This is a genomic window from Polaromonas sp. CG_9.11, from assembly GCF_015752225.1.
Taxonomy (GTDB): Bacteria; Pseudomonadota; Gammaproteobacteria; order Burkholderiales; family Burkholderiaceae_C; genus Polaromonas.
The window spans coordinates 56,174-112,376 of record NZ_JADOVE010000013.1 but is presented as its reverse complement, the minus strand read 5'-3'; the positions used below and the strand labels follow the sequence as shown (position 1 = coordinate 112,376).

Annotated in this window: 54 protein-coding genes and 3 pseudogenes (2 of these 57 cut by a window edge); 16 read left to right on the top strand and 41 right to left on the bottom strand. The window is 61.6% G+C overall.

What is annotated here, in order from left to right; genetic code table 11:
* The 4 genes from IWX85_RS12370 to IWX85_RS12355 form a co-directional block, all read left to right on the top strand.
* Positions 1-1,931 carry the 3' portion of a PAS domain S-box protein gene (locus IWX85_RS12370; RefSeq protein ID WP_196869921.1) on the top strand. The gene continues 1,594 nt to the left of window position 1, outside the view, so 1,931 of the gene's 3,525 nt are visible here — the last part of the coding sequence; the start codon falls outside the window, past its left edge; it ends in the stop codon at positions 1,929-1,931.
* Between the two features lie 322 nt (positions 1,932-2,253).
* Entirely contained in the window at positions 2,254-3,072 is an 819-nt protein-coding gene (locus IWX85_RS12365) for a UPF0149 family protein (RefSeq protein WP_196869920.1), read from the top strand.
* 189 nt (positions 3,073-3,261) lie between these two features.
* Positions 3,262-3,456, top strand: coding sequence for a DUF3606 domain-containing protein (locus tag IWX85_RS12360; protein WP_036808351.1), 195 nt, complete (start codon positions 3,262-3,264; stop codon positions 3,454-3,456).
* The gene (locus tag IWX85_RS12355; protein ID WP_196869919.1) at positions 3,453-3,710 is read left to right on the top strand and encodes a hypothetical protein; all 258 of its coding nucleotides are present in this window, start codon (positions 3,453-3,455) and stop codon (positions 3,708-3,710) included. Before IWX85_RS12360 ends, IWX85_RS12355 begins: the two co-directional genes overlap by 4 nt.
* A gap of 136 nt (positions 3,711-3,846) precedes the next feature.
* Here IWX85_RS12355 and IWX85_RS12350 read toward each other — a convergent pair whose 3' ends face one another.
* The gene (locus IWX85_RS12350) at positions 3,847-4,338 is read right to left on the bottom strand and encodes a nuclear transport factor 2 family protein (protein WP_196869918.1); all 492 of its coding nucleotides are present in this window, start codon (positions 4,336-4,338) and stop codon (positions 3,847-3,849) included.
* A 404-nt stretch (positions 4,339-4,742) separates the two neighbouring features.
* On the opposite strand from IWX85_RS12350, the gene IWX85_RS12345 reads away from it, so the two are divergent.
* From IWX85_RS12345 to IWX85_RS12330, 4 genes are all read left to right on the top strand, one after another.
* Complete coding sequence (locus IWX85_RS12345) at positions 4,743-5,573, top strand: restriction endonuclease (RefSeq protein ID WP_196869917.1); 831 nt, start codon at positions 4,743-4,745, stop codon at positions 5,571-5,573.
* Positions 5,574-5,757: 184 nt separating this feature from the next.
* On the top strand, positions 5,758-5,949 hold the full coding sequence (locus IWX85_RS12340; RefSeq protein WP_036808344.1) for a 4-oxalocrotonate tautomerase: 192 nt from the start codon (positions 5,758-5,760) through the stop codon (positions 5,947-5,949).
* Between the two features lie 19 nt (positions 5,950-5,968).
* Positions 5,969-7,474: a DHA2 family efflux MFS transporter permease subunit gene (locus IWX85_RS12335; protein WP_370584276.1), complete on the top strand. Its 1,506-nt coding sequence runs from the start codon at positions 5,969-5,971 to the stop codon at positions 7,472-7,474.
* A 3-nt stretch (positions 7,475-7,477) separates the two neighbouring features.
* The gene (locus tag IWX85_RS12330; RefSeq protein ID WP_036808340.1) at positions 7,478-8,275 is read left to right on the top strand and encodes a class II glutamine amidotransferase; all 798 of its coding nucleotides are present in this window, start codon (positions 7,478-7,480) and stop codon (positions 8,273-8,275) included.
* Between the two features lie 18 nt (positions 8,276-8,293).
* Here the strand turns inward: IWX85_RS12330 and gshB are convergent, their stop codons facing one another.
* From gshB to IWX85_RS12285, 9 genes are all read right to left on the bottom strand, one after another.
* Positions 8,294-9,253 (bottom strand): glutathione synthase, encoded by a 960-nt coding sequence (gshB, locus tag IWX85_RS12325; protein ID WP_196869916.1) that lies wholly within the window; start codon positions 9,251-9,253, stop codon positions 8,294-8,296.
* 241 nt (positions 9,254-9,494) lie between these two features.
* Positions 9,495-11,363, bottom strand: coding sequence for a potassium transporter Kup (locus tag IWX85_RS12320; RefSeq protein WP_196869915.1), 1,869 nt, complete (start codon positions 11,361-11,363; stop codon positions 9,495-9,497).
* A 199-nt stretch (positions 11,364-11,562) separates the two neighbouring features.
* A complete protein-coding gene (gshA, locus tag IWX85_RS12315; RefSeq protein ID WP_036808323.1) occupies positions 11,563-12,858 on the bottom strand; it encodes a glutamate--cysteine ligase in 1,296 nt (431 codons plus the stop codon).
* A gap of 155 nt (positions 12,859-13,013) precedes the next feature.
* Positions 13,014-14,279, bottom strand: a complete 1,266-nt coding sequence (locus IWX85_RS12310) for a glutamate-5-semialdehyde dehydrogenase (RefSeq protein ID WP_196869944.1) — start codon at positions 14,277-14,279, stop codon at positions 13,014-13,016.
* Positions 14,280-14,367: 88 nt separating this feature from the next.
* Positions 14,368-14,973, bottom strand: coding sequence for a hemerythrin domain-containing protein (locus IWX85_RS12305; protein WP_231379718.1), 606 nt, complete (start codon positions 14,971-14,973; stop codon positions 14,368-14,370).
* A gap of 1 nt (position 14,974) precedes the next feature.
* Positions 14,975-15,382, bottom strand: a complete 408-nt coding sequence (locus tag IWX85_RS12300) for a ribonucleotide reductase subunit alpha (protein ID WP_196869914.1) — start codon at positions 15,380-15,382, stop codon at positions 14,975-14,977.
* 45 nt (positions 15,383-15,427) lie between these two features.
* A complete protein-coding gene (locus IWX85_RS12295) occupies positions 15,428-15,652 on the bottom strand; it encodes a hypothetical protein (RefSeq protein WP_370584275.1) in 225 nt (74 codons plus the stop codon).
* Between the two features lie 88 nt (positions 15,653-15,740).
* Entirely contained in the window at positions 15,741-18,173 is a 2,433-nt protein-coding gene (locus tag IWX85_RS12290) for an adenosylcobalamin-dependent ribonucleoside-diphosphate reductase (protein WP_196869913.1), read from the bottom strand.
* A gap of 522 nt (positions 18,174-18,695) precedes the next feature.
* Entirely contained in the window at positions 18,696-19,007 is a 312-nt protein-coding gene (locus tag IWX85_RS12285) for a hypothetical protein (protein WP_196869912.1), read from the bottom strand.
* Positions 19,008-19,047: 40 nt separating this feature from the next.
* On the opposite strand from IWX85_RS12285, the gene IWX85_RS12280 reads away from it, so the two are divergent.
* Entirely contained in the window at positions 19,048-19,461 is a 414-nt protein-coding gene (locus tag IWX85_RS12280; RefSeq protein WP_255529445.1) for a BLUF domain-containing protein, read from the top strand.
* A gap of 121 nt (positions 19,462-19,582) precedes the next feature.
* On the opposite strand, the gene IWX85_RS12275 is transcribed toward IWX85_RS12280, so the two are convergent.
* The gene (locus tag IWX85_RS12275) at positions 19,583-20,638 is read right to left on the bottom strand and encodes an asparaginase (RefSeq protein ID WP_196869910.1); all 1,056 of its coding nucleotides are present in this window, start codon (positions 20,636-20,638) and stop codon (positions 19,583-19,585) included.
* Positions 20,639-20,866: 228 nt separating this feature from the next.
* Positions 20,867-21,127: pseudogene (locus IWX85_RS12270) on the bottom strand (carbonic anhydrase); the annotation flags it as partial.
* An 837-nt stretch (positions 21,128-21,964) separates the two neighbouring features.
* Here IWX85_RS12270 and IWX85_RS12255 point away from each other — a divergent pair.
* On the top strand, positions 21,965-23,227 hold the full coding sequence (locus IWX85_RS12255) for an alpha/beta fold hydrolase (RefSeq protein WP_196869908.1): 1,263 nt from the start codon (positions 21,965-21,967) through the stop codon (positions 23,225-23,227).
* 435 nt (positions 23,228-23,662) lie between these two features.
* On the top strand, positions 23,663-25,066 hold the full coding sequence (locus IWX85_RS12250) for an NCS1 family nucleobase:cation symporter-1 (protein WP_196869907.1): 1,404 nt from the start codon (positions 23,663-23,665) through the stop codon (positions 25,064-25,066).
* A 180-nt stretch (positions 25,067-25,246) separates the two neighbouring features.
* Here the strand turns inward: IWX85_RS12250 and IWX85_RS12245 are convergent.
* The 5 genes and pseudogenes from IWX85_RS12245 to IWX85_RS12230 all read right to left on the bottom strand — a co-directional run bounded on the left by IWX85_RS12245 (position 25,247) and on the right by IWX85_RS12230 (position 29,218).
* A pseudogene (locus IWX85_RS12245) lies at positions 25,247-25,952 on the bottom strand (response regulator).
* Between the two features lie 108 nt (positions 25,953-26,060).
* Positions 26,061-26,756: a sensor histidine kinase gene (locus IWX85_RS20970; protein WP_370584274.1), complete on the bottom strand. Its 696-nt coding sequence runs from the start codon at positions 26,754-26,756 to the stop codon at positions 26,061-26,063.
* Positions 26,757-26,775: 19 nt separating this feature from the next.
* Positions 26,776-27,657 carry a type IV pili methyl-accepting chemotaxis transducer N-terminal domain-containing protein gene (locus tag IWX85_RS20965; RefSeq protein WP_370584273.1) on the bottom strand — a complete coding sequence of 294 codons (882 nt, stop codon included), beginning with the start codon at positions 27,655-27,657 and terminating at the stop codon, positions 26,776-26,778.
* A gap of 12 nt (positions 27,658-27,669) precedes the next feature.
* Positions 27,670-28,773, bottom strand: a complete 1,104-nt coding sequence (gene holA / locus IWX85_RS12235) for a DNA polymerase III subunit delta (protein ID WP_196869906.1) — start codon at positions 28,771-28,773, stop codon at positions 27,670-27,672.
* Between the two features lie 19 nt (positions 28,774-28,792).
* Positions 28,793-29,218 (bottom strand): Lrp/AsnC family transcriptional regulator, encoded by a 426-nt coding sequence (locus tag IWX85_RS12230; RefSeq protein WP_036808285.1) that lies wholly within the window; start codon positions 29,216-29,218, stop codon positions 28,793-28,795.
* Between the two features lie 123 nt (positions 29,219-29,341).
* Here IWX85_RS12230 and IWX85_RS12225 point away from each other — a divergent pair, with 123 nt between their 5' ends.
* Entirely contained in the window at positions 29,342-30,502 is a 1,161-nt protein-coding gene (locus tag IWX85_RS12225; RefSeq protein ID WP_196869905.1) for an ornithine cyclodeaminase, read from the top strand.
* A 32-nt stretch (positions 30,503-30,534) separates the two neighbouring features.
* Positions 30,535-31,452 (top strand): arginase, encoded by a 918-nt coding sequence (gene rocF / locus IWX85_RS12220; protein WP_036808283.1) that lies wholly within the window; start codon positions 30,535-30,537, stop codon positions 31,450-31,452.
* Positions 31,453-31,814: 362 nt separating this feature from the next.
* Here the strand turns inward: rocF and IWX85_RS12215 are convergent, their stop codons facing one another.
* Positions 31,815-32,489 carry a sulfite exporter TauE/SafE family protein gene (locus IWX85_RS12215; protein WP_196869904.1) on the bottom strand — a complete coding sequence of 225 codons (675 nt, stop codon included), beginning with the start codon at positions 32,487-32,489 and terminating at the stop codon, positions 31,815-31,817.
* Positions 32,490-32,498: 9 nt separating this feature from the next.
* The gene (hemN, locus tag IWX85_RS12210) at positions 32,499-33,881 is read right to left on the bottom strand and encodes an oxygen-independent coproporphyrinogen III oxidase (protein WP_196869903.1); all 1,383 of its coding nucleotides are present in this window, start codon (positions 33,879-33,881) and stop codon (positions 32,499-32,501) included.
* Between the two features lie 237 nt (positions 33,882-34,118).
* Between hemN and fnr the strand changes: the two genes are divergently transcribed.
* Entirely contained in the window at positions 34,119-34,841 is a 723-nt protein-coding gene (fnr, locus tag IWX85_RS12205; protein ID WP_196869942.1) for a fumarate/nitrate reduction transcriptional regulator Fnr, read from the top strand.
* Positions 34,842-34,880: 39 nt separating this feature from the next.
* Here the strand turns inward: fnr and IWX85_RS12200 are convergent, their stop codons facing one another.
* From IWX85_RS12200 to IWX85_RS12130, 15 genes and pseudogenes are all read right to left on the bottom strand, one after another.
* Complete coding sequence (locus IWX85_RS12200) at positions 34,881-35,174, bottom strand: hypothetical protein (protein ID WP_036808276.1); 294 nt, start codon at positions 35,172-35,174, stop codon at positions 34,881-34,883.
* 79 nt (positions 35,175-35,253) lie between these two features.
* Positions 35,254-35,511, bottom strand: coding sequence for a FixH family protein (locus IWX85_RS12195; protein WP_196869902.1), 258 nt, complete (start codon positions 35,509-35,511; stop codon positions 35,254-35,256).
* Between the two features lie 18 nt (positions 35,512-35,529).
* Positions 35,530-36,948 (bottom strand): cytochrome c oxidase accessory protein CcoG, encoded by a 1,419-nt coding sequence (gene ccoG / locus IWX85_RS12190; RefSeq protein ID WP_196869901.1) that lies wholly within the window; start codon positions 36,946-36,948, stop codon positions 35,530-35,532.
* Between the two features lie 97 nt (positions 36,949-37,045).
* Positions 37,046-37,966 carry a cytochrome-c oxidase, cbb3-type subunit III gene (gene ccoP / locus IWX85_RS12185; RefSeq protein ID WP_036808267.1) on the bottom strand — a complete coding sequence of 307 codons (921 nt, stop codon included), beginning with the start codon at positions 37,964-37,966 and terminating at the stop codon, positions 37,046-37,048.
* A complete protein-coding gene (locus IWX85_RS12180) occupies positions 37,963-38,142 on the bottom strand; it encodes a cbb3-type cytochrome c oxidase subunit 3 (RefSeq protein WP_304609501.1) in 180 nt (59 codons plus the stop codon). The genes ccoP and IWX85_RS12180 overlap by 4 nt, the downstream gene beginning before the upstream one ends.
* 20 nt (positions 38,143-38,162) lie before the next feature.
* Complete coding sequence (gene ccoO / locus IWX85_RS12175; protein WP_196869900.1) at positions 38,163-38,789, bottom strand: cytochrome-c oxidase, cbb3-type subunit II; 627 nt, start codon at positions 38,787-38,789, stop codon at positions 38,163-38,165.
* A 13-nt stretch (positions 38,790-38,802) separates the two neighbouring features.
* Positions 38,803-40,239 carry a cytochrome-c oxidase, cbb3-type subunit I gene (ccoN, locus tag IWX85_RS12170; RefSeq protein ID WP_036808258.1) on the bottom strand — a complete coding sequence of 479 codons (1,437 nt, stop codon included), beginning with the start codon at positions 40,237-40,239 and terminating at the stop codon, positions 38,803-38,805.
* 69 nt (positions 40,240-40,308) lie between these two features.
* Positions 40,309-40,446, bottom strand: a complete 138-nt coding sequence (gene ccoS / locus IWX85_RS12165; RefSeq protein ID WP_036808255.1) for a cbb3-type cytochrome oxidase assembly protein CcoS — start codon at positions 40,444-40,446, stop codon at positions 40,309-40,311.
* Positions 40,446-42,782 carry a cation-translocating P-type ATPase gene (locus IWX85_RS12160; protein WP_196869899.1) on the bottom strand — a complete coding sequence of 779 codons (2,337 nt, stop codon included), beginning with the start codon at positions 42,780-42,782 and terminating at the stop codon, positions 40,446-40,448. Before IWX85_RS12160 ends, ccoS begins: the two co-directional genes overlap by 1 nt.
* 145 nt (positions 42,783-42,927) lie before the next feature.
* Positions 42,928-43,446, bottom strand: a complete 519-nt coding sequence (gene lptE, locus IWX85_RS12155; protein WP_196869898.1) for an LPS assembly lipoprotein LptE — start codon at positions 43,444-43,446, stop codon at positions 42,928-42,930.
* 38 nt (positions 43,447-43,484) lie between these two features.
* On the bottom strand, positions 43,485-46,163 hold the full coding sequence (gene leuS / locus IWX85_RS12150) for a leucine--tRNA ligase (RefSeq protein ID WP_196869897.1): 2,679 nt from the start codon (positions 46,161-46,163) through the stop codon (positions 43,485-43,487).
* Between the two features lie 91 nt (positions 46,164-46,254).
* A complete protein-coding gene (locus tag IWX85_RS12145) occupies positions 46,255-46,701 on the bottom strand; it encodes a biopolymer transporter ExbD (protein WP_196869896.1) in 447 nt (148 codons plus the stop codon).
* A gap of 143 nt (positions 46,702-46,844) precedes the next feature.
* Positions 46,845-47,492: pseudogene (locus tag IWX85_RS12140) on the bottom strand (MotA/TolQ/ExbB proton channel family protein); the annotation flags it as partial.
* Between the two features lie 7 nt (positions 47,493-47,499).
* Entirely contained in the window at positions 47,500-48,330 is an 831-nt protein-coding gene (gene dapB, locus IWX85_RS12135) for a 4-hydroxy-tetrahydrodipicolinate reductase (RefSeq protein ID WP_036808245.1), read from the bottom strand.
* Positions 48,327-48,911 carry an outer membrane protein assembly factor BamE gene (locus IWX85_RS12130; RefSeq protein ID WP_036808242.1) on the bottom strand — a complete coding sequence of 195 codons (585 nt, stop codon included), beginning with the start codon at positions 48,909-48,911 and terminating at the stop codon, positions 48,327-48,329. The genes dapB and IWX85_RS12130 overlap by 4 nt, the downstream gene beginning before the upstream one ends.
* Before the next feature lie 113 nt (positions 48,912-49,024).
* Between IWX85_RS12130 and fur the strand changes: the two genes are divergently transcribed.
* Positions 49,025-49,480, top strand: coding sequence for a ferric iron uptake transcriptional regulator (fur, locus tag IWX85_RS12125; protein ID WP_036808239.1), 456 nt, complete (start codon positions 49,025-49,027; stop codon positions 49,478-49,480).
* Positions 49,481-49,646: 166 nt separating this feature from the next.
* Here fur and hprK read toward each other — a convergent pair whose 3' ends face one another.
* From hprK to IWX85_RS12105, 4 genes are all read right to left on the bottom strand, one after another.
* Positions 49,647-50,597, bottom strand: a complete 951-nt coding sequence (gene hprK, locus IWX85_RS12120) for an HPr(Ser) kinase/phosphatase (RefSeq protein ID WP_036808236.1) — start codon at positions 50,595-50,597, stop codon at positions 49,647-49,649.
* A 28-nt stretch (positions 50,598-50,625) separates the two neighbouring features.
* Positions 50,626-51,099: a PTS sugar transporter subunit IIA gene (locus tag IWX85_RS12115; protein WP_196869894.1), complete on the bottom strand. Its 474-nt coding sequence runs from the start codon at positions 51,097-51,099 to the stop codon at positions 50,626-50,628.
* A gap of 201 nt (positions 51,100-51,300) precedes the next feature.
* On the bottom strand, positions 51,301-51,633 hold the full coding sequence (gene hpf / locus IWX85_RS12110; protein WP_036808230.1) for a ribosome hibernation-promoting factor, HPF/YfiA family: 333 nt from the start codon (positions 51,631-51,633) through the stop codon (positions 51,301-51,303).
* A gap of 207 nt (positions 51,634-51,840) precedes the next feature.
* Complete coding sequence (locus IWX85_RS12105; protein WP_196869893.1) at positions 51,841-52,086, bottom strand: hypothetical protein; 246 nt, start codon at positions 52,084-52,086, stop codon at positions 51,841-51,843.
* Between the two features lie 189 nt (positions 52,087-52,275).
* Between IWX85_RS12105 and corA the strand changes: the two genes are divergently transcribed.
* Positions 52,276-53,262 carry a magnesium/cobalt transporter CorA gene (gene corA, locus IWX85_RS12100; RefSeq protein WP_029527214.1) on the top strand — a complete coding sequence of 329 codons (987 nt, stop codon included), beginning with the start codon at positions 52,276-52,278 and terminating at the stop codon, positions 53,260-53,262.
* A gap of 61 nt (positions 53,263-53,323) precedes the next feature.
* Here the strand turns inward: corA and IWX85_RS12095 are convergent, their stop codons facing one another.
* From IWX85_RS12095 to IWX85_RS12085, 3 genes are all read right to left on the bottom strand, one after another.
* Positions 53,324-54,100, bottom strand: a complete 777-nt coding sequence (locus IWX85_RS12095; RefSeq protein ID WP_196869892.1) for a 5'-methylthioadenosine/adenosylhomocysteine nucleosidase — start codon at positions 54,098-54,100, stop codon at positions 53,324-53,326.
* A 78-nt stretch (positions 54,101-54,178) separates the two neighbouring features.
* Positions 54,179-55,867: a long-chain-fatty-acid--CoA ligase gene (locus IWX85_RS12090; protein ID WP_036808227.1), complete on the bottom strand. Its 1,689-nt coding sequence runs from the start codon at positions 55,865-55,867 to the stop codon at positions 54,179-54,181.
* Between the two features lie 201 nt (positions 55,868-56,068).
* On the bottom strand, positions 56,069-56,203 hold the final stretch of the coding sequence (locus IWX85_RS12085) for an NAD(P)(+) transhydrogenase (Re/Si-specific) subunit beta (protein WP_036808224.1). Its footprint extends 1,290 nt past the window's final position; the window shows 135 of its 1,425 coding nt (coding positions 1,291-1,425); its start codon lies off the right edge, out of view — the gene reads right to left on this strand; the stop codon is at positions 56,069-56,071.

Genomic DNA, 56,203 nt, shown 5'->3' with positions numbered 1-56,203 from the left:
TCTCCAGGATTCTCGAGCAGGCGCCGACCGGCATGTTTCTGGTCGACGCCGGGTTTCGACTGCAACAGGTCAACGCGCGGGCGGCACCGTTTTTTGAAACCACGCGTCCGCTGATTGGACGTGATTTTGCTGAAATCCTGGAAATCATGTGGGGGCCGGTGGTCGGCGCGCAAGTCACGGCGATCTTCCGGCACACACTGGCCAGCGGTGAACGCTATGTGTCGCCGCCTTTTCACGAGCAGCGCCTTGACATTGGCGAGGACCAGGCTTTTGACTGGGAGACCCAGCGCGTCACGCTGCCCGACGGCCAGCATGGCGTGGTCTGCTACTTCCACGAAATCACCGCGCGCCAGCGGGCTGAACAGGCACTGCGCGACAGCGAAGAGCACATGCGGCTGGCAACCGAGGCGACCGGCGTCGGGGTTTGGCAATGGAACCTCAACACCGGCATGGTTCGCTGGGATGCGCAGATGTTCCGCATTTACGGCATCACGCCCACGGCCGATGGCTGCGTTCAATACGCCGACTGGAGCGGCGCGGTTCTGCCGGAGGACCTTGACACACAGGAAGAAACGTTGGCCGACACCGTGCGCCGACTGGGCAGCAGCAGCCTTGACTTTCGCATTCGTCGCCGTGACGACGGGGAATGCCGCCACATCCACGCGGCGGAAACCGTCCGCAAAGGTGTTGAAGGACACGCCGAATGGATGGTCGGCACAAACCTTGACGTGACCGAGCGCAAGCTGGCCGAGGCGCGCATTGGCGCACTGCTTGAACAATTGCAGCTGGCCGACAGCCGCAAGGACGAATTTTTGGCGACCCTGGCGCATGAGTTGCGTAATCCGCTGGCCTCCGTCAACAACTCGCTCGAACTGATGAAACGGGCGAGCGACAACACGGCACTCGTGGAGCAGGCCCACGCCACCATAGCGCGACAAATGGGCCAGATGGTGCACCTGATTGACGACTTGATGGACGTCAGCCGCATTACCCATAATCGGCTTGCGCTCAGGCTGGAGTGCGTCGAGCTGGCATCCATGGTGCAGCACGTCGTGGAAGCCGGCCGCATGCAGTGCGAGCGTGCCGGTCACCAACTGCAGGTCTCGCTGCCGCCTGAGCCGATCACCCTGAATGCCGACCCGATGCGGCTGGCCCAGGTGCTCGGCAACCTGCTGAACAATGCCTGCAAGTACACCCCACCGGGCGGGCACATCTGGCTGAACGCAGAGCGGCAAGGGTACGAGGTCGTGCTGACGGTCAGGGACAGCGGCATTGGCATTGCGTCCGACATGCTGCACCAGGTGTTCGAGCTGTTCACGCAGGTTCGCAGCTCGCTGGATCAGTCCCAGGGCGGGCTGGGGATCGGGCTGTCGCTGGCCAGGCTGCTGACCGAGTTGCATGGCGGCACCTTGACGGCCCACAGCCAGGGCCAGGGCCGGGGCAGCGCGTTCGTCGTGCGTCTGCCAGTGTGGCTGGAAAGGGCAGCGGCGCCAGTGCCAATAAGCGCACCACCGCCGCCCGTGGCGGCCCGCCGCATTCTGGTGGTGGATGACATGCGCGAGAGTGCCGACAGCCTTGCCATGCTGCTTCGCTTGGACGGCGACGAGACGCAAACCGCCTATGACGGCGTGGAGGCCGTCGAGCGTGCTGCCGCTTTCCGGCCCGATGTGATCCTGCTCGACATCGGCATGCCGAAGATGAACGGCCACGAAGCCTGTCGCGCCATCCGTGAGCAGCCGGATGGCCAAAGCATCCTGATCATTGCCATGACCGGCTGGGGCCAGGAAGCAGACCGCCGCAAATCCCTGGAAGCCGGTTTTGACCACCACCTGGTCAAGCCGCTGGATTTTGCAGCCCTGACAAAGCTGCTGGCTCTCCCCCCCAAGGCGGGAACGAGAAATTCAGAAGCGAAAGCGCCAACCGCCGGATGACCGGGGTCATTGCCATTTGAGTGCCAAAAAGGCTGCTGCCGCACATCAGGCGGGCAAAGGCAGCTATGCAATTCATAGCATTCAGAAAAATCGGACAGATTCGGCTTGCCGATAGCACGCGCATCACAATGCCCCGCTGAAGGCCGCTGCCTTCAATTCCGCAACTTTTCACCGGTGCGCCAAACCGTGGACAGGTGCGGCCACCGCGCTGCAAAACGCTGGCGGAGCCGCCAAAACCAGAACGCCCCTGGGCACAGGCGCTGGCCGGGACAGTTAAACTTTGAGGCCAAACGCCTCGCCCGAGGCGCAGGACGGAACATTTATGACGAATTCAAGCCTCTCCCCTGCCGCATCCCCCGACACCCCCTGGATGGAAACCGAAGCCTTCGACGAACTCGATGCCATTTTGGACGACCTGCGCAGCCGCTACGACGAAACGCCGCAGTGGGAATTCTGCGAAGGCTTCATGGCCGCCGTGATCTGCGCGCGCCGCCCGATTCCCGCCGATGAATACCTGGGCGTGCTGCTGGGCCTGCCGGCCGAGGGCGAGGAGCCCGACGCCGACACCGGCTCTTTTGCCAGCGACGCGCAGAAAGAACGCTTCGTGGCGCTGTGGAACCAGCGCTGCAAGGAAGTCGAAACCGCGCTCGATGCCGAGGTCGATTCGCTGGAAGACGACGCCTGCTACCACCCTGAAGTCATGGACATTCGCGGCGTGGTGGCCGACCTGCCGCCCGAGGAACAGGCAGCGTTTGCGAAGGAAGACCTGCCGGCGTTCGCGCAGGTGTGGGCGCTGGGCTTCATGTTCGCGGTCGAAAGCTGGTCCGACGAATGGGCCGCCCCGCGTGACAAGGACGCCGCCAAGTGGCTGGACGGCGCGCTGCAGGCGGTCGTCGCCATGACCGAGGACGACACCGGCGCCTGCGAAGTCTCGCCGCTGAGCGAAGAAGGCACGCCCAGCACCAGCATTGCGCGGCTCAATGCGTTCGGCGAGGCCATCTGGGCGGTGTACGACCTGCGCGAGCTGTGGAACACCATGGGGCCGAAGGTCGAAACCATCCGCAAGGAAGCCACGCCGGGGCGCAACGATCCGTGCTCTTGCGGCAGCGGGAAGAAATACAAGAAGTGCTGCGGGGCTTGACGCCAGGCTGAGCCGGCGCATTGGGGTTGCCGGGCGTCCTGGCCGATGGTTAACCCCTTCATTAGGTCATTTGACCCATTGTTCTTGGTCGATATGGATTGCAAGCTCATGGTGAAGTCTCTGACATGACGTTAAAAATCATTGCCAGAAGATTGGGCACCTCCTTCACCAACCGCCAGGAAAAAAACCATGCAATCCAACCCGCCAAACTTCTTGCCAAACGTTCATGCGCCGTCCAACGAGCCGATCAACATCAATGAACCGGCCTCGGTGAATTACTGGCTGGCCGCCTTGCGCTGCAGCGAACTGGAGTTGCGCATGGCCGTGGCCGAGGTCGGAACCGGTGCGCGGGATGTCGGGACCGAACTGGGCCGGGCGGTATGACGGCGCGTTCGCAGATTTCCTCCGGCGCGCTCAATCTGCGGGTGGAGGAATCGTCGCCCGGGCTTTTTTGCTGGATTGTCACGCAGCTGTCCGCGCAGGAGCAGGCCGGCGAGGTGTGCATCGACGCGTCGGACCACCCCTATCCTTCGCATGAGGCGGCGATGCGCGTGGGAACGGCTTGCCTGAAAGCCTATAACGCGGCGGCCGAAGGCCTGTTGTCGATGCTTCCGTCCCGGCCTACCGCCCCGTTCTGATCCTTGCGCGGGATGCCGTGGAACAAGGTCCCCCGAGGAGGAGGGCGTTTTCGAAGGCAGCGCCGCCACCCGGTGCTTGCGCAGGAACGCTGGCCTTGCACAGCCACCCCACTTGTGCGGGGCAAGTGGCTATGGCTCAGTGCCTGCGCGCTTGCAGGTAGTTTTCCAGGTTGACCTCCGCCTGGCGCTTGACCATGGTCCGGAACGAAGGGTTCCAGCCGAGCAGGATGCCGGGCAGGCCCAGCGCCTGGCGCGACCAGGTCCAGAAGTTGAAGCGGTCGCGCTGGCGGGTGATCAGCCCTGCTTCGTTGAATTCAAACACGCTGTCGACGACGTTGTGCACCTTGCGCCGGGCGGCGCTGAATTGGTAGTCAGCTTCCCAGTGCGCCTTGCCCCGGCGGTCGTCGGCTTGCAGGGCGCTGTGGCGGAGCTTCCAGTGTTCCCGATTCCTGGCCTGGGTGGCTTCGCACAGCATGCGCCACATGCCGCTGACCTGCTCATGGCCGCGGAGGGAAAACACCTCGTCATCGAACCGGACATCGGGCGCATAGCAGGCTGCCATGGCGTCGGCGTCAAGGCGCGCAAAGGCGGCGTAGAAATGGTCGAGCCGGGTCTGGTTGGGATGCATGGGGTTTCCTTGGGAAGGCTGTGGCGCGCGCGTGAAGCGTTTTTTTGACAGCCGTGGTGAACTCTAACCCAGTCTCCGGGCGCTTGGACGGGCTGCACGTTGCCAGCGGCGCTGGGGGCACTGGCGGCGTCGGGGACAGCTTAAACGCTATGAAAAATATAGCTGCTTACACTGGAAGCTTCAGGGCCAAGCCCTGATTTGAACTAAAATCAGCCGCTTTCTGCGCACGTTCGGCGGCAGTCCCCGAGGTTCATTCTTGCCGCACCTCACATAGGCTGTTGCCCCCTGTCCCCGTTCGCCGATGGTTCGCGCACTGCACTGAACCCTCGGCATGGCTGAATACGGAATACATTGGCAAACGCAGCGCAGCGCCAGGCGAAAAGACGAGTTGGGAAAAGTCAGCGATGGAGTTACGTGAAAAGCAGGGCTGGCCCAAGGCCTTGATGGGGCTGGCCGCGCGCCTGCCCTGGTGGCTGGGCCTGACGCTGGCGGGGCTGGCCTATCTGGGCCTGCACCACCTGGCGCAAAAACCGTTTGGCACCCCGCAGCCGGGGCAGATGGGACGCTTTGTCCTGTGGGCGGTGACGCACGGGCTGGCGCTGGCAGGGCAGTACCTGCTGCCGCTGTTTTTCGGCATGGGCGCGCTGCTGTCGGCCTTCCGGCGGGACAGGGCCGCACGGCTGCACGCCGCTGCCGCCAGCCGCCCTGACGCCCTCGACGGCATGCGCTGGCAGGAGTTTGAAATCCTGGTCGGCGAGTATTTCCGGCGCCAGGGTTACGGCGTGACGGACAACGGCGGCGGCGGCGCCGATGGCGGCGTGGACGTGGTGCTGCAAAGCGACGGCGGCAGCCACCTGGTGCAATGCAAGCACTGGCGCGCGCTGCGCGTCGGCGTGCAGCCGGTGCGCGAGTTGTACGGCGTCATGGCGGCGCACGGCGCGGCCGGCGGCTTTGTCGTCACCTCGGGCGAATTCACCGAGGAAGCCGTGCGCTTTGCCAACGGCCTGGCGCTGACGCTGATCAACGGAGCCACCCTGCTGCGCGGCATCCGGGCGCAGGCTGGCAGCGGCCCGTCCTCCACGGCACCGGCCGGCCTGTCGGCGCCGGACTGCCCGGTGTGCGGCGCGGCGATGGTGCTGCGCCAGGCGCGCAGCGGCGCGAATGCCGGCAAGCAGTTCTGGGGCTGCAGCCGCTATGCGCAGGACCGCTGCCGGGGCACGCGCGAGGTGGACTGAAGCTGGCAAAAACACATTCGCTATCAAAATAGTAGCTGTTTGCCAAGGCGCAACAAGCGCAAAAGGCATTTTTCGTTAAAAAACAAGCACCCCGCAGCAACGCACGGCCAGACACGGAATAATGCACAGCTTGCGCACATCGTCGCAGCCAGCCATCCGAAACCCATCCATCCAAAGGAAAACCATGCCCACCTACCACGTCGAAATGCTCGAAGGCCGCACGCTGGAGCAAAAGAAAAAGCTGGTCGAGGCCATCACCCGCGTCAGCGTCGAAATCCTGGGCGGCCAGCCGGACTCGGTCGATGTCTTGATCACCGACATCCAGCCCGGGAACTGGGCCACCGGCGGCAAGCTCTGGTCGGAACCGAGAAACTGACACCGGGCCAGGACCGCGCTTGAACGCCCTGCCGCCTGCATCGTCCATCGCCGCCCTGCAGGCGCGTTTCGGTGCGCGCTACCGCTGGCTGCTGCTGGTCGCCGTGATGGTCGGCACGATGGCGTCGATCATGTCATCGACCATCGTCAACGTGGCGATTCCCGACATGAGCCAGCACTTTGCGCTGGGCCAGGGCCGGGCGCAGTGGGTCACGTCGGGCTTCATGGTCGCCATGACGGTGTCCATGCTGACCACGCCGTGGCTGTTGGCGCGCTACGGCTACCGCCGCACCTATGTCGGCAGCATGCTGCTGCTGATGGCCGGCGGCATCGGCGGCGGCCTGGCCGGCGACTTTACGCTGGTGCTGGCCGCGCGCGTCGCCGAAGGAGTGGCGGCGGGCGTGGTGCAGCCGATCGCGGCCATCATCATCATGCGCGCCTTCGGCACCCATGAGCAGGGCCGGGCCAGCGGGCTGTTCGGCATGGGCGTGGTGCTGGCGCCGGCGCTGGGCCCGAGCGTGGGCGGGGTGCTGGTGGACCTGTTCGGCTGGCGCTCGATTTTTTTCATGGTCGTGCCGCTGTGCCTGCTGTCGCTGTGGATGGCCTGGCGCTATGTGCCCGACAGCGCACCCGGCGGCACGGCGGCCGTGCGCGGTGGCGCGATGATCGACTGGCGCGGCTTGTTGCTGGCCGGCGCCGGCACGCTGTGCCTGCTCAACGGCATGGTCGCGCTGCAAGGCCAGGGCAGCGATCCTCTGCAGGCCGCCCTGCTGCTGGGCGCCGCGCTGGCGTTGCTGGCCGGCTTCATCGGCTGGCAGCGGCGCATGCAGGCGACCGGCCGGGAACCGCTGATGAACCTGGCGCTGTTCGGCCACCGGCCCTTCGCCATGGGCAGCGTGGTGGCCTTCATCTATGGCACGGCGCTGTTCGGCTCGACCTACCTGCTGCCGGTGTACATGCAGCTGGGCCTGAATTTGTCGGCCTCGCATGCCGGCGCGGTGCTGCTGCCCGCCGGCGTCGTGCTGGCCGCGACGATTGCGATCGTCGGCCGCCTGGCCGACCGGCAGCCGACCTGGCAGCTGGTCACCGTCGGCCTGGGGCTGCTGGCGGTGTCGTTCGCGCTGATGGGAACGCTCACGCTGAGTTCGGCGCTGTGGCTGCTGGCCGTGTGGGCGACGCTGGGGCGCATCGGGCTGGGCTTTATTTTGCCGTCGCTCAACCTGGGCTCGCTGCGGCCGCTGCCCAAGGAACTGGTGTCGCAGGGCGCCAGTGCCATCAGCTTCGTGCGCATGCTGGGCGGCGCGATGGGCGTCAGCCTGTGCGGCATCGTGCTCGAATGGCGGCTGGCGGTACACGGCGATTCGCTGGACCTGGCCGCCAGCAGCCCGGCGCGGCTGGCCGCTTTCAATGAATCGTTTTTGATGCTGGCCGCGCTGTGCGTGGTCGCCATGGTGGCGGCATTGCAGTTGCGCGTGCCGCCGCCTTCCACCCCTTCCACCCCTTCCACCCCTTCCACCGGAGACTAGACCATGTGCCAGCTGCTCGGCATGAACTGCAACGCGCCCACCGACGTGACCTTCAGCTTTCGCGGCTTCGCACAGCGCGGCGGCCGCACCGACCACCATGCCGACGGCTGGGGCATTGCGTTTTTTGAAGGCGACAGCGCCGTGGACGGGCCCGGCGATGGCAAGGGGCTGCGCCATTTCGTTGACCACCTGCCGGCCTGCGCGTCGCCGGTGGCCGAGCTGATCCGCCGCTACCCGATCAAGAGCCGCAACGTGATTGCGCACATCCGCAAGGCCACGCAGGGCCGGGTGGCGCTGGAAAACTGCCACCCCTTCGTGCGCGAACTGTGGGGCCGCTACTGGGTGTTTGCGCACAACGGCAACCTGGTCGATTTTGCGCCGCGCCTGCACGGCAGCTTCCGGCCGGTCGGCTCCACCGACAGCGAACGCGCGTTTTGCTGGATCATGCAGGAGCTGGCCAAGTCGCATGCCGACGTTCCCAGCGTGCAGGAGCTGACGCTGACGCTGCGCGAACTGGCGGCGCAGGCGGCACAACACGGCACCTTCAATTTTCTGCTGAGCAACGGCCAGGCGCTGTGGGCGCATGCGTCAACCCAGCTGGTGTACGTGGAGCGCCGCCACCCGTTTGCCCATGCCACGCTGAGCGACGAGGACGTGAGCGTGAACTTTGAAGACCACACCCAGCCGACTGACCGGGTGGCGGTGGTGGTCACCGCGCCGCTGACCACCAACGAGACCTGGACGGCCTTTTCGCCGGGCGAACTCAAGGTGTTCCAGGGTGGCGTGCTGCTCGACGCCTGAACCCTGCGATGGCCGGTTTCAGGCCGCCAGCGCGGCTTCCAGCGCGTCGATGAACATCGCCGCCACGTCAAAGCCCATCTGGTCATGGATTTCCTGGAAGCAGGTCGGGCTGGTGACGTTGATCTCGGTCACGCAGTCGCCAATCACGTCGATGCCAGCCAGCAGCAGGCCGCGCGCGGCCAGGACCGGTCCCAGTGCCTCGGCAATCTCGAGGTCGCGCGTGGACAGCGGCTGCGCCACGCCCAGGCCGCCGGCGGCCAGGTTGCCGCGCACCTCGCTGCCCTGCGGAATGCGCGCCAGGCTGAACGGCACCGGCTTGCCGCCAATCACCAGCACGCGCTTGTCGCCCTTGACAATTTCAGGCAAAAACTTTTGCACCATCACGCTTTCGGCACCGTTCTTGTTCAGGGTTTCGATGATGCTGCCCAGGTTCAGGCCGTCGGCCCTGACCCGGAAAATGCCCATGCCGCCCATGCCGTCGAGCGGCTTCAAGATGATGTCCTGGTGCTCGGCATGAAAACGCCTGATGTCGGCGGCGTCGCGCGTCACCAGCGTCGGGCCGATGAACTCGGCGAACTCCATGATGGCGAGCTTTTCAGGGTGGTCGCGCAGCGCGCGCGGCTTGTTGAAGACCCTGGCGCCTTCGCGCTCGGCCTGCTCCAGCAGGTGGGTGCTGTAGACATATTCGCTGTCGAACGGCGGGTCCTTGCGCATGATGACGCAGCCGACGTCCTTCAGCGGCTGCGGCCGCTCGTGCGGAGGCTGCTGCTCGGCGGTGAACCAGTCCTGCGCATCGCCAGTGAGAATGATGTCGCGCACGAAGGCGGTCACCGGCGTGCCTTGCTGCCACATGATGTCCTTGGGCTCGCAGGCGCTGATGGTGTGGCCGCGCCGCTGCGCCTCGCGCATCATGGCAAAGGTGGTGTCCTTGTAGATCTTGAAGGATTCGAGCGGATCGGCAATAAAAAGGATGTTCATGGAATGGGAGGGGACCTGGCGGTCCGGGGTTGGTGGCGCCGGCACAGGATGGGCATGCGCGGCGGTGACTGGAGCGTATTGTTGTACAAACCGCGGGGCCGCGCCGGACGTCGTGTTGTCGTTGGCGGCATTGGCATGGATTTTCCATGGAACTCCGCCAGCGTCAACCCGGCGGCAGCCATGTGCTATTAATTAAGGAGCAGAAAACCCAATCAGGGATTGCGCAAGAGCCGGATTTTGCTTAAATCTCGATCTTGCTGCCCAGCTCGACCACGGAATTGTTCGGCAAATTCAGGAAATCCGCCGCACCGCTGGCGTTGTGGTGCATCTGCGCAAACAGCTTTTCACGCCAGGCGGCCATGCCGCTGCCGATGCTAGGAATCACCGTGTCGCGCGACAAAAAGTAGCTCGTGGTCATGGGCTCCAGCTGGCAGCCCCGGTTTTTGATCTGCTGCAGCGCCTTGGGCAGGTCCAGGTCGTTCTTGAAACCGTAGTGGACATTGACCTGCCAGCAGTCATGGCCCAGTGACTCCACTTCCAGCCGCTTGTTCATGCCGATCCAGGGCACCTCATGGTTGCGCACCGTGACAAACACGTTCTGCTCATGCAGCACCTTGTTGTGCTTGAGGTTGTGCAGCAAGGCGTTGGGCACCATGCCCGGCTCGGCGGTCATGAAGACCGCCGTGCCCTCGACGCGCTGCGGCGGGCTGACAAACACCGAATCGAGGAAGCTCGGCAGGTCGATGGCGTCGGTGCGCAGCTTTTCATTGAGCAGGCGGCGGCCTTCCTTCCAGGTGATCATCAGGGTGAACACCGCGCCGCCAATCGCCAGCGGAAACCAGCCGCCGGCGAACAGCTTCATCAGGTTGGACGCGAAAAACGCGAAATCGATCACAAAAAACACGCCGGTGGCAGCAAGGCACAGCCACAGCGGGTATTTCCAGCCGTAGCGAATCACGTAGAAGGTCAGCACGGTGGTGATCAGCATGTCGGTGCAGACCGCTATGCCGTAGGCCGCCGCCAGGTTGCTCGACGAGCGGAACATCACCACCGCCAGCACGATGGTGACAAACAGGCTCCAGTTGACAAACGGCATGTAGATCTGGCCGGTGTCGCGCACGCTGGTGTGCTCGATGCGCAGCCGGGGCAGGTAGCCCATCTGGATGGCCTGCTTGGTGACGCTGAAGGCGCCGGTGATCAGCGCCTGCGAGGCAATCACCGTGGCCATCGTGGCCAGCACGACCAGCGGGATCAGCGCCCAGTCGGGCGCCATCAGGTAAAACGGGTTCTTGACCGCTTCCGGGTTGTTCAGCAGCAGCGCGCCCTGGCCGAAATAGTTCAGCACCAGCGACGGCATGACCACCGAAAACCAGGCCAGCCGGATCGGTTTCTTGCCGAAGTGGCCCAGGTCGGCATACAGCGCCTCGGCACCGGTCACGCACAACACCACGGCGCCCAGGATGATGAAGGTGGTGCCCGGGTTCTCCCACATGAACATCAAGGCGTAATAAGGATTGATCGCCAGCAGGATCTCGGGGTGGGTCACGATCTGGGACACGCCCAGAATGGCCAGCACTGCAAACCAGACAATGGTGATGGGGCCAAAGAACTTGCCGATGCCGGCCGTGCCATGCTTTTGCAGCGCAAACAGCCCGAACAGGATGACCAGGGTGGTCGGAATCACCGCCTTGGTGAAGGTGGGCGAAATCACCTCCAGCCCCTCAACCGCCGACAGCACGGAAATGGCCGGGGTAATGACGCCGTCGCCATAAAACAGCGAGGTGCCAAAGATGCCGACCAGCAGCAGCACACGGCGCAACCGGGGCCTGTCCTGCACCGCCGTGGAAGCCAGCGCCAGCATGGCGATCAGCCCGCCTTCGCCGTGGTTGTCGGCGCGCAGCACCAGCGTGACATATTTCAGCGAAACGATGACGGTCAGCGTCCAGAAGAAGATGGACAGGATGCCGTAGACGTTCTCGGGCGTGAAAGGAACATGCCCGGAGCCGAACACCTCCTTGATGGCATACAGGACACTGGTGCCGATATCACCATAGACCACGCCAATGGCGCCTACGGTGAGTGCCGCGAGAGATGATTTTTGACTTGTCACAAAAGCTGCCCGTCTTGGAAAAAGGACTGGATTCGAGCACCGCCAGGGGAGGCCATGGCCCGTGGAAGGCTTGTCGAAGGGACCGCCATTTTGCACTCAGCCCATGGGCCTGGAAGCAGTGAACACCCGCGACCGGCAGAAACACGGGTTTTGTTGCACCGCGACAACTTGCCGGGCCACGCCCTGCCCGGCCGCACGCTCAGTCGTAAACTTCGGCATCCGGATCGGTCGCTTCCAGCTCGTAGCTGGCCGCCAGCATGGCCAGCCGGGCGACGACGCCGTACATGTAGAAGCGGTTCGGGGCGCTGGAGCCGGGCTTTTCACCATTTTGAGGCAGCCGGCCGCTGTCTGAAAACGACAGCGGCTCGTAACGCGCACCGGGCGCGTTGAGGTTCTCGTCCACGCCGCGCTCGGAATGCACCCGGTAAAAACCGCCAACCACGTAGCGGTCCATCAGGTAGACCACCGGCTCGGCCGCGGCATCGTTGATGCGTTCATTGGTCAGCACGCCTTCCTGGATGATGACTTCAGACGGTGGCGCAGCGTCGCGGGACGCGCCGGGCCTGGCTTTGGCCTTGCGCGCGATGGCTTCGAGTTCCTTGGCGTCATGCACGGTGATGACGCCCAGTCCCGACGTGCCGTTGTCGGGCTTGACCATGACGAACGGCTTTTCGTTGATGCCGTATTCCTTGTACTTGCGCTTGATGCGCGACAGCAGCGCATCGACATGCGTGCTCAGGCATTCCATGCCGCGCCCCTGGGCCAGGTCAACGTCATCGCATTGCGCAAACATCGGATTGATCAGCCACGGGTCAATGCCCAGCAGCTTGCCAAAGCGCTTGGAAATCTCTTCATAAGCCTTGAAATGGTTCGACTTGCGGCGTACCGTCCAGCCGGCATGCAGCGGCGGCAGCAGGTACTGCTCGTGCAGGTCTTCCAGCATGCCGGGAATGCCGGCCGACAGGTCGTTGTTGAGCAGGATGGTGCAGGGATCGAAATCCTTCAGTCCCAGCCGGCGGTCGGTGCGGATCAGTGGCTCCAGAACCAGGCTCTCGCCGTCGGGCAGTTGCACCGTGGTCGGCTCCTTGATGTCCGGGCTCAGCGAGCCAAACCGCACATTCAGGCCGGCCTGGTAAAAAATCTGCTTGAGCTGCAGCACGTTGGCCAGGTAGGACGGGTTGGGCGTGTGGTGTTCAGGCACCACCAGCAGGTTGCGCGCTTCCGGGCAGATTTTTTCAATCGCGGCCATGGCGGCCTGCACCGCCAGCGTCATCATCTGCGGCGTCAGGTGGTTCCAGCCGCCGGGAAACAGGTTGGTGTCGACCGGCGCGAGCTTGAAGCCGGCGTTGCGGATATCGACCGAGCTGTAAAACGGCGGCGTGTGCTCCATCCACTCGAGCCGAAACCAGCGCTCGATGGCTGGCGTGGTGTCCAGGATGCGCTGCTCAAGCTCGTTGATGGGGCCGGTCAGGGCGGTGATGAGGTGCGGAACCATGCGGCCACTTTCGATGGGGGATATCGTTATCTTGTTCGGTGATGCCGAATTCTAGGGCTTATGAATCCACCGGCCGCAACCGGCGTAACAGATGCGCAAATGGCCTACATGCCGCTCGGGCATACAAGCCGCCGGTTGCCGGGTGCCCCAGCGGTTCAGGTGCGGACCTCGCCCTGCCCCAGCACCACGTACTTGAGCGAGGTCAGGCCTTCGATGCCAACCGGCCCGCGCGCATGGAACTTGTCGGTGCTGATGCCGATTTCCGCCCCCAGCCCGTATTCGAATCCGTCGGCAAAGCGGGTGCTGGCGTTGACCATGACGCTGGCCGAATCGACCTCGCGCAGAAAACGCTGGGCATGCAGGTGGTCGCGCGTCAGGATGGCGTCGGTGTGGTGGCTGGAATAGCGGTTGATGTGCGCAATCGCCTCGTCCACGCCGCCCACCACCTTGATGCTGATGACCGGCGCGAGGTATTCCTCGTACCAGTCCTGCTCTGTGGCCAACACGATGCTTGCGACTGAACGAACAGCTGCCTGCGCCCGAAGGATATGCGCTGCAGCCTCATCGCACCGCATCTCCACACCCTTGGCGGCATAAATCGCCCCAATCAGCGGCAAGAATTCAGCCGCCACGCCGCGCGCCACCAGCAGGCTCTCGGTGGCATTGCAGGGGCTGTATTTCTGCGTTTTGGCGTTGTCGGCAATCTGCACCGCCATGGCGATGTCGCACGGGTCATCGACATACACATGGCAGTTGCCGTCCAGGTGCTTGATGACCGGCACCTTGGCATCACGGCTGATGCGCTCGATCAGGCCCTTGCCGCCGCGCGGAATGATGACATCGACAAACTGCGGCATGGCGATGAGATGGCCGACGGCTTCGCGGTCGGTGGTCGGCACCAGTTGCACGGCCTCCGCCGGCAGGCCGGCTTCAAGCAGCGCCTGCTGCACCAGCGCGCCCAGCGCCTTGTTCGACTCGATGGCCTCGGAGCCGCCACGCAAAATGCAGGCATTGCCGCTCTTGATCGCCAGCGCAGCCGCCTCGATCGTCACGTTCGGCCGGCTTTCGTAAATCATGCCGAACACGCCAATGGGCACGCGCATCTGGCCGACACGGATGCCGCTGGGCTGCTCTTTCATGCCGATGATCTCGCCAATGATGTCGGGCATGGCGGCCAGTTGCTCGCAGCCCAGCGCCACGGTTTCGAGGTCTTTGGCACCCAGCTTGAGCCGGTCCAGCAGCGGCCCGGCCAGCCCGGCAGCGGCCGCGCGGTCCAGGTCGCGCTGGTTGGCGGACTGCAGTTCGGCCAGGTTCTGCCGCAGCAATTTGGCCAGTCCGACAAGCGCTCTGTTTTTAATAGCTGCCGGCGCACGTGCCACTTGCGCAGAAGCCGTTTTTGCCTGTAAACCCATGGCTTGCATGCGCTTTTCCAGCGCGCTGCCGGCTGCGCTGGCGGGGGTCATGTCGTTTGGAAAAGTGGGCGCGTTCATGCCGCGTATTTTGCCTGCGTCACAAAGCTGGCGGGTGGGGCTGCCTTTGGGGGTGGACGCCCCGGCGCTGCATCATGTCTTCGCTCATGCCCTGCACGGCGCCAGGCGGCAGCATCGCCTGGGCGGCGGGATAGACGATGCTGTTTTCGTCATCGAGGTGTCCGCGGTACAGGGCCGCGAACTGGTCGAGCGCTACGGTCTGGACCGGCGTGAGCGGCAACCCGCCGAATGCAGGGCTGACGGCGATGGCCTGCAGCGTGCGGCGGGCTTCAAGCCACGCGGTTTCCATGTGCCGGTGGTCCAGAACCAGGCGCTGCACCAGCTTGCGCAGTCCAGCATCGGGTCCAGCCAGCAGCGGCGGGAACACATGCAGTTCCTCGTCCTGGTGGTGTAGCGGCGCGGCCAGGTCGAAGTAGCGCATCACGTCGCGTGCCGCCTGGCGAGCCGGCCCGTCGCAGCCCTTGTCCAGCAGGTGGCGCTGCAGTTTGCCCTGCAGCGCCAGCATGCGCTCGACCCGGTCATGGCAGGCGGCCAGCATCTCGAACGGCGCTTCAAGCCCGGCGGCCGGCGCGCTGTGGCCGGGCAGCATGACCGGACGGCGGGTGGGACGGGTGTCAGTGGCCATGTCAGCCGATCTGGACGGTATGGCCCTGCGGATCGAACGGAACATAGCCGCCATGCTCGCCGCGCTTGATGGCCTCGACCATGCGCTGCAGCGGCTCCTCTGCGTCTTCGCTGGTCGGCGCCTGGTTCACGCTGCCGGACATGGCGGCGGCAAACACGATGCCCCATGGGTTGGGGCCGAACTGGCTGGCCTCCTCGACCAGCGCGGCAAACGACGCCAGTTCGTCAGGGCGCTTGTCCACGCACATCAGCGGCACCAGCGCGCCGCCCTGCCCGGCCTCGAAACGCTCGCGCTGCGCGGGCGTCGCGTCATCGGGCAGTTCCACGCCGGCAAAGACAAACAGCAGGCGCTGCGGATCGGGCTGCGCGCGGGCGGCCTGCAAAAGATCGTCAAAAGTCGAAATGTCCATGCGGTATCCAGTCATAAAAAAAGTGAAAGCGCACGGCACGGCAGATCAAAAACCCACCACCGTGCCGCCGCCGGGCAAAAGGGTCCTGGCGAAGTCGGCCGGCACGGGCCGCAGGCGGGCAGTCTTGCGGCACTGCACGGTGCCGATGCTGACAAAGCACAGCGCGTGTTCGCCAGGCGCCAGCGTGAACAGCGCTGCAGCCAGCGCCCCGATTTCAGGGTCGGACGGCGCTGCAGCCAGCGCTTGAGCCGGTTCGGCCAGGACGTTCATCGGATGCCTCTCTTGCGCCAAGGCAGCAGTCAGCGCGCAGGCGACCCCGCCGGCCTTGGCAAGGCGATGCCGCGCAAGCGGCGGGCGCTCATCCGCACGTGCCCAGGTGGCCGCACTGGGTGCAGTAGTCGCAGCCGTCCTTGCGGATCACGGCAGGGGCGCCGCATTCGCTGCACTTCTTGCCGGCCATGACGGGCGGCGCCAGATGCGAGGCGACCTGCACGGGTTCGGCTGGCGCCAGGCTCACGGCGGCCAGGGCGGCGCGCCGGGCAATGATGTTCTGCACCGCATAGGCAATCGCCGCCACCTCGGAGTCGTGCCACAGCGGCACACGCGTGCCGTCGGCTTTTTCGTAGGTGCCGAGCCGCACCGGGCCCCGGTCCCAGGCGACCTTGCGCATGTCGCCGAGCGCGCGCTCCAGGAAGCCGCCACGCGCCGCCAGCGACAGCATGCGCATGCTCGACGTGATCCATTGCTGCGACTCGCCGCTCTGCCCCACGGGCATGAAGAACTCGATGGCGCGGTCGACCATGCCGGTGCCGCTGGCGGCGGGCACCGGCAGGAACGACACCACGATGTACAGCGTCTTGTGGCCTTCCTGCGTCCAGTATTCGACCTTTTCCGCGACCGCCGACAACGCGCCCTTAGGCCGGCTTTCAATCACCGTGCGCATCGGGTCCACCAGGGCCGGGGCAGCCACGGCGGGTGGGGCTTCGGGCGTGGCATGGGTTTCCAGCACCGCGCCCAGAATGGCATTGGGCCGGTAGGTCGCCAGGCCCTTCAATCCGGCGCGCCAGGCCTGGTGGTACAGGCTCTTGAAGTCGTTGTAGGCAAAGTCGGCCGGCACGTTCACCGTCTTGGAAATCGCCGTGTCGACGAAGGGCTGCACCGCCTGCATCATGGCAATGTGGCTGGTCGCCGACATCTCCAGCGCCGAGACGAAATAGTCGGGCAGCTGGTCCACGTCGCCGCCCAGTTCGCGGTACAGGCGCCAGGCGTGGTCCTCGACCGCGTAGTCGGTGGTGCTGCCGTCGGACTCGCGCTTCTTGCGCTTGTACATCCACGAAAACGCCGGCTCGATGCCGTTGGAGGCGTTGTCGGCAAAGGCCAGGCTGACGGTGCCGGTCGGCGCAATCGACAACAGGTGGCTGTTGCGGATACCACTGGCGCGAATCGCCTGCTGCAGTTCGGCCGGCAAGCGGCTGGCAAAGGTGCCGGGCGCCAGGTAGCCGTCGGCGTCAAACTTGGGAAAAGCGCCCTTTTCCTTGGCAAGCGCGCTTGATGCGGCATAGGCAGCGTCGCGCAGGCGTTCGGCGATGCGGGCGGCCATGTCGCGGCCATCCGGCGCGTCGTAGCGCAGGCGCAGCATCGTCAGCGCATTGCCCAGGCCGGTAAAGCCGACGCCGATGCGGCGCTTGGCAGACGATTCGGCCTGCTGCTGCGGCAGCGGCCAGAAGGTCACTTCCAGCACGTTGTCGAGCGCCCGCACCTGCGTGGCGACCGAGGCTTCAAACGCTTCAAAATCAAACGCCGGCTCGCCATCAAAGCCAAACGGATGGCGCACAAAACGCGTCAGGATGATGGGGCCAAGGTCGCAGCAGCCGTAGGGCGGAAGGGGTTGCTCGCCGCACGGGTTCGTCGCCGCAATCGCCTCGCAGTAGCGCAGGTTGTTGTCCGTATTGATGTTGTCCAGAAACAAAATGCCCGGCTCGGCAAAGTCATAGGCCGACGTCATCACCGTGTCCCACAACTCGCGCGCCGCCACCGTCTGGTAAACCCACAGGCCGTCGGCACGCTGGAAGGCGCCTTTGGCAATCAGGCCGGCGCCGGGCTTGGCCTGGTGCACCAGTTCCCAGGGCTGGTCGTCGTTCAGCGCCTGCATGAAGGTGTCAAGCATGCCGACCGACACATTGAAGTTGTTCCAGCGGCCGGGCGTGCGCTTGGCGGTGATGAATTCGTGCACATCGGGGTGGTCGATGCGCAGCACGCCCATCTGCGCGCCGCGCCGGGCGCCCGCGCTTTCGACCGTGGAGCACGACTGGTCAAACACATTGATGTAACTGCACGGGCCTGAAGCCATCGACGACGTGCCCTTCACCTCGGCGTTGCGCGGCCGGATGCGCGAGAAGTCGTAACCGACGCCGCCGCCGCGCCGCATGGTTTCGGCGGCTTCGCGCAGCGCCTCGTAAATGCCGGGGTAGCCTCCGTCGTCCACGCCCTGTATGCAGTCGCCGACCGGCTGCACGAAGCAGTTGATCAGCGTCGCCTGGATGGCCGTGCCCGCCGCGCTCATGATGCGGCCCGCGCCAATCGCGCCGGCATGCAGGTTTTCGAGGAACAGGGCTTCGTGCTTTTCGCGTTCGGCCGGCAACTCGACCGACGCCAGCGCCCGCGCCACGCGCCGGTACACATCTTCCAGGCCACTTTCACCGGGCTTGAGGTACTTTTCCTTCAGCACGTCGTGGCTGATCGGCTGGGTGGCGGTCAGGTCTTGCGGCCGGCCGAAATGTTCGCGTTTCATGGGGTGGGTTCCTTAGGGGGAAAGGGAAGGCGCGCGAGGCGCATGTCGCCCGCAGCCGTGGAATTTCAGGTTCTGGCGCAAGCCGTACCGCTCAAAAGGCAGCCGCCGCGCAAGCAGCAAGAATAGACCTTTTTTACCGATGCGCTGACTGCAGAGTGGGCGCTGGCCCGCAGATTCAAGCGCACTCTTGATGTAGCGCAACCATGCGTCATGGCTGTTTTCAGACCATTGACCCCGATGTCGCTGTCATGCTGGCGCGGCGTCAAACGCGTTTTTTCAGAACTTGCCAATGTTTCTTTTTTTGGATCAAATATGGCCTTGGCGCTTACTGAGCATGCGCAAGCAGCTATTTATTTGATAGCGATCATAGCTTGGGCGAGCGTCTGGCTGCGTGTCGCCGAAAGATGGCGCCGCCATTCCTGCCGCTACGTCCTTGAGCGTGAACCAGGCGAATCCCGACTGGGCGGGCGGCGTCTGGGCCAGGTCGAGTGCGCCCGGACGGCCCTGCGAGGCTGAACCGCTTCAGGACCATTGCAAAACTCGGGTTGCCTTCGCCGGGAAGCGCCTGGTAAAGGCTCTTGCGCAACTGGTGTGACCTCGTCGGGCACGCGCCGCATTGCCGTAAACCATGCAACGGGCGCCATAGTGGCGCGCAGTCACAGCAAAACGATGTTCGACCTCGCCCAAGGTGCCGTGGACGAGATTGAAGCGGGCAAGCCGTCCAGATTCTGGTTTTCCCACAGTGATCGCCGTTGGCATTCGCGGGTTGCCGAATAAAATATTGCGTTGTGCAACAAAAGTTGCTTTGTGATTCAATGCGCTTTCACCCTGCAATTTCAGGCCCTATCGCTTCTCTTCAATCGTTAAAAGCAAAATGTCAATAAATCAACTTATCTATATCAGCCAAGCTGTCCGGAAAATGTCTTCGGCAGAGCTCGGCGCCATTCAAAACAAAGCCAAATCCAACAATGAACTTGTCGATGTAACCGGAAGCCTGTTTTACAACGGAGGCTGGTTTTTACAGGTCTTGGAGGGCCCGATAGCTACCCTGAACACTCTATTTCACAAGATAGAAAAAGACCCCCGTCATAAGAATTCACGTCTTCTCTACAACGAGCCCGCGAAATTTCGAACTTTTACTCGTTGGAGCATGAACATGACCAATTTAGAGGATCGACAAGCCGACAAGTACGATGAACTGGTTGAAGTCATCGAAGCCGCGAAAACGGATCGCAAAATTGGTTCCGCGTCGCCTGCGGTGACATTGCTCAAGATTTTCAAGAACTAAGCGCCACGCTTGATCCGGTCCCATGAAGTGATCGGCCTCGTCAACAAACCGCCGCGCTGACAAAAAGACAGGGCCCGCGCCATACGGCCTGGGCCATGCCTGAAACCGCACCACGCTAAATCTAGCGACTGAAGGCGGCCTGAAGATCGCGCTGGCTGGGGGCGCTGCCACCTTGCAGCATGAGCATCAGCAAGATGCGCGCTTTTGGGGGTGACAGGTCATCGGCCATCACGGCGCCGGCGTCGGCCAGCGTTTTTCCGCCGCCTTCAAAACCATAGTTGGGCAACACCCGCCCTGTCGGGACGCGCGTCGAAATGACGACCGGCACGTTTTTCGACAACGCGTATTTCACCGCATTGAACATCGGAATGTTCACGTTGCCCCAGCCCAACGCCTGGATGACCAGCCCTTTGGCGCCGTTGTCCACGGCGGAGCGGACCAGTTTGCCGTCCGCGCCACCGTACATTGCGACAATTTCGACATCAGGCATCTTGTCAGTGCGGATCGGGATGTGCAGGCGGCGCAGCGGCGCGCGCGCAAAAGTGACCCGGTCGTAGTCCACCACCCCGAGGAAACCGAACTCGCCAGACTTGAAGGTTTCAACACTGGAGGTGTGGGTCTTGGTGGCCTCGCGGGCGGCATTGATCTGGCTGTTCATGGCCAGCAAAACCCCCTTGGACCTGGCCTGCGGCTCGACCGCGATGCGCACCGCATTGATCAGGTTGTGCGGGCCGTCAAAATCCGGCTCGGACGCGTTGCGCTGCGCGCCAATCAGCACCACCGGCTTGTCCGAGTTGACCGTCAGGTCGAGCCAATACGCTGTTTCTTCCAGGGTATCGGTGCCATGCGAGACGATGACGCCGGCCACGTCCGGGCGCGCCAGCGATGCCTGAACCGCCTTGGTGAGCTGGATCCAGCGCGGCGGGTCCATGTAATCGGAAGGCACATTGGAAATGTTGTTGACCTCCACTTTGGCGTACTTGGCAACCTCTGGCACGGTGGCCAGCAGGTCTTCGCCCGAAATGGCGGGCACGGGGGCTTTTTTGATTGGATCAATCTTCATGGCGATCGTGCCGCCGGTGGCGATCAACGCCACCACGGGCTGTTGTGGCTGGGCAATGGCCGCTGCCGATACCAGCAGCGCCAACCCTGCCAGTTTGAATTTTGAAGTACGCATAAGACCTTTCGTTGGTGAATTTTCTTGAAATCCGGTGATTGAAAACAGACAGATTTTTCAGGATCGAAGTGCAGTCTATCCTGCAAGCCCCGCCGCTACTTGTCATTGAATCCGAGGTAATTGCGCTCTTGGCATTGCAAAAATCACCCAGCAAGATGTTTGCCATTGGCCGGTATTCGACAGATTCCCCATCGCATCAGCGGCGGCTCAAGATCAGCGCGGCGTATTAATCGCGGCCGTGGTGCTGTGCAGACCGTGCGAGCCGCCATAAGGCGGAATGAAGGCGGCGACGTTGCGCACGATGAACAGCTCGCCAGGGCCGTTGCCGGTCAGCAGGTAGGGCACCAGGCGCAAATCCGGGGAGCCGATGAACAGCGTCTTGGGGTGCTGGCCTTGCGACATCAGGTCCTGAAAACGCTGCTGGTGCAGGGGAAAGTAGTCGGACTTGAAACACCGCAAGCGCAGCAGAGATGCGTCGTTGCGCGTCAGCTCCAGCAGCGCTTTTTCGGCATGCACGGTGAGCGCCTGCACGTTCACGCAGGGCGTAACGGCAAACAGAATACGCCGCCGATGCAACGCCTGGCCGACCACGAACCGCGACGGATTGGCGTCGAAATAACGCTGGCATTCGTCTTCGTTCGGCTGCGGGCTTTGCACTTCGGCGTCGACCATCACCTCGATGATCTGGCGCTCGGCCTCGCCCACCTCGGGCGTGGCTGCGCACCACCTGGTCGGTCTTGTGGCTGGTGTAGCGGATGCGCTCGTCAAACATGCGGCGGTAGATCAGCATGCTCAAGCCGATAAAGCAAATCACGCCAAACATCATCCAGACCATTAAGCAGAAGGTGAACGCCAGCGTGCTGACGATCAGCACCGACCAGGCTTTTCTGGAATTGTTCAGCTCGGACGCCATGTTGTTCTGTTGGGACATGGCATGACTGTCGGTTTTTGTCGGGCTTTTGAACATCCTCCGTTGGAACGCAACCGGATCGCAGACGAACGATGTCCCGCCCAGTGGCCATCGTTCTGAAGGACTACTGCCCCGTCAATTCAGGAAAGTTTGGTGCAGGTCAACGTCCGTTTGGGCGATGAATGCGAGGGGCAGGCTGCGCAACCGCACAACTTCATGAAATTTATGTCTTTTAGACCGACGGCGCATGACTGGTATGTACTTGCAGCTATTAAAAAAATAGCATTCAAGGCCAAGTCAGCCTTGTGTGATGCGTACCAATAAACAGGCTCTTGTAACATGTACATGCAGATTGGTCGTTCAGTCCGTCATGTTGCACCTGACCCATCGCCGAGTTTTCACAAGGTAATTTCCCCATGTCTTTCATCCCTCAGCTTGTGAAAATCAGCGCCTGTTCACTCACCTTGATGCTCTCGGCGATCTCGGCGATCTCGTCGGCTTCTGCGGCGTCGGCCACCGTGCCCGAAGGCCCCGCCGGAGACGCCTTTTACGCGCCGCCTTCTGCACTGCCTGCCGGCAAGCGCGGTTCACCCATCTACGCCCGCGCGCTTGAGGGCACGATGCGCCTGCCCAGTGCGGCCAAAAACACCCTGCTGCTGTACCGCTCTCTTGACGACAAGGGGCGTCCCACCTTGGTTTCGGGCACGGTGTCGATTCCGGCAGGCCAGGCGCCTGCAGGTGGCTGGCCCGTCATCAACTGGACGCATGGCACCACCGGCTTGAACGAGATCTGCGCACCATCACGCGATACGGACAAGGGGCCGGAACATCCCTACATCAAGGTCACCAGCCATTTGCTCGACAACTTCGTCAAGAACGGCTATGCCGTGGTCGCCACCGACTACCAGGGCCTGGGCGTTGCGGACTTTCATCCTTTCCTGCAAGGCGTGCCGAATGCACGCAACGCGCTCGACCTGCTGCGCGCCGCCCGCACACTGGAGCCACAAATCGGCAAACGCTACGCGGTCGTGGGCCATTCCCAGGGCGGTCAGGCTGGCCTTTTCGCTGCGGCGCAGGGTCCGTCCTATGTGCCCAATTTCAAACTGGTCGGCAACGTTGCATTTGCACCAGCATTACAAATCGCCGGCCGCCTCAGAGCCGTCATGGCTTCGGATAGCACCGAGCTGTCGCTGCCCTACGTGCTGTATGTGCTGCAATCGTATTCAAAGACCGATCCGTCGATCAATCTGGCCCGCATTCTGACGCTGCAAGCCATTGAGCATTTGCCGGACCTTTACCAACAGTGCATGACCCATGCGCTGACCACCGGGTATTGGGCCAGTGCGATTGCCAAAGACCAGTTCGTGGCCAAGCCGGATCTGACAAAATTCCTGAAACTGGGAGCCAGGAATGAACCAGGCACCTTGAAAATCTCCGTTCCCACCCTGATCGTGCAGGGATCAGCCGACGTCACCGTATTCCCCGGCACCACCGACCTGCTGACCCGGCAACTGTGCGCCAAGGGAAATGTCCTGAACTACAAGGTATTTGCTGAAGCTGACCACGAAGGCTCGATGGTGTCAGGCCAGACCACCGCGCTGGAATGGGTAGACGCCCGCTTTGCCGGAAAAACCGCCGTCAATGACTGCAGCGCATTGCCTGCAGCGGCCAGGCGCTAAGCCCGGACGGGCTGGAATAGACACCAGCCGGATTCGGCCAAAAATTCAAGCTGGATTTCTGCTGAATCATTGCGGAGTGAATGGCCGCTGCGCGCTTGGCGCATGTTTGGCGGACGTAAACCAGGTGCAGGAGCACCAGCCCGCAGTTGCTCAAACCCTGGTTGAAAGGCTTGCAAAACAGTTAAGCAATTGCACGCCATCCACCGTCCGGATAGCGTGAAAGCGGCCCGGGTCCCGGTTCGACTTCAGTTGGCTTTAACACGCCAAGCGCTTGATTTTAATAAGTATTTACCCTATTTTCTACTTCAGCATCTATGATACGGTCCCATCCGTTTTGTATACAAAGCAGAATACAAAATGGCAAGCAAATCAAACACGGCACCCGGCGTGCCGGGTCAACGGGCTCGGAGCGACAACCGCCCAAAGGACACAGGCATGCAATCGAACAACGACAACGCTTTAAAACCGGTTACCCGGCAAGAAAAATCGTGGGGCTGGTTTGCCATATTCAATGTCTGGGCCAACGACATCCAGTCCCTGTTTGGCTACAGCCTGGTGGCGTCTTTGTTTATTTCATTTGGCGTCAGCGGCTGGACGGCATTTGCCGCCTTGATCACCGCAGGCCTGTTTGTGATGTACATGGTCAACCTGTCAGGCGCGGCAGGCGAACGCTACGGTATTTCGTATCCCGTGTTTGCCCGCGCCAGCATGGGAACAGCGGGCGCCAAGCTGCCGGCCATCTTGCGAGCCGTCGTTGCCGTGTTTTGGTACGGTGCACAGGTTTACTTCGCATCAACCGCTTTGTCGTTGTTGATCAAGACCCTCACCGGTGCCGAATCCAACGTCCTGTTTTTGGGCTTGAGCGGCATCGACTGGGTGGCTTTCCTGTTCGTCTGGGCGTTTCACATCTTCATCTTCTGGCGCGGCATGAATTGGGTTGAAGGTTTCTTGAACCTGGCGGGCCCGTTTGTGTATGTCGTGATGATTGGCCTGGTGGTGGTGCTGTGGTCCAAGTCAGACGGCCAGCTGCTTTCAGCCGCGCAAACCATTTTTGCCAACCCCAAAGCGACCTGGAAGACCGAGATGTCTGGCTTTGTCGCCATCTTTGGCACCATGGTGGCTTACTTTGCGGCGGTGATGGTCAACTTCAGCGACTTTTCCCGCTATGCAAAAGACAAGCAAGCCATGGTCAAGGGCAACCTCATGGGCTTGCCGCTGAACATGATCTTGTTTTCTGCCCTGGCCTTGCTGACAACCGCTGGCGCCGCCGTCGTGTACGGTGAAGCCATCATCAACCCGACTGAAATCGTGGAGCGTGCCGACAGCGTGTTCTTCAGCATCGTCGCAGCCATCACGTTCTTTGCCGCCACCGTCGGCATCAACCTGGTCGCCAACTTCATTCCTGCGGTCAACGGCATTGCCAACCTGTCACCCTCGACGATCAGCTTTCGCAAAGCGGGCTTGATCACCTCAGGCTTCGCCTTGGTCATTGGTGGTTTGTGGACAGCCGTGATCAGCCAGATCGGCATTGGCGGCTTTGTCAACACACTGGGCGCAACACTGGCGCCATTGTTCGGCATTTTGATTGTTGACTACTACGTGGTGCGCAAACAGGAGCTCAGCCAGGCAGACCTCTACAACATGGAAGGCGGCCGGTACCACTACAAAAACGGCTGGCACGACAACGCCGTCATGGCCTTCGCCATCGGCGCCGTTTTCTCGGTGGCCGCTGTGTGGGTGCCCGTGCTGAGCGACCTGTCTGGCTACGCCTGGATTATTGGCGCGGCATTGGGCGGCATCATTTACTACGCACGCACCAGAAACATGAAGCTTGCCTGAGCCGCAACGCAAGACCACCGGCCGGTTTTGCCAAAACACGGCGAGCGCGTCTGTTATGAAAATGAGTTGGTCTTGCAGACGACTTTCAAGAAATCTTCTGAAAATTTCGTCATTCAGGCCGTTGGCGCATGACTGGCATTCGCCAGCAGCTATCAATAAATGAGTAAGGCCTGTTTCGGCTCAACCCGCATCCAGGCCGGCGGCCACCACGGCGGCTTGCACGCGCGACGTGAGTTGCAGCTTGCTGCAGGATGTGCTGGACATGGATCTTGACCGTGGTTTCTGCAATGTCGAGCTTGCGCGCAATCAGCTTGTTGCTGTCGCCCAGGGCGATCAGGGCCAGCACTTCACGCTCGCGCGCCGACAACAGGTCGATGCCCGGGCGCGCGGGCACGGGCTCCCCGGCCACCTGCGCAGTCATGTCAGGCAAGGCCGCCGGTTCAGGCGCGGCTGGCGCGGATTTGCCGCGAAAGGCGGTGACCCGCTTGGTCATCATTTCCGGGCTGATGACCGATTCGCCGGCCAGCACCTTGATGATGAATTCGGACAGGTGGTCGAGTTCCACGGTTTTCAGCAGGTAGCCGTCGGCGCCGGCCTGCAGCGCAGCCGCCAGGTCGTTTTCGTTTTCGCTGACCGTCAGCATCAGGATGCGGATGCCGGGCGCCGCTGCTTTCAGCGAGGCAATGCCGTCCACCCCCAGAACACCGGGGAGGTGGTTGTCGAGCAACACCAGGTCGGGTGGGTCCTGCGCCACGCAGCGCAGCGCCTCGCCGATGTCGCCGGCCTGGCCGGTCACCTGGAAACGCGCGTCCTGCGACAGCAAGGCCATCAGGCCCCGACGAAACAGCGTGTGGTCATCGACCACCAGCAGGCGGATCAGCTCCATGACGGGAGCCTTCGCAAAATACTATCAATTAAATAGCAAACTATACATATGGATATTGCGCCAGAGGCATTTTTCATGGCTATTCAGTCGTGGAATGTCGGGTGTTGGTCACTGGAAACGCATCAGCCCGGCCAGCGACTCCAGCGCCAGCCCGGTGATGGCCGTGCCGCTGCTTTTGGCCACCGGATGCGCGGGCAATGTCAGGCTTGCAGTGGTGCCCTGCCCCGGCTTCGAGATGATTTCAACCTGGGCGCCAATGCCGTCGGCGCGCTCGCGCATGATTTTCATGCCGACATGGGTGGGTCCATGTCCCTCGCGGGAATCGAAACCAATGCCGTCGTCACGCACCCTGAAGCGCCACTGCGCACCCTTGAGCACTTCGAGCTCGACCTGGCTGGCGCCGGCATGCTGGCGCACATTGGACAGCGCTTCCTGCAGCACATGCAGCACCTGCACCTGCACGTCGGGCGGCAGCGGCAGGCCGTCGCCATGAACCTTGAGATGTGTCGGCAAACCGGTCTGGTGCTGGAATTTCTGCAGGGTTTCCTGCAGCGCCTGGTGCATCTGTTCGGCCTGGCCTTTCTGGGCAGCGATGCGCAGCAGTTGCACCTGGATCTTCAGGAACACCAGCGACTGCGCTGTCGAGTCGTGCAGTTCACGCGCCAGCATGGCGCGCTCCTCAGCCACGGCCGCTTCGCGGGCCAGCGCGTCGAGCAGTTCGGTTTCTTCCGCGCTCAGGGTGACGGCGCTGCGAGAGAACAGGTTGAACTCGCCCAGCAGGCGCTGCTGCAGCCGGATTGGCACGCTGACTGGCGTCGTCGGATCAGCGCACCGCCCCTGCGTCGGCCTTCATGAGCGCGCGCACACGCTGGGCAAAACCGCGCGCCAGCTCGTCGATGCTGGCGGCCCGGGCCAGGAAGGCGCTGACTTCATAGAGCGCCGCCAGCCGCAGCCGCTGCGCCTCGATGTGCCGGGTCCTGGCCTCGACCTGGGACTCCAGGCCGTGGTACATCGACTCCAGGGTGCCGGCCATGCGGTTGAAGCCGGCGGCCACCTGGCCAAACTCGTCCGCGGTGTCTACCTCGATGCGGGTCGCAAATTCTCCAGCCTCGACCTTGCCCAGCCCCTGGCGCAGCCGGCTCAGGAGACTGATGACATACAGGTAGCCGGTGTAGCGCATGACGACCGCCCCGCCGATGGCCAGCGCCATCATGGCGAACTGGAACAGGTTGAGAATCGCGGTCAGCCGCGACAGGTGCCGCTCGATGGCCAGCACGAAACGGTCGATGGCCTCGACAAAATCGCCGGCCGTCTGCAGCGATGCCTCCACCGGCAAGGGCGGCACGGCCAGCCAGTGCTGGCGCTGCTCCTGCCACAGCGACTCGACCACGGCAAACTGCTGGCGGACCTGGTCATCCCAGGGCACGAACAGCGGCCGGGACGCATCGCCGCGGCGCATCACCAACAGGCTGTCTTCAAAGTGGCCAATCAAGCGCTGCAGTTCGGCGGGGGGCGCGCCGGCATGCACGGCGCTGGTCAGGCGCCAGGTCTGCATGCGCATGCGCCCGGCTTCATTCACCGCCGCAGCGCCGCCCTCAAGCTGCCAGGTCACCCACAAGGTCAGCCCGATCGATGCCAGCGCCAGGACCAGCAGGCTGGCGCCGATGCGCAGCAGCTTTTTGGAAAGGGAGGCGTTGTGCAGCATGGCTTGACGCCCTCATGCCTGCGGTCCTTGCCGGCTGGCCGGGGACGACCCGCGCGATGGCGCCGCGCAATGCTCGGACACCATGCCGGCCAGCCGGTGCAGCGCCTGCCAGCCGCTGGCGGGCCAGTCGGGCTGCTTCAGGCCCTTGACGATGCCATCGACCTTTTGCGCGGCATCGAGCAACCGGGCCAATACGGCATCGCTCATGCCAGGCAGCACGCGTTCATAGAGTTTTTCCTTCGCCCCCCAGACGCGGTTGTCGCGCAGCGCCATCGGCATGGGCCGGCCGGCGCGAATCGCGTCTTTCACCCGCTTCATGCTGCGGATGTCTTCGCTAAGGGCCCAGTGCACCAGCACTTCGGACTCGCCTTCGGATTGCAGGCCGTCGATCATTCGCGCGGCGCGAATCGCCTGGCCGCCCAGCACCGCCTCGGACAGCTTGAACACGTCGTAGCGCGCCACGTTGAGCACGGCATTTTCAACCTGGTCAAAACCGAGTACGCCGTCGCCCGTGACCGGGTAAAGCAGCGCCAGTTTCTGGATTTCCTGGTGCGCGGCCAGCAGGTTGCCCTCGACGCGGTCGGCAAAAAACTGCAGCGTGCGCTGGCCTTCCTCGCCATTGGCCACGCGCTGGCCCTGCTGCTGCAGCCGCTGGGCGATCCACTGCGGCAGCATGGGCCGGCCAATCGGCTCGAACTTGACGGTGACGCCAAAACTGTCGAGCGCACCAAACCAGGCGCCCTTGGTGGTCATGCCGTCCAGCCGGGGCAGCATCACCAGCGTCAGCGTCGAGTCGTCGCCCTGCGCGCGCTCTGCCAGTTGCTGCAGCGCCACCGAGCCGTCCTTGCCCGGCTTGCCGCTGGGAATGCGGACCTCGACGATCTGCTTGTCAGCAAACAGGCTGAGCGAGCCGCCGCTGGCCAGCACCTCGCTCCAGTCGAAATGCGCGCCGGAGACCGTGTGCACCGTGCGTTCGGTGTAGCCCTGGCTCCGGGCCGCCGCGCGCAGGGCATCGGCAAATTCCTGCACCAGCAAAGGCTCGTCGCCATGCAGGGTGTAGAGGCTCCTCAAGCCGCGCTTGAGGTGTTCGGACAGTTGGGCGGGGGCCAGTTGCATATTGGAGTGATTCTAGGAGCTAGGAAAGCCGGTAGGTTTCCAGGTGAATGCTGGTTTCGGTGTTGCTGATGCCCTTGAGCAGGCGGATGCGTTCAAGCACTTTGGCCAGGTCCTGCAGGTTTTCGGCGCGCAGTTCAGCCAGCAGGTCCCAGCGGCCATTGGTGTCGTGCAGCGTGGCCACGCCGGGCTCGCCCAGCAGGCTGGCGATGACAGTGCGCGTCTGGTTGCCCTCGACCGCAATGCTCATCCAGGCTTTGATTTCGTTGCGCGGCACATCGGGCCTGAGGCGCACGGTGTAGCCCACGATGACGCGGTCGTCTTCCAGCCGCCGGATGCGGTTGGTGACCGTGCCGCGCGATACGCCCAGCCGGGCGGCCAGCGCGGCCACGGGCAGGCGCGCATCCTGGCGCAACAGGGCAATGAGTTGGTGGTCGGTTTCATCCATTCAGGCATCCTAGCCTGTCATAACGTCAATAAACTGGCTATTTACCAGCATTGTTGACACTTGTTATTGATTCGCGGCTGAAACACACTGGCTGTCATCTTTGTAAAACAATGCGAGACACTTATGAACACCACCGCCACCACCAGCCTGAGCACCCTGTTTTTAAGCCCGCAGGATGTGGCGGGCATCGTCAGCCGCCAGGGTATGGTCCAGACGCTGCAAGGCATGGCCGACTGCATTCGCCAGGATTTTTTGCGCTGGCAAAGTTTTGACAAGTCGGCCCGCCTGGCCAGCCATTCGCCCGGCGGCGTGATCGAACTCATGCCGATTGCCGATGCCCACACCTACACCTTCAAATACGTCAACGGCCATCCGAAAAACACCGCGCTCGGCCTGTCCACCGTGATGGCGTTCGGCGTGCTGGCGGATGTGGCAACCGGCGTGCCGCTGCTGGTCAGCGAACTGACTCTGACCACCGCCCTGCGCACGGCCGCCACCTCGGCGCTGGCAGCGCGCGCGCTGGCCCGGCCTGGCAGCCGCGTGATGGCGCTGATTGGCAATGGCGCGCAAAGCGAGTTCCAGGCACTGGCGTTTCACCACCTGCTGGGCATTGAGGAAATCAATTTGTACGACCTCGACGCCGCTGCCACCGCCAAGCTGATGCGCAACCTGCAGGCCAACCCCGACACGGCAGGCCTGCGCCTGCGGGCCTGCGGCAGCACCGCCGAAGCCGTGCGGGAGGCCGACATCGTGACCACCGTGACCGCCGACAAGACCCATGCCACCATCATCACGGCCGGCATGCTCAAGCCGGGCACGCACCTCAATGCGGTTGGCGGCGACTGCCCGGGCAAAACCGAAATCCATGCCGATGTGATGACGGCCGCCAAGGTGTTTGTCGAGTACGAACCGCAAACCCGCCGGGAAGGCGATTTGCAGCAGATGGCGCAGGACTTTGCCGTGACCGAGTTGTGGCAGGTGCTGTCGGGCGAAAAGACGGGGCGTGACAGCGCAGCGCAGATCACGATGTTCGACTCGGTCGGCTTTGCGCTTGAGGATTTCTCGGCGTTGCGGTATCTTCACGACACCGCGCAGGCGCTGGCGGCAGGCAGCACCATTTCCCTGATTCCGCGACTGGACGACCCGAAGAACCTTTACCAGCTGGTCAGGCCGGCTTTTTCTGCTGAACCGTTGGAGAATCCTCCTTCAGACCCGCTCAATGCGTCCGCCGCTTCTGCTCACCCCGTGATCCCGGCTGACGAAAAGCCGGTTGCAGTGGCATGACTCCAGCTCTCCAACACCGAATCGACACCCACATGACACGACACATCCGACTCATAGGCGCACCCACCGATGTTGGCGCGGGCACGCGCGGCGCCTCCATGGGCCCAGAGGCCTTTCGCGTTGCCGGACTGCAACCGACACTGGAAGGCCACGGCCTGCGCGTCACCGACTGGGGCAACGTCAGCGGACCGGCCAACCCGTGGCAGGCCCCCGTCAGCGGCTACCGTCACCTGGGCGAGGTAGCCGCCTGGAACCAGGCGGTGCATGAGGCAGTGCATGCCGCGCTGGGCGACGGCGAAATGCCCCTCCTGCTGGGGGGCGACCATTGCCTGGCCATTGGATCGATCAGCGCGGTGGCCCGTCATTGCCGCCAGTTGGGAAAAAACCTGCGCGTCTTGTGGCTGGACGCCCACACCGACTTCAACACCCATGAGCTGACGCCTACCGGCAACACGCACGGCATGCCGGTGGCGGTGCTGTGCGGCCACGGCCCGGCGGAGCTGACGGGAATTGGCGGCGTGACACCCGCCTTGCCGCCGTCGGCTTTTCGCCAGATCGGTATCCGCAGCGTGGACGAAGGGGAAAAACGTTTCGTCAGGCAATCGGGCATGGAGGTATTCGACATGCGCTGCATCGACGAAATCGGCATGAAGCGCACCATGGAAGCAGCGCTGGCCGGCATCGACGACAACACGCACCTGCATGTGAGCTTTGACGTGGATTTTCTGGACGCCAGCTTCGCGCCCGGCGTCGGCACCGCCGTCAAGGGCGGACCCACCTACCGCGAAGCCCAGCTGTGCATGGAAATGATCGCCGACACCGGCCGCATGGCATCGCTCGACGTGATGGAACTCAACCCGGCACTCGACGTGCGCAATGCCACCGCCGAAGTGGCGCTCGACCTGATCGAAAGCCTGTTCGGCAAAAGCACGCTGATGCGCCGGGGCTAAAACGAGATCGCCTGGCATATCCGGCGCGGCGCTCAAAGCTCGACAGATTGCCATTTGCTATTTTATTTATAGCTGCTTACTCATATCCAGCATGCGCAAAAGGCATATTCGATACTGAAAATTTTTTCTGATCAGAATATGCACCTCTCAAAGGCTGAAAACCAGCCAACACCAGCAGGGAAGGCAGAACCCGCTTTACCGTGCCGAAGGCTCAGCGGCCTATCAGGAGGCAGCGAACCAACAGCGGAAAGCGCAGGACGCTCATCCCCACCAGCAGGGGCCGCGGAACCGGCTTTGCCGGGCCGCAGGCGCAATAGCCCCCTCGGGGGGCAGCGACCCGCGCAGCGGCGGAGCGTGGGGGCCTAACTCACACACCAGGGCGCCGTGTCATGCGCCAGCCCCATCCACAAGGCCCAGCCAGAAGTGGCGGCCAACGCCAGCCCGGCCAGGCGAATGCCCCATTCACCAGTGCCGCCGCCACGCAGGCGCAGCAGCAGCCAGGGGCCGATCAGCAGGGACACGCTGCTGCCCAGGGCAAACAGCGCCATCGTCAGGGCGCCCTCCAGCGGACCGCCGCTCAGGGCCGCCACCAGCACCGCCGAGTAAAGCAGCCCGCACGGCATGAAGGCCCAGAGTGCGCCAATGGCCAGCGGCGCGCCCCGGCCCCAGGACGCATTGAACGCCCTGACCCGGCGCCACACGCTGCGCGCCGTGCTGTCGAGCCACACCGGCTGGCGCGCCAGCACGACCAGCATCAGGCCCATCATCATCACGGCGACATGAAACAGCGTCCACACCGGGCGCATGACCGCCGTCTGGGTGGTCAGCCACCCCAGGCCCTGCATGGATGCCGCGGCCACTGCACCGAGCAGCGAATAGCTGGCCAGCCGGCCGGCCTGGAAGGTCCAGAGGGCCGAGGTCTTGCGCGCACCGGCTGCGTTGCCAATGCCCGCGCAGGCAGCGCCGCACATGGCGATGCAGTGCGGCCCGCCGGCCAGTCCCATCAGTAATGCCGTCATGGCCAGCGAGGTATTCATGCAGCCGTTCTAGATGATCCGGGAAAACCTTGCCAGCGTACGGTCTGCCTGAAGGTAACGGTCAAACACCATCGCCACGCTGCGTACAAAATAGCAGCCCGTCGCCGTTACCAGAAGGCCGGTGTCACTGACCTCCACCAGGCCCTGCGCCTGCAGGCCGCAAAGCATTTCCAGCTCGGCGGCAAAATAGCGTTTGAAATCAATCAGGTAGCCCAGCTCAATCGACTCGAACTCCAGCTGGCCCTGGGACACCAGCGCCATGATGACGCTGCGCCGCACCAGGTCATCCCGAGACAGCGCCAGTCCCCGCACCACGGGCAGCCGCCCCTGCTGCAGGTCGTCGTAATACGCGTCCAGGGTCTTGGCGTTCTGGCTGTAGGTGGCGCCCACCTTGCCCATGGCGGAGACCCCCAGGCCGATCAGGTCGCCTTCAGGCTGGAAGCTGTACCCCTGGAAGTCGCGGTGCAGGCGGCCCTGGCGCTTGGCAACAGCGAGCGCATGGTCTGGCAGGGCAAAGTGGTCCATGCCGATATACACATATCCGGCAGCCTGAAAGGCCGAAAAAGAGTGCGACTGCATGAAAAGCTTGGCGCGGGCGTCGGGCAACCCGGCAGCATCAATCCGGCGTTGCGACTTGAAACGCTGGGGCAGATGGACATAGGCATACAGGGCAATGGAGTCCGGCCGCAGTTGCACGACCTGCGCCAAGGTGCGGTCAAACGATTCCGGCGTTTGTTGCGGCAGCCCATGAATCAGGTCCAGGTTGATGGACTGAAAACCAATCAGGCGCGCTGCTGCCATCAATGAAAAAAACTGTTCTGCGGGCTGGATGCGGTGAACCGCTTGTTGCACTGCCGGATCGAAATCCTGGACCCCGAAGCTCAGCCGGTTGAAGCCAAGTTCGGCCAGCGTGGCCAGGCGCGCGGCATCAACGGTCCGGGGATCGACTTCAATGGAATAGTCTCCACCCGATGCAATCCGGAAACTCCGCCGCAGCATGGCCATCAACTGGCGCAATTCACCATCATTTAAAAAGGTTGGACTGCCGCCGCCCAGATTCAGCCGGCTGAGTGCCTGACCCGTTCCCAGATGGGCGGCGTACAAATCAAGCTCGCGGCCAAGATAGTGCAGGTAGGTTTCACCGTGCGCATGCTGCCTGGTGATGATCTTGTGGCAGGCACAGTAGTAACAAAGCGATTCGCAGAAAGGGATGTGCACGTAAAGTGACAGCGGCAGCCGCATGGCGGCCGCACCGTTTCGGCGCTGCGCAAGGGCCTGCACCAGCTGTTCGGACGTGAAGGCTTCCACGAAGCGGTCTGCTGTCGGGTACGAGGTGTAACGGGGTCCCGGAACATCGAAACGGCGAAGCAATTCATGAGTGGGGATAGGCATACAATTGATCGCAAGTGCGTTCGTGACGGTTCCTTGAAACGCGCACCCTCGATTTTGGGGCAAGCACTGCCAATGTATCGTGAAGCCCGCATTGCTTGTTTGACCTATGTCAGCGGTCAGCCTGTCTGAAACCAGGCAACGAACCCTCATCAGGAGAATGTCATGTTTGAGGTCACACCAGAGTCCATGGGTACGGGCAAGCGCGGGGAAGTCGCAAGCGAGGACGGGCTCCAGCCCATCAACCCTCTCACCGTAAAAGTTGCCTGCTCGAATTGCAATCTTCGTGAACTCTGCATGCCCATGGGACTGAAAGCCGATGAGCTGGACAGGATTGAGGAAGTGGTCGCCGTACGCCGCAAGGTCAAGCGCGGAGGCCGTCTGTACAGCAACGGTGAAAAGTTCAGTTCCCTGTTTGCCATCCGCACCGGCTTTTTCAAAACCTGCATCACCACCGAAGACGGCCGCAACCAGGTCACCGGATTTCAGATGGCTGGCGAAATTATCGGGCTGGACGGCATTGTCAGGGAACACCACACCTGTGACGCCATCGCGCTGGAAGACGCTGAAGTATGCGTGATGCCGTTTGACCGCATTGAAGAGTTGTCACGGGAAGTTGTCTCCCTTCAACGCCATGTGCACAAGATCATGAGCCGCGAGATTGTTCGTGAACACGGCGTGATGTTGCTGCTGGGCAGCATGCGCGCCGAAGAGCGCCTGGCCGCCTTTTTATTGAACCTGGTCCAGCGGCTGCATGCCCGCGGCTTCTCGCAATCGGAGCTTCTGCTGCGCATGACGCGAGAAGAAATCGGCAGCTACCTGGGCCTGAAGCTGGAAACGGTCAGCCGGACTTTTTCAAAGTTTGTCGAAGACAAGATTATGGAAGTCAAGCAGCGCCATGTGCGCATCCTTGACACCGAAGCGCTCAAGCTGATCGTGAACAACAACCACAAGCCCTACTGAGACTGAAATTTGCCGGCAGATGGCTGACGGGTCGATGGTTCAATTGACCTTCACTTTTTTGGCGCCGTTTTCGGGCTGTCCCTCGGCAGACAATTCGCGACGATTCATTTCGTATGGCGACATGGCAAGCAGGACCGTCAAGGCACTCGACGCCATGGTCAGCCCCCAGAAGACAAAAAAAGCCAAGGTGTAGACGGCCTCGCGAGACAAGGCCAAGGGCTGCCCGAACCAATGCAGGCTTTGTGGATCGACAAAGGCAAACACGAACATTTCTGCCACGCCTGCCAGCAGGAAAGCAGGCCATGCAATCCACATCATTCTTTGAGCCCCCATAGAGTTCAAGTCCTTGTTGTCGTTTGAGGATTGGAAGGACTTGTCATTTGACGCGTGTTTCCTGAATTCATTTCAGTTCTCAAGGCTCGGCAGGCGCCGGGATGCCCGTGGCCGCATGATTTCGAGCCTGCATCGCTGGCGCCATGTTGGTGGACGATGCCTCCGGCTTCACGGCACTCGGCTGTGTTCCCTGGCCGTAGCTGGTCACCACAGGATCGGGAATCTTGATGGCCAGGTACAGGGTAATGAACGAGGCAACAACGACCACCGCAGGCCCTGCAAAAACCATCCATACATGCCCGAATTTCCACCAGGGTTGTCCGTATTCTTCGTTCATGACATTTCCATTGTTAAGTTAGCGGGGCACCAAAAAAACCGACTTCTCAACCACACGACCCGGCGAGTTGACCGCCTCGACTTCAAAATGGATCTCATGCGAGCCTGGACCGGCAGCCTCGTACGGCAATTGCAGGGTAACGGTGACCCCACGCGCCTGGGTCGCATCGACAGTGAATGTGCCTTCTGACGCCAGCACCAGGCCCGGCAAACCGGTGGCTGCGATGCGGTAGTGCTGGGTGGTTTCGGTCGCATTCATCACCTGCAGGCGGTAGACATTTTCAATCTTGCCACCACTCACGATACGCGCCAGCGAAGCACGGTCACGAATGACATCGACCTTGAATGGGGAGCGCAACGCCAGGCTGATGAACAAGGCGGCGGTCACGGCCAGCAAGATGGCCGTATAGACCAGCACCCTGGGACGCAATACACGGCGCAAAAGCTGCGATCTTCCCCAGCCCTGGACCACCGCATTCTGGGTCGAATAGCGAATCAGCCCGCGCGGGTAGTTCATTTTGTCCATCACGGTGTCGCATACGTCGATGCACGCCGCGCAACTGATGCATTCGTATTGCAGCCCTTTGCGGATATCGATCCCCGTCGGACAGACCTGGACACAAAGCGTGCAGTCGATGCAGGAACCCAGGTTCAGGGCAGCCGGATCAGCCTTTTTGGAACGGGAACCCCGGGGTTCGCCGCGCGCCTCGTCATAGGTCACGATCAAGGTGTCCTTGTCGAACATGGCGCTCTGAAAGCGGGCGTACGGGCACATGTACTTGCAGACCTGTTCACGCATGAACCCTGCATTGCCATAGGTGGCAAATCCATAAAAGAAAACCCAGAAGGTTTCCCATGGCCCCATGCCTGCGTTGATGAAACTGACGCCCAACTCCTTGATGGGCGTGAAATAACCGACAAAGGTAAACCCTGTCCACAGCGCCAGGGCCATCCACAAAAACTGCTTACTGGCCTTGCGTGCCAACTTGTTGACGGACATGGGACTTGCATCAAGTCGCAAACGTGCCGAACGATCGCCTTCGGTCACCTTTTCAAGCCAGAGAAAGATTTCGGTATAGACCGTTTGGGGACAGGCGTAGCCACACCACTGGCGACCGGCCACAGCCGTGAACAGAAACAGCCCCAACGCCGAAATGACCAGAATTCCCGACAGGTAAATGAAATCCTGCGGGTAAAGAACCAGTCCAAGAATATAGAAGCGCCGCGCTTCCAGATCGAACAATACAGCTTGGCGCTGGCCCCACTCCAGCCATGGGAGGCCATAGAAGACCAGCTGGGTGATAAAAACCATGGCCCAACGCCACTTTGAAAAAAATCCCGTGACGCTGCGTGGATAAATTTTCTTCTGGGCCTGGTAGATGCTGCCTGATTCGCCATGGCCGGTTGCTGACGCAGCCTGCAGCTGCTCTCCAGCCATCACCGCGATAGGAATGACTTTTCGGGGAGTCGGCTTTAAATTATCCACAGGGCATGCTCCATGCAAAACCCCAGTAGGGACCTTGCCGGGTAAAAAATCACTTCAGCGCTACTGCGCCTGGCTTGTTGGACAAGCTCCAGACATAAGATGCCAACACATGAATCTGGGATTCGGTGAGCTTGCCTTCTTGCGCTGGCATCTGGTTGACCTTGCCATTGTTGATCATGGCCACGATGGCGTTTTCACCCCACCCATGCAACCAGATATCGTCGGTGAGATTAGGCGCGCCGATGGCCTGGTTGCCTTTTCCATCCACGCCATGGCAAGCCGCGCAGGCGCCAAACTTGCTCTTTCCAAGGGAAGCCTTGACTGAATCGTGCGGACTGGCTGACAGGCTCAAAACATAATGCGCCACATTGCGTACGTCATCTGAAGACCCCACTGCGGCAGCCATGGGGGGCATGTTGCCGATGCGTCCCTTGACCAGTGTTTCGACAATCTTGTCAGGCGTGCCGCCATGCAGCCAGTCCTTGTCCGACAGATTGGGAAATCCCTTGCTGCCACGGGCATCCGATCCATGGCATTGCGAACAGTTGTTCATGAACAGGCGCTCGCCAATCGCCATGGCCTGGGGATCGCCTGCAACGTCTTCAGGCTTCATGCTGTTGAACCTGGCATACAGGGGCTCGACTTCCCTGTTGCCTTTGGCCACCTCAGTCTCGTACTGGCTGATGGCGCTCCAGCCAAACTTGCCGGCATAGTTGCCCAGGCCCGGGTACAGGGCAAGATAAGCCAGCGCAAAAATAACGGTGATGATGAACAGCCACACCCACCAGCGCGGCAGCGGGTTGTTCATCTCGCGCAGGTCGCCGTCCCACACGTGACCGGTGGTGTTGTCATTGGCCGTCATGGCTTTGGCCTTGCCGCTGAACCACAGCAGCAGCAAGCAGGCCAAGATGCCGACCAGCGAGATGCCCGTCACATAGAACGACCAGAAATTACTGGTGAAATCACTCATTTTTTTCTTCCTTGTCCGGTTTCCGGCCGCTGCACGCTTTCGTCTTGCGCAAAGGGCAGCTGGGCCGCCTCGTCAAAACCCTTGGCATTGCGGCTGGACCAGGCCCACGCGACGATGCCGATGAAAACGAGAAAAGTGGCCACCGTCACGATGGACCTGAGGGTGTTGATATCCATGGTCATGTGCCTTTGCCCGCTTATTTACGGTGAATGCCGAGCACCTGCAAATAGGCGATGACGGCTTCCATCTCGGTTTTTCCCTTGACATCCGTGGCCGCCGACGCGATTTGCGCATCTGTATAAGGCGTACCCACCGTGCGCAGTCCCTGCATGTGGGCCTTGATCGATACATCATCCACGATGCTTTTCGTCAGCCATGAATAGGCGGGCATGTTGGACTCGGGCACCAGGTCGCGTGGATTGTTCAGGTGAATCCGGTGCCATTCATCGCTGTACTTTCCGCCTACCCGCGCCAGATCGGGGCCGGTTCGCTTGCTGCCCCACTGGAATGGATGGTCATAGACGAACTCGCCCGCGACGGAATAAGGTCCGTAGCGCAGCGTTTCAGCGCGGAACGGGCGAATCATTTGCGAATGGCAGTTGTAGCAGCCTTCGCGCTGGTAAATGTCACGGCCGATCACCTGCAACGCGGTGTAGGGCTGCAGCCCTTTGATGGGCTCGGTCGTCGACTTCTGGAAAAACAGCGGAACGATCTCCACCAGGCCGCCGACAGCCAGCACCAGCAGAATCAGCACGATCATCAGGAAGTTGCTGGTCTCGACCTTCTCGTGAGAAAGACCGCCGCTCGATTTTTGGTTAGCCATGTTGTTGTTTTCCTCAAGCGTGGGCCACGGCCGCCGGAATGGTGACGGTGACGGAACGACCAGCCGTAGCAGTCTTGTAGGTATTCCAGAGCATGATCACCATGCCGCTCAGGTACAGCACGCCGCCCAGCAGACGCAATACATAGAAGGGGAACGTGGCCTTGACTGACTCGACGAAGGTGTAGGTCAGCGTGCCGTCGGTGTTGATAGCGCGCCACATCAGCCCCTGCATCACGCCGGCAATCCACATGGCGGCGATATAGATCACGATGCCGATGGTGGCGGTCCAGAAATGCACCTCGACCGCCTTCATGCTGTACATCTGCTTCTGGCCGAAAAGACGCGGAATCAGGTAGTACATGCTGCCGATGGTGATCAAGCCGACCCAGCCCAGGGCACCCGAGTGCACGTGTCCGATGGTCCAGTCGGTGTAGTGCGAGAGCGCATTGACCGTCTTGATGGACATCATCGGGCCTTCGAAGGTGCTCATGCCGTAGAAGGACAGCGACACGATCAGGAAACGCAGGATCGGGTCGTCGCGCAGCTTGTGCCAGGCGCCCGACAGCGTCATGATGCCGTTGATCATGCCGCCCCAGCTGGGTGCCAGCAAAATCAGCGAAAACACCATGCCGACCGACTGGGTCCAGTCTGGCAAGGCGGTGTAGTGCAGGTGGTGCGGGCCGGCCCACATGTAGGTGAAGATCAGTGCCCAGAAGTGGACGATCGACAGGCGGTAGGAATACACCGGACGCTCAGCCTGCTTGGGAATGAAGTAATACATCATGCCCAGGAAGCCAGCCGTCAGCAGGAAGCCCACGGCGTTGTGCCCGTACCACCACTGCACCATGGCGTCCTGCACGCCGGCATAGGCGGAGTAGGACTTCATGAAACCGACCGGAATGGCCGCGTTGTTGACCAGGTGCAACATGGCAATGGCAATGATGAACGCGCCATAGAACCAGTTGGCGACGTAGATGTGCCGGACCTTGCGGGTGCCGACCGTGCCGAAGAACACGAAGGCGTAGGCGACCCAGACCAGTGTGATCAGGATGTCGATGGGCCACTCGAGTTCAGCATATTCCTTGCCTTGGGTATAACCCAGCGGGAGGGACACGGCCGCAGCCACGATCACCACCTGCCAGCCCCAGAAGACGAACGCGGCCAGCTTGTCGGAAAACAGCCGCACCTGGCAGGTGCGCTGCACCACATACAGGGACGTGCCCATCAGCCCGCAGCAACCAAACGCAAAAATCACCGCGTTGGTGTGCAGCGGCCTCAATCGCCCATAGCTGAGCCAGGGAACGCCCGCAATGAGGTCTGGCCAGGCCAACTGTGCCGCGATGATCACGCCGACCAGCATGCCGACCACTCCCCAGACCACCGTCATGATGGCGAACTGGCGTACAACGGTGTCGTTGTAGGTCGTGGCCCGTGTATTGGCAAATGTCATTTTTACCTCTTCTTTACTTAGTAACCTCTCAAGGTTATCGCGATGTAACGAATTTGAGGTTGACCTGCGTCAATCATCTCGAAGAATGCGCTCGCCTTCGGCATCGATGTCTTCAAACTGGCCTCGGTAAATCGCCCAGGCCAGCCCGCCCAGGATAAAAAAAACCAGGATGACCGACAAGGGGATGAGTAAATAAAGGATGTCCATCAAAGGCTTTCCAGAGGTGCGGTGGCTGAGGACAGCCGCAGGGCGTTCAGCACGACCAGCAGCGAGCTGAGTGCCATGCCCATTCCCGCCAGCCATGCGGGCAGCCAGCCAGCCACGGCCAGTGGCACGCAGACGGCGTTGTAGACGGCTGCCCACCACAGATTCTGGCGAACAATGCCCAAGGTGCGCCGCGCCTGCGCCAAGGTCTGGGCCACCGTGCCCAGACGGTCCCCCAGTACCACCAGATCGGATTGGGCTTGCGCCAGAGGCACCGCCTGGCCGAAGGCAAACGACACATGGGCGCCGGCCAGAACCGGACCGTCGTTCAGTCCGTCGCCCACCATGGCGACATGGTGGCCCTGCGACTGCAGGTGGCGCAGAAAGACGAGCTTGTCCTGCGGCGTGCAGCCTCCCTGGCTGTTGTCGATGCCCGCTTGCCGGGCTACGCGGGCTGCAGATTCCGGCAAGTCGCCCGACAACAGGTAAACCTTGACGCCTTGGGCTGTCAGCGCCGCCACCGTGGCATAGGCGTCGGGACGCAGGTCTTCCTGCAGTTCAAAGGTGGCGACCCATCCCTTGTCGTCGCTCAGGCAGGCGTGCAGGGCGGTCGTGACAGGCGCGTCCACGTCGCAAAACCGGGCCGAACCCAGGCGTGCCGTGACAGCGGATGCTGCCGTGTCACCACGGCAAAGACGCCCTGACACACCCTGCCCGGCAGTTTCGCGGGCATCCTGCACCATCCACGCCCCGAGCGCCACGCCACCCTGCCCTGCCAATGACAACGCGCGCGATACCGGGTGCAAGGAATGCTTCGCCAGCGCCGCCGCCATGGCCAGGGCTTCTGCCCCGGAAATGCCCTGGCGCGTATGAACTTCTCCAAGCGCGAACGCGTCGCGGGTCAGGGTGCCGGTTTTGTCGAATACCACCGCATCCACGGCGGCCAGTGCTTCGAGTGCCTGCAAACGCCGGACCAGCACGCCGCTGCGCGCCAGCGAACCGGCGCTGGCGAGCATGGCGGCTGGCGTGGCCAGCGACAGCGCGCAGGGGCAGGTGACGATCAGGACCGCCACCGCCACCATCAGCGCATGGCCCGGGTCATGTGGCCACCAATAGGCGCCTGCCCCGCCTGCGGCCACCAGCACCAACAAAAGAAAGGGCTTGGCGATACGGTCAGCCAGCTGCGCCAGTTGCGGCTTGGAGGTCGAAGCGCTTTCCATGAGCGCGACGATTTGCGCAAACCGCGTCTGGCCGCCGGTGAGCTCGACCTTCACGACCACCGGTGCCGCAAGGTTGTGGCTGCCGGCGATCACGAACCCACCCTTGTCGCGTGGCAAAGGCCGCGATTCACCGGTCAGCAGCGACTCGTCGGCCAGTGTGCGGCCTTCCAGAATGACGCCATCCGCCGGAAAAGCCTCGCCCGGCAATACCCGGATCACGTCGCCTGCGCTGAGCCGCCGAACGGCCACGCGCTCGAAGACCCCGTCAGCGCCGCGCCGCTCGACGCTGTCGGGCAGGCGGTTCATGAGCGCTTCCAGCGCGCCTGCGGTTCGGTCGCGCAGGCGCAGCTCCAGCCAGCGACCGGTCAGCAGGAAAAAGACAAACATGGTGAACGAGTCGAAATACACCTCGGCGCCAAAAATCCCGCCGGGCTCGAACGTGCCCATGGAACTGACTGCAAAGGTGATGCCCATGCCCAGCGCCACCGGCAGGTCCATGCTGATGCGGCGGTGGCGCAGGTCACGCAGCGCATTGCGGAAAAAGGGCGCGCAGGAAAACAGCAGCACCGGCAAGGACAGCACCCACGAAGCCCAGCGCAGCAGCTGCGCCATGTCAGGCGCCAGGTCGCCCGCCTCGGCCACGTAGGCTGGCCAGGCGTACATCATCACCTGCATCATGCACAGGCCGGCCACGCCCAGCCGCCACAGCGCCTGGCGGGTTTCGACGCGCCGGCGGTCGTTGGCGAAGGCGTCGCTGGCCGGCACGGCCGGGTAACCGGCCCGGGCAGCAGCCTGCATCCAGCCTGATGGGCTGGTGCGGGTGTCGGACCAGACAATGCGGCCGCGGTGGCTGGCAGCGCTGATGTCGGCCGACAGCACGCCCGGCACCTTGCGCAGGGTGTCTTCGATCGTGAGGGCGCAGGCGGCGCAGTGCATGCCTTCAAACACCACGCTGGACTCCCAGCACGAAGGTTGCCCGGCCAGCGGGCGGCTGAAGGCCGACCATTCGTCAGGCTCATCCAGCATGGCCAGCGGTGTGCCACTGGCTGTTGAAGCGGGCAGTTCATCCGCTACATTGGACGAAGGCAGGGAAAGGGGTGACAAGCTGGCCGTTTGCATGGTCCACCAGCTTAGCGACTTTAAATCGCGATGTATTGACTTAGATCGACTTCAGAGCAATCAGCACGAAGGCTGGCCCGCATTCAGCGAATAGCGACGGGCCTGACCAGGCCCCGCCATGGCATGGCCAGCAGCCCTTGCTGGCTTACTCCAGGCTGGTCACTGCTGCCAGCCGGCGCATGACCTGCTGGACGACATCGCTCTGCATGTCGCGGTAAAGCAGCGCTTCCTCGGCCTCTTTCGCCAGCACGGCCGACTCGTTGAAGCTGATGTCGCGCTGCAGGGCAATTTCACTTGCCGGAATCAGCTCCCGACCCGCCAGGGTCCGCAAGCGGAATGAGAACAGCAGCCGCAACTGGAACTCGCGGACCTGGCCCGACGAGTTCAGGCTGAGCACCACCTTTTCACGCCGGTCCTGCAGGACTTCAAGCATCACCTGCGCCTCGCTGATTCGGCGTGCATCGGTGATCACCCTGACTTTGCCGGTGGCTTCCAGCGAGCGCCTGAGTTGCACGCCCAGCGGGGACGACTCCGGCAGGCCGCTGTACAGCGTCGAGAACGCAAAATTCGGCGCCTTGCGCAACGCAAAACCGCAGCCGTTCAAGCTGACCAGCGTCAGCGAGGCGGCGGAAGCTGCAAAAACCAGAAAAGCGCGTCGCTGCATGGGTTGGCCTTGATGAATGTTGACGGAAACGCTGCGTCTCAAACGACGATGTTGACCAGGCGGCCCGGCACGACGATGACTTTCCGGGCGGGCGCGCCAGCCGCCTGTCGGACAAAGGCGTCCGAAGCCAGCGCCGCCGCCTCGATCTCGGACTTGCCGGCGCCAGCCGGCACCGTGACCGAGCCGCGCAGCTTGCCGTTGATCTGCAGCACCAGTTCGATTTCGTCCTGCTGCAGTGCGCTGGCGTCCACTTCGGGCCACGGCGCGTCCAGCAAGTCGCCGTCTTTTTTGGCATAGCCCAGTTCGGCCCACAGCGTGTGCGCCAGGTGCGGGGTGGCCGGATACAGGCAGCGCAGCAGGATGCCGAACCCTTCGCGCAAGGCGCCCACGGAGGCCGGGGACACTTCACCCTTGAAGTCTTCCAGCGCGTTGAGCAGCTTCATGCCGCCCGAGACGACCGTGTTGTACTGCATCCGCTGGTAGTCGTAGTCCACCTGCTTGAGCAAGGCATGCACTTCCAGCCTCAGCGCCTTGGTTTCTTTGTCAAAAATGCCTTTCGCGCATGCTGCACTTGCATCAACAGCTCCTGAATTCATAGCATCAAGCTTGGTACCGAAATTCCAGATGCGGCGCAGGAAGCGGTAGGAACCCTCCACCCCGGCGTCGTTCCACTCCAGCGTGGCTTCGGGTGGCGCGGTGAACATGGTGTACAGGCGCGCGGTGTCGGCACCGAACTTTTCAATGATGTCCTGCGGATCGACGCCGTTGCTCTTGGACTTGGACATGGTGCCCACACCTTCGTAGTCGATCAACGTTCCTGCCGGCAGCAGAATTCCGCCGTTTTCCACGGCGTTCTTGAGCCGCGCGCCGGTGATCTTGCCAGTGTCGTCCAGCACATGCTCGACATCGTGCGGCCAGAAGTATTCCTTGCCGCCCTTGCCCGAGCGGCGCGAATAGATGTGGTTGAGCACCATGCCCTGCGTCAGCAGCTTGGTAAAAGGCTCGTCAACCTTGACCAGCCCCAGGTCGCGCATCACTTTGGTCCAGAAGCGCGCATACAGCAGGTGCAGGATCGCATGCTCGATGCCGCCGATGTACTGGTCCATCGGCATCCAGTAGTCGGCGCCGCCTGCCACCATCGCCTCGCTGTTCTTCGGGTCGCAATAGCGCATGAAATACCACGAACTGTCCACGAACGTATCCATGGTGTCGGTCTCGCGGCGGGCTGGCTTGCCGCACACAGGACAGGTCACGCCGGCATGAAAGCCTTCATGCTTGTGCAACGGGTTGCCCGAGCCATCGGGCACGCAGTCCAGCGGCAGCACCACCGGCAGGTCCTGCTCCGGCACCGGCACCGCGCCGTGCTCGTCGCAATGGATGATGGGAATCGGCGTGCCCCAATAGCGCTGGCGGCTGACGCCCCAGTCGCGCAGCCGCCAGGTGGTTTTTTTCTCGCCCAGGCCTTTGGCGGCCAGGTCGGCGGCGACGGCATCGACGGCGGCCTTGAAGGCCAGGCCATCGTAGGGACCGGAGTTGATGGCCACGCCTTGCTGCTTGTCGCCATACCAGTCGGCCCAGGCTTCCAGGCTGTAGGCCTTGCCTTGAACACCGGTCACCTGCTTGATCGGCAGGTCATACTTTTTGGCAAACTCAAAATCCCGCTCGTCATGCGCCGGAACGCCCATGACCGCGCCGTCGCCGTAGCTCATCAGCACATAGTTGCCGACCCAGACCTCGACCTGTTTGCCGGTCAGCGGATGCGTGACGAGCAGGCCGGTACGCTGGCCTTTTTTCTCCTGCGTGGCCAGTTCCGCTTCGGTCGTACCACCGGCCTGGCATTGCGCAATGAACGCGGCAAGGGCGGGATTGGTGGCTGCCGCATGCAGCGCCAGCGGATGCTCGGGCGCCACGGCGCAGAAGGTCACGCCCATGATGGTGTCGGCGCGGGTCGTGAAGACATACATCCGGCCATCGCCAACCAGCGCGCCCGACGCATCCTGAATGTCGTGGGTGAACGCAAAGCGCACGCCTTCGCTCTTGCCGATCCAGTTCTCCTGCATCAGCTTGACGCGCTCGGGCCAGCCCGGCAGCTTGTGCTGCACGCTGTCGAGCAGTTCTTCGGCGTAGTCGGTGATCTTCAGGTAATAGCCCGGAATTTCGCGCTTTTCGACCGTAGCCCCCGTACGCCAGCCCTTGCCGTCAATGACCTGCTCATTGGCCAGCACCGTCTGGTCCACCGGATCCCAGTTCACGACCTGCGTCTTGCGGTAGGCAATGCCCTTTTCCAGCATTTTCAGGAACAACCACTGGTTCCACTTGTAATAGCTGGGGTCGCAGGTGGCGATTTCGCGGCTCCAGTCAACGGCCAGCCCCATCGCCTGCATCTGCTTTTTCATGTAGGCGATGTTGTCGTAAGTCCACTTGGCCGGCGGCACGCCGTTTTTCAGCGCGGCGTTTTCGGCCGGCAGGCCAAAGGCGTCCCAGCCCATCGGCATCAGCACGTTGTAGCCTTTCATGCGCAGGTAGCGGCTCAGCATGTCGTTGATGGTGTAGTTGCGCACATGGCCCATGTGCAGCTTGCCGCTGGGGTAAGGCAGCATCGAGCAGGCATAGTATTTCTGGCGGCTCGCGTCCTCGGTCACGCGATAGGCATCAGCGGCATTCCAGTGGGTTTGCGCATTGCGTTCGACGTCGAGGTGGTTGTATTTGTCTTGCATGAAAAGTCTGACTACCGAAAAAAGAAACCCCTGGCCCGGGGCGGGCAGCCTGGGCTGCGGACACGTGATTTTAGGGGTTGGATGTCACCGGCTAACCGCCGGAAGGCGCAGGCAGGTTGGCAGGCGGCGCCGGTTCGGCGACAAAGCCGATGCGGCTGAGCCCGGCCTTTTGCGCCACGCCCATGACCTCGACCACCTTGCCGTAGGGCACGGCTTCGTCAGCGCGCAGTTGCACTTCGGTGTCGGGATGCTGGCGGGCGGTTTGCGCCAACTGGCGTGCCAGTTCGTCGAGCGTCTGCGCCTGGTCGTTCAGGAAAGCCTGGCCGCTCTTGTCGACGACCAGCGTGACAAACCGGGGCGTTTCCAGTGCTTTTGCCGCGTCGGTTTTGGGCAGGTCGAGCCGGATGGCACTGGCCAGCAAGGGCGCGGTGATGATGAAGATGACCACCAGCACCAGCATCACGTCCACCAGCGGCGTGACGTTGATGTCGCTCATCGGCGGCGAAGCAGGCGTTCGTTCGAGCCGGCCAAAATTCATGGCGTTTTGTCCGGCGTGCCGTGCGCATCGCGGGATGTCTCAAAACGATCAGCGTCCTGGTCCTGCCCGTCCAGGTTACGGCCGTGGAACTGGCTTTGCCAGGCCGCAGGCGGGGTGACCCCTTCGGGGGGCAGTGCAGTGCGCGCCGCGACAAATACGGGAGCCAACAGTCCGCGCAAATCAAAAGCGAATCCTTCCAGGTCGGCCTCGATGCGGCCGATGCTTCGGCCGAACACGTTGTAGGCCAGCACCGCCGGGATTGCCACCGCCAGGCCGGCAGCCGTCATGATGAGGGCCTCGCCCACCGGACCGGAAACCTTGTCGATGGTGACCTGGCCTGCCACGGCCATCCCGGTCAGCGCATGGTAAATCCCCCAGACCGTTCCCAGCAGCCCGACAAAAGGCGCCGTGGAACCGACCGTGGCCAGCAGAACCTGGCCAAACTGCAGCTTGTGCAACACCGCATGCAGGGCATCGCGCAACAAACGCGTCAGTTGCGCCGACGTGTCGCCCGCAGCAGCCAAGGTTCCATGCGCCTGGGCTTGCGTCGCAGCAATCAGCGGCAGCACCAGGGACTCGCGGTCAAACACGGCGACCTTGTCGCAGGCCGCTTCAACCGACATCGACTGCCAGAAAGCCGCCGTGCTGCGTGCCACGTCGCCCGTGGCGCGGCGCAGCAGCCAGCCTTTCCACAAGATGACCACCCAGCTGGCAACCGACATGGCCAGCAGCAGCGCCGCGACCGCCTGACTGATGAAGCCGCCTTGCGCAATAAGTGCCAGCAGACTCATGCCGGCATCACTTCAGGTTGAGCACATCGAACATGTCAAACAGGCCGGTCGCCTGACTGTCCAGGAAGCGCGCGGCGCGCAGGCTGCCCTGGGCATAGGTGGCGCGGCTGGAGGACTTGTGGCTGATTTCGATGCGCTCGCCGATGCCGGCAAACAGCACCGTGTGGTCGCCCACGATGTCGCCGCCGCGGATGGTGGCAAAACCGATGCTCGACGGGTCGCGCTCGCCGGTGACGCCTTCGCGCGCATAGACGGCGCAGTCCTTGAGGTCGCGCCCCAGCGCACCGGCAATCACCTCGCCCATCTTGAGCGCAGTGCCCGAAGGCGCATCGACCTTGTGGCGGTGGTGCGCTTCGATGATTTCAATGTCATAGCCAGTGGACAGCGCCTTCGCCGCCATCTCCAGCAACTTGAGGGTGACATTGACGCCGACGCTCATGTTGGGCGCCATGACAATCGCGATGTCCCGGGCGGCGTCCCGTATTTCTGCCTTCTGGGCGTCTGAAAAGCCGGTGGTGCCAATGACCAGCTTGATGCCGAGTTCACGGCAAACGGCCAGGTGGGCAAGCGTGCCTTCAGGCCGCGTGAAATCAATCAGCACCCGTGAATCCTTCAGGCCTGCGCGCAGGTCCGAGTGAATCAGGATGCCGCTGGAACCGCCGGAGAACCCGCAGGCGTCCTGGCCGACGGCGGGACTGGAGACCACATCCAGAGCGCCGGTCAGCAGGCAGTCGGTGCTGGCATTCACCGCCTCGATCAGCATGTGGCCCATGCGGCCGCTGGCACCGGCGACGGCGATCCTGTGCGGGCGGTCGTGCTCCAGGGAACCCGCGCTCATTGCCTGGGGCTTTCCAGCGGCGGGTAAACCGTGGTCGATGGACCGGCCGGCACATTGGCGGCATCGGCCCGGACGCCTGGACTGGCTCTGGAAACCGATGACTTTTCCGCCGCCTTGAGTTGCTCTTCGGTGGCTTGCAGCACAGGCACCTTGCCCAGCACCCGCTTGTTGCTCAGTGTGGAGATGAACTCGGCTTCGCTGGGCATGCTGTCGCCGGCAAAGCGTTCAAGCTGGTCGCCCTTGAAGAAGACGGTGTACTTGAACGACTGGGGCTCGACGCCCTGGCGCTTGAGCGTGAACACGTAATCCCACCGGTCGGCATGGAACAGGCTGGTCAGCAGGGGCGTGCCGAGCACGGCCTTGACCTGGTCGCGTGTCATGCCGGCCTGCAGTTGCTCCACCTGCTCGCGGGAAACAAAATTTCCCTGGATGACGTCAACCTTGTAGGGCGTGATCCAGTTGACCGGGTTGATCGAGCTGCTGCTCATGGAGCCGCTGCTGCACGATGCCAGCAACCCGCAAGCCACGGCAATAAGGATTTTTTGAATGCTGTAATGATGATTTGCAGGCAGGGCGGACATAGTGGAAGGTGTAGCGATATGATCAAACATTGTAGCGGCTGGGTGCTTTCAGACCTGTTTTCAGGCCGTCCGGGACGCCGTCCCTTTCCCGAAAAGATGCAAGAGAGACTCCCATGAGCAACATTGACGAGCTGAAAAGCACCGGCCTGAAGGCTACCCTGCCGCGACTGAAAATACTTGAAATTTTCCAGGGCGGCAAGCAACGCCACATGACGGCAGAAGATGTTTTCAGGGTGCTGCTCGAAGAACGCTCGGACATCGGGCTGGCCACGGTGTACCGGGTGCTGATGCAGTTCGAGCAGGCCGGACTGCTCAACCGCAGCAATTTCGAATCGGGCAAAGCGGTGTATGAGATCAATGAAGGCCAGCACCACGACCACCTGGTCTGCCTTGACTGCGGCAGGGTCGAGGAGTTCTACGATGCCGAGATCGAGAGGCGGCAGCACGCAGTGGCTGAACTCAAGGGCTTTGCCATTGCCGACCATTCACTGTCGATTTATGCCAACTGCACCAAGCCCGACTGCCCCAACCGTTCAGTGGCGCCAGTGCGGCACCATCACCATTCCTGATTTTCAGTCCCAGCCTGCTTTGCCGTCTCAAGACAAAAAAAGTCAAGTGCGGACACGCCTGCTCTTTGCTTGTGAAAGTTCCCGCCACTGAACCGGCCTGTCCAGGCTACGGGCGGGACAACCTCCCCAGCAGGCAGATAACCACACGCAGCGGAGGCGTGGGCGCCTAATCATCCTGTTCCATCGCCCGACGATGGCGTTCGACAAATTCCTGGTAGGTATTGATGCCGCGCAATTGCAGGATGGCATTGCGAACAGCGGCCTCGACCAGAACAGCAATATTGCGACCTGCTTCCACCTGGATGATGACCTTGCGCACTGGCACGCCCAGCACATCTTGCGTCAAAGGCTCATACGGGATGCGTTCGTAGTCGCGCTCCAGCGTTTCGCGGCGCACCAGGTGAACAATCATTTTCAGGCGCATCTTGCGACGTACCGCCGTTTCGCCAAAAATCGCCTTGATATCGAGCAAGCCGATGCCACGCACTTCCAGCAGATTTTGCAGCAGGTCAGGGCATCGCCCTTCAATGGCGGTCTGGTTGATCCGGAACAGATCAATGGCGTCATCAGCTACCAAGCCATGGCCCCGCGAGATCAGTTCCAGCCCCAGTTCGCTTTTGCCCAGTCCCGACTCGCCGGTGATCATCACGCCCATACCCAGGATGTCCATGAACACGCCATGCATTGAGGTACGCTCGGCAAAATGCCGGGAAAGGTAGGCGCGGAGCACATCGATCACAAAAGCGGCCGACTCGGGCGTGGAAAACATCGGCAACTGAGCGCGTTCGCACATCGACAGCAGCGTGTCGGGCGCGGTCTGGCCGTCAGCCACCACCAGCACCGGAGGCTCCAGCGTGATGATGCGTGAAATCCGGCGGGCGCCATCCTCGAGGCTCGCATGCGCGAGATAGGCCACTTCGCGCTCACCCAGTATCTGAACGCGATAGGGATGGATGTAATTGAGATAGCCGACCAGGTCGGCGCCGGAGCGCGCCTGGCTGACCGCCACTTCGTCAAAACGCCGTTCAGAAGCCCCCAGGCCAGCGACCCATTCCCATTTCAGGGTGGTACGGTGGTCTTCGAACAGGACATCCGCGCTGACGACGGTGGGCTTCATGCCAACCTGGTTCGAAAAAACCGAAATATCATGGGCTGACTTCGTGGGCGGATTGCCAAGACGCAATCAGTTGGTGCAGGTCTGCAGCATTGACGCTGGTCTTGAGTAGCTCGCGCAGATTGCTGTCACTCAGCAGTTCGGCAATTTCAGACAGTATTTCGAGATGCTTTTGTGTTGCCGCTTCGGGAACCAGCAAAAAAACCAGCAGGTTGACTGCCATCTCATCCGGTGCATCAAACCCGATGGGCGTTTGAAGCTGGAAAATCGCAGCCATCGGAGTTTTTAGCCCCTTGATTCGGCCATGCGGAATGGCTACTCCGTGACCTAGCCCGGTAGAGCCCAGCCGTTCACGGGCAAAAAGGCTGTCAGTGATGAGCGCACGGTTCAGACCATGGAGATTTTCGAACAGCAGCCCGGCTTCTTCAAACGCGCGCTTCTTGCTGGTCGCCTCGACGCGTACCAGGACTTGGGGAGGGGACAGAATTTGCGAAAGACGGTTCATAACGCTCTTTTAATCGGCGAATTATGCACTTTACAGCGGAATGGTTGAAAAATAGACAAAAAAACCTGTTTGCCATGACAAACAGGTTTTTCATGCAGGACCTTGGCAACTCAGTGTCGGTTCATTCACGTTTTTCAAATGAAAGATTCACCCGGAGAGCGTTGAGAACGCCAAGGCCAAGCCCATGGGCCAATGCCTGATTCAGGTTTCTGAACGTTTTGCGCAAGCGTGCCCATGGTCTTGCGCCTTGGCCTTGTAACGGCCGACCTGCCGGTCGAGTTTATCGGCCAGTTCATCAACAGCCGCGTACAAGTCAGCGTGAGAGCTTTCGGCGAAAAGATCACGACCCTTGACATGCACATTGCACTCCGCCCTTTGGCGTTTTTCCTTTTCCGTCATGTTGTCCACTGCCAGTATCACCCTGACATCAACCACCTGGTCAAAATGTCGGGTAATGCGATCAAGTTTGCTCATCACATAGCTGCGAAGCGCTGGGGTGACCTCAAGGTGGTGACCACTAATCGTCAAGTTCATGCAGAGACTCCTATTCCAGAAGTTGGAACTGGTTGAAAAACGCCGCCAAACGCGTCAGTGAAAGCGGCTTGCGAAACACTCTCCTGACTTCACTATGCCTTTCCAAACCATCAATTGCAAGTGAAGGGACTCATGAAAAAGGTACCTCCCTAACCACGCCCGCATATCAAATGCTCGCAAAATTGAAAAACAGGCTTTAATTTGTTGCTAACGTCCAGGCGAAAAAAAATTTATCAATAATTTCAGAGTTACAAAATATTTGTTTTGTAAAAAATTTTTTCTACTTGAATTGCTGCTGAAAATCTTTGTCAACCAAAAACGTCCCAAACCATTTTGATTGGGTATTTTGCTTTTTGTCATGGCGCCAACATTTTCAGCCAGAAGCTTTTCGCTCTCATCACAGACTATCAAACTGGCATTTCTGCGGTAGATAAATGGTACTTGCAATGCCATAATCGCGGCTTATTGGCTACGGAGACATCCTTGGAAAGCAGTCCCAGTCGGCCGCTTTCAACACCGCAAACTGACGCCAGATAAGGCAGCGAAGCGGGTTGAAAGCCAAGCCTTCACCCCAACCCGCTCCTGTGACAAGGCTGAATGACGCCCTGAGCAGGTACATGCCCACTGAATAAGCCGTCTGTCATGCTCAATATTTTTACGCTCGCCAATGGCCGGCTTTTCCAGGAAGAAATCGAATCACTGGAAGAACTTTCCCGATTCCAGCCCATCTGGGTGGACTTGGAGTCTCCCACGCTTGAAGAGAAAAGATGGATCAAGCAATACTACGGCCTGTCGATTCCCGAGGACGCGATGGACGAGGACATCGAGGAATCTGCCCGTTTTTACGAGGAAGACAACGGCGAGTTGCACATCCGTTCGGACTTTTTGATTGCCGACGAGGACGAGCCTCGCACGGTGCGGGTCGCCTTCATCCTCAACCTGGTGAATGACGACCTGAAAAGCAAGGGCGTGCTGTTTTCGATTCATGATGAGGATGTGCCGGTGTTCAGGCTATTGCGGATGCGTGCACGCCGTGCGCCCGGTCTGATTGAAGATGCCAAGGAAGTGCTGCTCAAACTGTTCGATGCCGATGCCGAGTATTCGGCGGACACGCTGGAAGGCATTTACGTCGACCTTGAAAAAGTGAGCACCAAGGTGCTTTCAGGCGATGTCACCGACGTGATGGCCGGCGAGGTGCTGGGCGCGATTGCCCGCCATGAAGATTTGAGTGGTCGCATCCGGCGCAATGTGATGGACACGCGGCGCGCCGTCAGCTTCATGATGCGCAGCAAGATGCTCAATGCCGAGCAGTTCGAGGAAGCGCGCCAGATTCTGCGCGACATCGACTCACTGGACTCGCACACCGCTTTTCTGTTCGACAAGATCAACTTCTTGATGGATGCGACGGTTGGCTTCATCAATATCAACCAGAACAAGATCATCAAGATCTTTTCCGTGGCCAGCGTCGCGCTGCTGCCGCCCACGCTGATTGCCAGCGTCTACGGCATGAACTTCAAGATGATGCCGGAACTGGATTGGGCGCTGGGGTATCCGTATGCGCTGGGACTGATGATTGCCAGCGCCGTGGTCCCCATGTGGTATTTCAGGAAACGCGGCTGGCTGCAGTGAACCTTTGCCTCCCATCGGGCATCAAATAAGCTCTTTGAGCAATTGATACGGGCATATTCAGCTATATTTTTGATAGCAATTTCAGAAAACGTTCAATGATGATGTGGGCATAGCGACTGGCTACGGCATCGACGAAGGCCGGAAAATCGACATGGGCGCTGTCATCTGCCCGGTCTGAGACGGTGCGCATCACGGCAAACGGCACGCCGTAGTCCATGCAGACTTGGGCTACGGCTGCTCCTTCCATCTCTACAGCCAAGATCTCATGACCCGCGCTCGCCATCAAATCGCGCAGCAGGTTCGATTCGTCAGCACCCGAAACAAAACGGTCACCGCTGGCAATCAGGCCCTGGTGAACGCAAGCCCCTTCAAAACCTTGCAACACCAAACTTTCGTGGGCCAGCGCGCCACAACTCGCCTCAAACAGCAGCGCGCTCAAGGCCGTGTCACAGTGAAACCTGGTTTTGCCATACAGCGGCACTTCATAGCGGGGAAACAGCGGGGAGGCATCCAGGTCGTGCTGAACAAAATCCGTTGCCACCACCACGTCGCCCACTTTCACACCATGGCCCAGTCCGCCTGCGACGCCGGTAAACACAATGCGGCGCACGCCAAAACGCTCGATCAGCGCTGTCGTCGTGGTGGCGGCGGCTACCTTGCCAATCTTTGACAACCCCAACACCACGGGCTGGCCATGCAAGTCTCCCAGCCAAAAGTCTCGACTGGCATGGATGACCTTGCGCGGCCGCCGCAGCAACTCCATGAGGCCACGCTGCTCCTGCGGCAAGGCACTGAGGATGGCAATCGGGCTTAAGGCGTGGTCAGAGGTCAGTGGCATGCAGTCGAATTTCCAGGAAAATCACTGCCGCATACGGTCGAGCTGGAGCCTGGTGACAAGTTTCAGGGACTTGGGGGTTTAGCGCTTGTCGCGTAATTCGCGGCGCAGGATCTTGCCAACTGGCGTTTTGGGCAATTCGGTGCGGAACTCGACCACCCTCGGCTGCTTGTAGCCGGTGAGATTTTCCTTGCAGAAAGCGCGCACATCCGCTTCGGTCAAGTCGGGATTTTTCTTCACGATCACCAACTTGACGGCTTCACCCGATTTTTCGTCAATCACGCCGACGCAGGCGCACTCCATCACACCGTTCATGGTGGAAACGATTTCTTCAATTTCGTTCGGATACACATTGAAGCCGCTGACCAGCACCATGTCCTTCTTGCGGTCAATGATCTTGAAAAAACCATTTTCGTCAATGATGCCAATGTCGCCCGACTTGAAATAGCCATCGGGCGTCATGACCTTGTCGGTTTCGTCAGGCCGCTGCCAGTAGCCTGCCATGACCTGCGGCCCCTTGATGGCGATCTCGCCAGGCTGGCCTGGCGCCACCTCATGGCCATCATCGTCCAGAAGCTTGAACCAGGTACCCGGAATTGGCACGCCGATCGTGCCGGTGAAGGTTTTGCTGTTGGTCGGATTGCAACTGGCCGATGGCGAGGTTTCCGACAGGCCATAGCCTTCGCAAATCGGGCAGCCGGTTTTTTGCAACCACAGCTTGGCCACCGCGCTTTGCACCGCCATGCCGCCGCCCAGCGATATTTTCAGGTGCGACCAGTCGACGGTATTGAAATCCGGATGGTTGGCCAGCCCGTTAAACAAGGTGTTGACAGCCGGAAAACTGTTGACCTTGTGCTTGGCAAGCTCCTTGAGCACGGCCGGCAGATCACGGGGGTTGGGGATCAGAATATTTTTTCCGCCGGTTCGCATGCCCAGCATCATGTTGACCGTAAAGGCGAAGATATGGTAGAGCGGCAGCGCGCAGACATAGACGGGCTGCTCTCCAGCGCCCAGGCTGGCCATGGCCGGGCCGTTCCATGCTTCGGACTGCAGCACATTGGCAATCACGTTGCGGTGCAACAGCACGGCTCCCTTGGAAACGCCGGTGGTACCGCCGGTGTACTGAAGCACGGCGATGTCGTCGGGCTTGATGTCCGGCCGCTTTAGCACGCCGCGCGTGCCTTGCGCCAGGGCATCGTTAAAGCGCACGGCACCCGGCAGGTTGAACGGTGGCACCATTTTCTTGACGCTGCGCACCACATAGTTGACCAGCGTTCCCTTGAGCAGGCCCAACTGGTCGCCCATGGAACACAGCACGACATGCTTGACCGGCGTGTTGGCCAGGCACTGCTCCAGCGTGCTGGCGAAGTTCTCGACGATCACGATGGCCTTGGCACCTGAATCCTTGAGCTGGTGCTCCAGTTCACGCGGCGTGTAAAGCGGATTCACATTGACCACGACGTAACCGGCGCGCAGGATGGCCGCCACCGCTACCGGATACTGCGGCACGTTGGGCATCATGATGGCCACACGGTCGCCACGTAGCAGGCCCAGACCCTGCAGATAGGCGCCGAACGCCAGCGACAGGTTGTTGGTCTGGCCGAAAGTAATTTCCTTGCCCATGAAGCTGTAGGCAACCCGGTCCTTGTGCGTCTTGAAGCTTTCCTCCATCAAGACCACCAGCGAGGGATATTGCGAGGCGTCGACATCGGCTGGAACACCTGCCGGATAAGCCTTGAGCCACGGGCGTTCAACTTCGTTGGGTTTCATCACTGCACTCATCTTCCTTGCCTCCAGTACCATTGTTTTTTACTTACTTGCTGCTTACAGTAATTTTCAGGGAAAGCCAGTCCTGTGAATATTAGGTTTTCCCTAGCAAACAAGGTTATTCGGAAGATTTGACTCTTTAATCGAGCCTTTTGACCATCGCTGATGGCGTGCGGCGCAAAGCACGCTGGCGCGGGAGCGTACTTACTCGATGGCCTTGCCCATGTCCTCGATGATTTTCTTGGCATCGCCAAACACCATCATGGTCTTGTCCATATAGAACAACTCGTTGTCCAGGCCGGCATAGCCCGCCGCCATCGAACGCTTGTTGACGATGAC

Excerpts from the sequence above, each read along its gene's own strand:
- IWX85_RS12365 (WP_196869920.1), top strand. The coding sequence starts at position 2,254 with ATGACGAATTCAAGCCTCTCCCCTGCCGCATCCCCCGACACCCCCTGG.
- IWX85_RS12360 (WP_036808351.1), top strand. The coding sequence starts at position 3,262 with ATGCAATCCAACCCGCCAAACTTCTTGCCAAACGTTCATGCGCCGTCC.
- IWX85_RS12355 (WP_196869919.1), top strand. The coding sequence starts at position 3,453 with ATGACGGCGCGTTCGCAGATTTCCTCCGGCGCGCTCAATCTGCGGGTG.
- IWX85_RS12350 (WP_196869918.1), bottom strand. The coding sequence starts at position 4,338 with ATGCATCCCAACCAGACCCGGCTCGACCATTTCTACGCCGCCTTTGCG.
- IWX85_RS12345 (WP_196869917.1), top strand. The coding sequence starts at position 4,743 with ATGGAGTTACGTGAAAAGCAGGGCTGGCCCAAGGCCTTGATGGGGCTG.
- IWX85_RS12340 (WP_036808344.1), top strand. The coding sequence starts at position 5,758 with ATGCCCACCTACCACGTCGAAATGCTCGAAGGCCGCACGCTGGAGCAA.
- IWX85_RS12330 (WP_036808340.1), top strand. The coding sequence starts at position 7,478 with ATGTGCCAGCTGCTCGGCATGAACTGCAACGCGCCCACCGACGTGACC.
- gshB (WP_196869916.1), bottom strand. The coding sequence starts at position 9,253 with ATGAACATCCTTTTTATTGCCGATCCGCTCGAATCCTTCAAGATCTAC.
- gshA (WP_036808323.1), bottom strand. The coding sequence starts at position 12,858 with ATGGTTCCGCACCTCATCACCGCCCTGACCGGCCCCATCAACGAGCTT.
- IWX85_RS12310 (WP_196869944.1), bottom strand. The coding sequence starts at position 14,279 with ATGCAAGCCATGGGTTTACAGGCAAAAACGGCTTCTGCGCAAGTGGCA.
- IWX85_RS12305 (WP_231379718.1), bottom strand. The coding sequence starts at position 14,973 with ATGGCCACTGACACCCGTCCCACCCGCCGTCCGGTCATGCTGCCCGGC.
- IWX85_RS12300 (WP_196869914.1), bottom strand. The coding sequence starts at position 15,382 with ATGGACATTTCGACTTTTGACGATCTTTTGCAGGCCGCCCGCGCGCAG.
- IWX85_RS12295 (WP_370584275.1), bottom strand. The coding sequence starts at position 15,652 with ATGAACGTCCTGGCCGAACCGGCTCAAGCGCTGGCTGCAGCGCCGTCC.
- IWX85_RS12290 (WP_196869913.1), bottom strand. The coding sequence starts at position 18,173 with ATGAAACGCGAACATTTCGGCCGGCCGCAAGACCTGACCGCCACCCAG.
- IWX85_RS12280 (WP_255529445.1), top strand. The coding sequence starts at position 19,048 with ATGTCAATAAATCAACTTATCTATATCAGCCAAGCTGTCCGGAAAATG.
- IWX85_RS12275 (WP_196869910.1), bottom strand. The coding sequence starts at position 20,638 with ATGCGTACTTCAAAATTCAAACTGGCAGGGTTGGCGCTGCTGGTATCG.
- IWX85_RS12255 (WP_196869908.1), top strand. The coding sequence starts at position 21,965 with ATGTCTTTCATCCCTCAGCTTGTGAAAATCAGCGCCTGTTCACTCACC.
- IWX85_RS12250 (WP_196869907.1), top strand. The coding sequence starts at position 23,663 with ATGCAATCGAACAACGACAACGCTTTAAAACCGGTTACCCGGCAAGAA.
- IWX85_RS20965 (WP_370584273.1), bottom strand. The coding sequence starts at position 27,657 with ATGCTGCACAACGCCTCCCTTTCCAAAAAGCTGCTGCGCATCGGCGCC.
- holA (WP_196869906.1), bottom strand. The coding sequence starts at position 28,773 with ATGCAACTGGCCCCCGCCCAACTGTCCGAACACCTCAAGCGCGGCTTG.
- IWX85_RS12230 (WP_036808285.1), bottom strand. The coding sequence starts at position 29,218 with ATGGATGAAACCGACCACCAACTCATTGCCCTGTTGCGCCAGGATGCG.
- IWX85_RS12225 (WP_196869905.1), top strand. The coding sequence starts at position 29,342 with ATGAACACCACCGCCACCACCAGCCTGAGCACCCTGTTTTTAAGCCCG.
- rocF (WP_036808283.1), top strand. The coding sequence starts at position 30,535 with ATGACACGACACATCCGACTCATAGGCGCACCCACCGATGTTGGCGCG.
- IWX85_RS12215 (WP_196869904.1), bottom strand. The coding sequence starts at position 32,489 with ATGAATACCTCGCTGGCCATGACGGCATTACTGATGGGACTGGCCGGC.
- hemN (WP_196869903.1), bottom strand. The coding sequence starts at position 33,881 with ATGCCTATCCCCACTCATGAATTGCTTCGCCGTTTCGATGTTCCGGGA.
- IWX85_RS12200 (WP_036808276.1), bottom strand. The coding sequence starts at position 35,174 with ATGGGGGCTCAAAGAATGATGTGGATTGCATGGCCTGCTTTCCTGCTG.
- IWX85_RS12195 (WP_196869902.1), bottom strand. The coding sequence starts at position 35,511 with ATGAACGAAGAATACGGACAACCCTGGTGGAAATTCGGGCATGTATGG.
- ccoG (WP_196869901.1), bottom strand. The coding sequence starts at position 36,948 with ATGGCTGGAGAGCAGCTGCAGGCTGCGTCAGCAACCGGCCATGGCGAA.
- ccoP (WP_036808267.1), bottom strand. The coding sequence starts at position 37,966 with ATGAGTGATTTCACCAGTAATTTCTGGTCGTTCTATGTGACGGGCATC.
- IWX85_RS12180 (WP_304609501.1), bottom strand. The coding sequence starts at position 38,142 with ATGGATATCAACACCCTCAGGTCCATCGTGACGGTGGCCACTTTTCTC.
- ccoO (WP_196869900.1), bottom strand. The coding sequence starts at position 38,789 with ATGGCTAACCAAAAATCGAGCGGCGGTCTTTCTCACGAGAAGGTCGAG.
- ccoN (WP_036808258.1), bottom strand. The coding sequence starts at position 40,239 with ATGACATTTGCCAATACACGGGCCACGACCTACAACGACACCGTTGTA.
- ccoS (WP_036808255.1), bottom strand. The coding sequence starts at position 40,446 with ATGGACATCCTTTATTTACTCATCCCCTTGTCGGTCATCCTGGTTTTT.
- IWX85_RS12160 (WP_196869899.1), bottom strand. The coding sequence starts at position 42,782 with ATGCAAACGGCCAGCTTGTCACCCCTTTCCCTGCCTTCGTCCAATGTA.
- lptE (WP_196869898.1), bottom strand. The coding sequence starts at position 43,446 with ATGCAGCGACGCGCTTTTCTGGTTTTTGCAGCTTCCGCCGCCTCGCTG.
- leuS (WP_196869897.1), bottom strand. The coding sequence starts at position 46,163 with ATGCAAGACAAATACAACCACCTCGACGTCGAACGCAATGCGCAAACC.
- IWX85_RS12145 (WP_196869896.1), bottom strand. The coding sequence starts at position 46,701 with ATGAATTTTGGCCGGCTCGAACGAACGCCTGCTTCGCCGCCGATGAGC.
- dapB (WP_036808245.1), bottom strand. The coding sequence starts at position 48,330 with ATGAGCGCGGGTTCCCTGGAGCACGACCGCCCGCACAGGATCGCCGTC.
- IWX85_RS12130 (WP_036808242.1), bottom strand. The coding sequence starts at position 48,911 with ATGTCCGCCCTGCCTGCAAATCATCATTACAGCATTCAAAAAATCCTT.
- fur (WP_036808239.1), top strand. The coding sequence starts at position 49,025 with ATGAGCAACATTGACGAGCTGAAAAGCACCGGCCTGAAGGCTACCCTG.
- hprK (WP_036808236.1), bottom strand. The coding sequence starts at position 50,597 with ATGAAGCCCACCGTCGTCAGCGCGGATGTCCTGTTCGAAGACCACCGT.
- IWX85_RS12115 (WP_196869894.1), bottom strand. The coding sequence starts at position 51,099 with ATGAACCGTCTTTCGCAAATTCTGTCCCCTCCCCAAGTCCTGGTACGC.
- hpf (WP_036808230.1), bottom strand. The coding sequence starts at position 51,633 with ATGAACTTGACGATTAGTGGTCACCACCTTGAGGTCACCCCAGCGCTT.
- IWX85_RS12105 (WP_196869893.1), bottom strand. The coding sequence starts at position 52,086 with ATGGCATTGCAAGTACCATTTATCTACCGCAGAAATGCCAGTTTGATA.
- corA (WP_029527214.1), top strand. The coding sequence starts at position 52,276 with ATGCTCAATATTTTTACGCTCGCCAATGGCCGGCTTTTCCAGGAAGAA.
- IWX85_RS12095 (WP_196869892.1), bottom strand. The coding sequence starts at position 54,100 with ATGCCACTGACCTCTGACCACGCCTTAAGCCCGATTGCCATCCTCAGT.
- IWX85_RS12090 (WP_036808227.1), bottom strand. The coding sequence starts at position 55,867 with ATGAAACCCAACGAAGTTGAACGCCCGTGGCTCAAGGCTTATCCGGCA.